The sequence below is a fragment of the Vibrio sp. nBUS_14 genome, from assembly GCF_051201655.1.
Taxonomy (GTDB): Bacteria; Pseudomonadota; Gammaproteobacteria; order Enterobacterales; family Vibrionaceae; genus Vibrio.
Window position 1 is genome coordinate 2074700 of record NZ_CP179206.1, and the last position, 57671, is coordinate 2132370.

General features: G+C 42.1%; 54 protein-coding genes, 3 pseudogenes and 2 riboswitches (2 of these 59 running past the window's edge). Of the genes and pseudogenes, 25 read left to right on the plus strand and 32 right to left on the minus strand.

Translation table 11 applies throughout. The annotated features are described in order from the left end of the window. From pgl to ACMAZD_RS09775, 4 genes are all read right to left on the minus strand, one after another. Window positions 1-84, minus strand: the start of a protein-coding gene (gene pgl / locus ACMAZD_RS09760; RefSeq protein ID WP_435247079.1) for a 6-phosphogluconolactonase. The gene continues 651 nt to the left of window position 1, outside the view; only the first 84 of its 735 coding nucleotides appear in the window; the start codon lies at window positions 82-84; its stop codon lies off the left edge, out of view. After that, complete coding sequence (gene zwf / locus ACMAZD_RS09765; protein WP_435247080.1) at window positions 81-1583, minus strand: glucose-6-phosphate dehydrogenase; 1503 nt, start codon at window positions 1581-1583, stop codon at window positions 81-83. The genes pgl and zwf overlap by 4 nt, the downstream gene beginning before the upstream one ends. Before the next feature lie 454 nt (window positions 1584-2037). Continuing rightward, entirely contained in the window at window positions 2038-2733 is a 696-nt protein-coding gene (locus ACMAZD_RS09770) for a response regulator (protein ID WP_435247081.1), read from the minus strand. 66 nt (window positions 2734-2799) lie between these two features. Beyond that, window positions 2800-4452 carry an ATP-binding protein gene (locus ACMAZD_RS09775; protein WP_435247082.1) on the minus strand — a complete coding sequence of 551 codons (1653 nt, stop codon included), beginning with the start codon at window positions 4450-4452 and terminating at the stop codon, window positions 2800-2802. A gap of 586 nt (window positions 4453-5038) precedes the next feature. Between ACMAZD_RS09775 and ACMAZD_RS09780 the strand changes: the two genes are divergently transcribed. From ACMAZD_RS09780 to ACMAZD_RS09805, 6 genes are all read left to right on the plus strand, one after another. Then, a complete protein-coding gene (locus ACMAZD_RS09780; protein WP_435247083.1) occupies window positions 5039-5266 on the plus strand; it encodes a hypothetical protein in 228 nt (75 codons plus the stop codon). Window positions 5267-5481: 215 nt separating this feature from the next. Continuing rightward, a complete protein-coding gene (locus ACMAZD_RS09785; RefSeq protein WP_435247084.1) occupies window positions 5482-6918 on the plus strand; it encodes a TolC family protein in 1437 nt (478 codons plus the stop codon). A 3-nt stretch (window positions 6919-6921) separates the two neighbouring features. Beyond that, window positions 6922-7896 carry an HlyD family secretion protein gene (locus ACMAZD_RS09790; RefSeq protein ID WP_435247085.1) on the plus strand — a complete coding sequence of 325 codons (975 nt, stop codon included), beginning with the start codon at window positions 6922-6924 and terminating at the stop codon, window positions 7894-7896. 7 nt (window positions 7897-7903) lie between these two features. Continuing rightward, complete coding sequence (locus tag ACMAZD_RS09795; protein WP_435247086.1) at window positions 7904-9154, plus strand: ABC transporter permease; 1251 nt, start codon at window positions 7904-7906, stop codon at window positions 9152-9154. Then, window positions 9151-10305, plus strand: a complete 1155-nt coding sequence (locus ACMAZD_RS09800; RefSeq protein ID WP_435247087.1) for an ABC transporter permease — start codon at window positions 9151-9153, stop codon at window positions 10303-10305. Before ACMAZD_RS09795 ends, ACMAZD_RS09800 begins: the two co-directional genes overlap by 4 nt. 559 nt (window positions 10306-10864) lie before the next feature. Next, window positions 10865-12406, plus strand: coding sequence for an alanine/glycine:cation symporter family protein (locus ACMAZD_RS09805; RefSeq protein ID WP_435247088.1), 1542 nt, complete (start codon window positions 10865-10867; stop codon window positions 12404-12406). Window positions 12407-12882: 476 nt separating this feature from the next. On the opposite strand, the gene ACMAZD_RS09810 is transcribed toward ACMAZD_RS09805, so the two are convergent. Then, window positions 12883-14145: an MFS transporter gene (locus ACMAZD_RS09810; RefSeq protein WP_435247089.1), complete on the minus strand. Its 1263-nt coding sequence runs from the start codon at window positions 14143-14145 to the stop codon at window positions 12883-12885. Window positions 14146-14249: 104 nt separating this feature from the next. Between ACMAZD_RS09810 and ACMAZD_RS09815 the strand changes: the two genes are divergently transcribed. Then, window positions 14250-15152 carry a LysR family transcriptional regulator gene (locus ACMAZD_RS09815; RefSeq protein WP_435247090.1) on the plus strand — a complete coding sequence of 301 codons (903 nt, stop codon included), beginning with the start codon at window positions 14250-14252 and terminating at the stop codon, window positions 15150-15152. Window positions 15153-15292: 140 nt separating this feature from the next. Here the strand turns inward: ACMAZD_RS09815 and ACMAZD_RS09820 are convergent, their stop codons facing one another. Both ACMAZD_RS09820 and ACMAZD_RS09825 read right to left on the minus strand, forming a co-directional pair. Continuing rightward, window positions 15293-16027: a chromosome partitioning protein ParA gene (locus tag ACMAZD_RS09820; protein WP_435247091.1), complete on the minus strand. Its 735-nt coding sequence runs from the start codon at window positions 16025-16027 to the stop codon at window positions 15293-15295. 150 nt (window positions 16028-16177) lie between these two features. After that, window positions 16178-16336, minus strand: coding sequence for a hypothetical protein (locus ACMAZD_RS09825; RefSeq protein ID WP_435247092.1), 159 nt, complete (start codon window positions 16334-16336; stop codon window positions 16178-16180). A gap of 178 nt (window positions 16337-16514) precedes the next feature. Continuing rightward, window positions 16515-16642, plus strand: a riboswitch (glycine riboswitch). Window positions 16643-16738: 96 nt separating this feature from the next. On the opposite strand from ACMAZD_RS09825, the gene ACMAZD_RS09830 reads away from it, so the two are divergent. Next, on the plus strand, window positions 16739-17986 hold the full coding sequence (locus tag ACMAZD_RS09830; protein WP_435247093.1) for a DUF6538 domain-containing protein: 1248 nt from the start codon (window positions 16739-16741) through the stop codon (window positions 17984-17986). On the opposite strand, the gene ACMAZD_RS09835 is transcribed toward ACMAZD_RS09830, so the two are convergent. Further along, window positions 17975-18946, minus strand: coding sequence for a hypothetical protein (locus tag ACMAZD_RS09835; RefSeq protein WP_435247094.1), 972 nt, complete (start codon window positions 18944-18946; stop codon window positions 17975-17977). The genes ACMAZD_RS09830 and ACMAZD_RS09835 overlap by 12 nt on opposite strands. Before the next feature lie 775 nt (window positions 18947-19721). Between ACMAZD_RS09835 and ACMAZD_RS09840 the strand changes: the two genes are divergently transcribed. The 6 genes from ACMAZD_RS09840 to ACMAZD_RS09865 all read left to right on the plus strand — a co-directional run bounded on the left by ACMAZD_RS09840 (window position 19722) and on the right by ACMAZD_RS09865 (window position 25460). Then, complete coding sequence (locus tag ACMAZD_RS09840; RefSeq protein ID WP_435247095.1) at window positions 19722-20153, plus strand: hypothetical protein; 432 nt, start codon at window positions 19722-19724, stop codon at window positions 20151-20153. Window positions 20154-20411: 258 nt separating this feature from the next. Then, window positions 20412-21944, plus strand: a complete 1533-nt coding sequence (istA, locus tag ACMAZD_RS09845) for an IS21 family transposase (protein WP_435247096.1) — start codon at window positions 20412-20414, stop codon at window positions 21942-21944. A gap of 10 nt (window positions 21945-21954) precedes the next feature. After that, window positions 21955-22695 (plus strand): IS21-like element ISVch3 family helper ATPase IstB, encoded by a 741-nt coding sequence (istB, locus tag ACMAZD_RS09850; protein ID WP_435247097.1) that lies wholly within the window; start codon window positions 21955-21957, stop codon window positions 22693-22695. A 218-nt stretch (window positions 22696-22913) separates the two neighbouring features. Further along, window positions 22914-24698 (plus strand): hypothetical protein, encoded by a 1785-nt coding sequence (locus tag ACMAZD_RS09855; protein WP_435247098.1) that lies wholly within the window; start codon window positions 22914-22916, stop codon window positions 24696-24698. Window positions 24699-24758: 60 nt separating this feature from the next. Then, complete coding sequence (locus ACMAZD_RS09860) at window positions 24759-25136, plus strand: hypothetical protein (RefSeq protein ID WP_434565852.1); 378 nt, start codon at window positions 24759-24761, stop codon at window positions 25134-25136. Between the two features lie 69 nt (window positions 25137-25205). Next, window positions 25206-25460: a hypothetical protein gene (locus ACMAZD_RS09865; protein ID WP_435247099.1), complete on the plus strand. Its 255-nt coding sequence runs from the start codon at window positions 25206-25208 to the stop codon at window positions 25458-25460. On the opposite strand, the gene ACMAZD_RS09870 is transcribed toward ACMAZD_RS09865, so the two are convergent. The 4 genes from ACMAZD_RS09870 to ACMAZD_RS09885 all read right to left on the minus strand — a co-directional run bounded on the left by ACMAZD_RS09870 (window position 25457) and on the right by ACMAZD_RS09885 (window position 29621). After that, window positions 25457-25681, minus strand: coding sequence for a hypothetical protein (locus ACMAZD_RS09870; RefSeq protein WP_435247100.1), 225 nt, complete (start codon window positions 25679-25681; stop codon window positions 25457-25459). The genes ACMAZD_RS09865 and ACMAZD_RS09870 overlap by 4 nt on opposite strands. A 144-nt stretch (window positions 25682-25825) precedes the next feature. After that, on the minus strand, window positions 25826-27022 hold the full coding sequence (locus tag ACMAZD_RS09875; protein ID WP_435247101.1) for a KAP family P-loop NTPase fold protein: 1197 nt from the start codon (window positions 27020-27022) through the stop codon (window positions 25826-25828). An 87-nt stretch (window positions 27023-27109) separates the two neighbouring features. Continuing rightward, the gene (locus tag ACMAZD_RS09880; protein WP_435247102.1) at window positions 27110-27658 is read right to left on the minus strand and encodes a recombinase family protein; all 549 of its coding nucleotides are present in this window, start codon (window positions 27656-27658) and stop codon (window positions 27110-27112) included. 343 nt (window positions 27659-28001) lie between these two features. Beyond that, window positions 28002-29621, minus strand: coding sequence for an IS1634 family transposase (locus tag ACMAZD_RS09885; RefSeq protein ID WP_435247103.1), 1620 nt, complete (start codon window positions 29619-29621; stop codon window positions 28002-28004). A 187-nt stretch (window positions 29622-29808) separates the two neighbouring features. Between ACMAZD_RS09885 and tnpA the strand changes: the two genes are divergently transcribed. Genes tnpA through tnpC form a run of 3 tightly spaced genes read left to right on the plus strand, consistent with a single transcriptional unit; the run spans window position 29809 to window position 32056 of the window. Continuing rightward, on the plus strand, window positions 29809-30120 hold the full coding sequence (tnpA, locus tag ACMAZD_RS09890) for an IS66 family insertion sequence element accessory protein TnpA (RefSeq protein WP_016767112.1): 312 nt from the start codon (window positions 29809-29811) through the stop codon (window positions 30118-30120). Then, window positions 30117-30470 (plus strand): IS66 family insertion sequence element accessory protein TnpB, encoded by a 354-nt coding sequence (gene tnpB, locus ACMAZD_RS09895; RefSeq protein ID WP_435247104.1) that lies wholly within the window; start codon window positions 30117-30119, stop codon window positions 30468-30470. Before tnpA ends, tnpB begins: the two co-directional genes overlap by 4 nt. 59 nt (window positions 30471-30529) lie before the next feature. Then, entirely contained in the window at window positions 30530-32056 is a 1527-nt protein-coding gene (gene tnpC / locus ACMAZD_RS09900) for an IS66 family transposase (RefSeq protein WP_435247105.1), read from the plus strand. 65 nt (window positions 32057-32121) lie between these two features. Here the strand turns inward: tnpC and ACMAZD_RS09905 are convergent, their stop codons facing one another. The 9 genes from ACMAZD_RS09905 to ACMAZD_RS09945 form a co-directional block, all read right to left on the minus strand. Next, complete coding sequence (locus tag ACMAZD_RS09905; RefSeq protein ID WP_435247106.1) at window positions 32122-32538, minus strand: hypothetical protein; 417 nt, start codon at window positions 32536-32538, stop codon at window positions 32122-32124. 15 nt (window positions 32539-32553) lie between these two features. Then, a complete protein-coding gene (locus tag ACMAZD_RS09910; protein ID WP_435247107.1) occupies window positions 32554-33096 on the minus strand; it encodes a hypothetical protein in 543 nt (180 codons plus the stop codon). A 173-nt stretch (window positions 33097-33269) separates the two neighbouring features. After that, window positions 33270-33905, minus strand: coding sequence for a hypothetical protein (locus tag ACMAZD_RS09915; protein WP_435247108.1), 636 nt, complete (start codon window positions 33903-33905; stop codon window positions 33270-33272). 140 nt (window positions 33906-34045) lie between these two features. Next, complete coding sequence (locus tag ACMAZD_RS09920; protein ID WP_435247109.1) at window positions 34046-34213, minus strand: hypothetical protein; 168 nt, start codon at window positions 34211-34213, stop codon at window positions 34046-34048. Between the two features lie 97 nt (window positions 34214-34310). Then, window positions 34311-37355, minus strand: coding sequence for a BT4734/BF3469 family protein (locus ACMAZD_RS09925; protein WP_435247110.1), 3045 nt, complete (start codon window positions 37353-37355; stop codon window positions 34311-34313). Then, entirely contained in the window at window positions 37330-37530 is a 201-nt protein-coding gene (locus ACMAZD_RS09930; protein WP_435247111.1) for a hypothetical protein, read from the minus strand. The genes ACMAZD_RS09925 and ACMAZD_RS09930 overlap by 26 nt, the downstream gene beginning before the upstream one ends. 9 nt (window positions 37531-37539) lie before the next feature. Further along, window positions 37540-37710 carry a hypothetical protein gene (locus ACMAZD_RS09935; RefSeq protein ID WP_435247112.1) on the minus strand — a complete coding sequence of 57 codons (171 nt, stop codon included), beginning with the start codon at window positions 37708-37710 and terminating at the stop codon, window positions 37540-37542. Then, window positions 37707-37958 carry a hypothetical protein gene (locus ACMAZD_RS09940; protein WP_434565862.1) on the minus strand — a complete coding sequence of 84 codons (252 nt, stop codon included), beginning with the start codon at window positions 37956-37958 and terminating at the stop codon, window positions 37707-37709. The genes ACMAZD_RS09935 and ACMAZD_RS09940 overlap by 4 nt, the downstream gene beginning before the upstream one ends. Continuing rightward, window positions 37942-38091, minus strand: a complete 150-nt coding sequence (locus tag ACMAZD_RS09945; protein WP_435247113.1) for a hypothetical protein — start codon at window positions 38089-38091, stop codon at window positions 37942-37944. Before ACMAZD_RS09945 ends, ACMAZD_RS09940 begins: the two co-directional genes overlap by 17 nt. A 626-nt stretch (window positions 38092-38717) precedes the next feature. Beyond that, a riboswitch (glycine riboswitch) is annotated at window positions 38718-38837 on the plus strand. A gap of 128 nt (window positions 38838-38965) precedes the next feature. Between ACMAZD_RS09945 and ACMAZD_RS09950 the strand changes: the two genes are divergently transcribed. The 5 genes from ACMAZD_RS09950 (at window position 38966) to ACMAZD_RS09970 (ending at window position 45093) form a co-directional block, all read left to right on the plus strand. Beyond that, window positions 38966-40336, plus strand: coding sequence for an alanine/glycine:cation symporter family protein (locus ACMAZD_RS09950; RefSeq protein WP_435247114.1), 1371 nt, complete (start codon window positions 38966-38968; stop codon window positions 40334-40336). A gap of 363 nt (window positions 40337-40699) precedes the next feature. Then, entirely contained in the window at window positions 40700-41506 is an 807-nt protein-coding gene (locus tag ACMAZD_RS09955; protein ID WP_435247115.1) for a winged helix-turn-helix domain-containing protein, read from the plus strand. Continuing rightward, window positions 41503-41964, plus strand: coding sequence for a hypothetical protein (locus ACMAZD_RS09960; protein ID WP_435247116.1), 462 nt, complete (start codon window positions 41503-41505; stop codon window positions 41962-41964). The genes ACMAZD_RS09955 and ACMAZD_RS09960 overlap by 4 nt, the downstream gene beginning before the upstream one ends. Before the next feature lie 231 nt (window positions 41965-42195). Beyond that, window positions 42196-43224 carry an IS630 family transposase gene (locus ACMAZD_RS09965; protein WP_435247117.1) on the plus strand — a complete coding sequence of 343 codons (1029 nt, stop codon included), beginning with the start codon at window positions 42196-42198 and terminating at the stop codon, window positions 43222-43224. Between the two features lie 393 nt (window positions 43225-43617). Then, the gene (locus ACMAZD_RS09970) at window positions 43618-45093 is read left to right on the plus strand and encodes an aerolysin family beta-barrel pore-forming toxin (protein ID WP_435247118.1); all 1476 of its coding nucleotides are present in this window, start codon (window positions 43618-43620) and stop codon (window positions 45091-45093) included. Window positions 45094-45214: 121 nt separating this feature from the next. Here ACMAZD_RS09970 and ACMAZD_RS09975 read toward each other — a convergent pair whose 3' ends face one another. Continuing rightward, window positions 45215-45850, minus strand: coding sequence for a LysE family translocator (locus ACMAZD_RS09975; RefSeq protein WP_435247119.1), 636 nt, complete (start codon window positions 45848-45850; stop codon window positions 45215-45217). Between the two features lie 305 nt (window positions 45851-46155). Between ACMAZD_RS09975 and ACMAZD_RS09980 the strand changes: the two genes are divergently transcribed. From ACMAZD_RS09980 to ACMAZD_RS09990, 3 genes are all read left to right on the plus strand, one after another. Beyond that, complete coding sequence (locus ACMAZD_RS09980; RefSeq protein ID WP_435247120.1) at window positions 46156-47628, plus strand: carboxypeptidase M32; 1473 nt, start codon at window positions 46156-46158, stop codon at window positions 47626-47628. Between the two features lie 491 nt (window positions 47629-48119). Then, on the plus strand, window positions 48120-49607 hold the full coding sequence (locus ACMAZD_RS09985) for a SulP family inorganic anion transporter (protein WP_435247121.1): 1488 nt from the start codon (window positions 48120-48122) through the stop codon (window positions 49605-49607). Window positions 49608-49616: 9 nt separating this feature from the next. Next, on the plus strand, window positions 49617-50450 hold the full coding sequence (locus ACMAZD_RS09990) for a universal stress protein (RefSeq protein WP_435247122.1): 834 nt from the start codon (window positions 49617-49619) through the stop codon (window positions 50448-50450). Window positions 50451-50657: 207 nt separating this feature from the next. Here the strand turns inward: ACMAZD_RS09990 and ACMAZD_RS09995 are convergent, their stop codons facing one another. From ACMAZD_RS09995 to ACMAZD_RS10040, 10 genes and pseudogenes are all read right to left on the minus strand, one after another. Further along, window positions 50658-51008 (minus strand): hypothetical protein, encoded by a 351-nt coding sequence (locus tag ACMAZD_RS09995; RefSeq protein ID WP_435247123.1) that lies wholly within the window; start codon window positions 51006-51008, stop codon window positions 50658-50660. Between the two features lie 139 nt (window positions 51009-51147). Beyond that, a pseudogene (locus ACMAZD_RS10000) lies at window positions 51148-51390 on the minus strand (hypothetical protein). Window positions 51391-51630: 240 nt separating this feature from the next. Beyond that, window positions 51631-52134: a GNAT family N-acetyltransferase gene (locus tag ACMAZD_RS10005; protein ID WP_435249360.1), complete on the minus strand. Its 504-nt coding sequence runs from the start codon at window positions 52132-52134 to the stop codon at window positions 51631-51633. A 49-nt stretch (window positions 52135-52183) separates the two neighbouring features. Further along, entirely contained in the window at window positions 52184-52516 is a 333-nt protein-coding gene (locus ACMAZD_RS10010) for a YnfA family protein (protein ID WP_435247124.1), read from the minus strand. Between the two features lie 230 nt (window positions 52517-52746). Next, window positions 52747-53028, minus strand: a pseudogene (locus ACMAZD_RS10015) (tetratricopeptide repeat protein); the annotation flags it as partial. Window positions 53029-53031: 3 nt separating this feature from the next. Then, window positions 53032-53552 (minus strand): annotated as a pseudogene (locus ACMAZD_RS10020) (GNAT family N-acetyltransferase). A 19-nt stretch (window positions 53553-53571) separates the two neighbouring features. Further along, a complete protein-coding gene (locus ACMAZD_RS10025; RefSeq protein ID WP_435247125.1) occupies window positions 53572-54675 on the minus strand; it encodes an ISAs1 family transposase in 1104 nt (367 codons plus the stop codon). Window positions 54676-54991: 316 nt separating this feature from the next. After that, window positions 54992-55993, minus strand: a complete 1002-nt coding sequence (locus ACMAZD_RS10030) for a metal-dependent hydrolase (protein ID WP_435247126.1) — start codon at window positions 55991-55993, stop codon at window positions 54992-54994. A gap of 106 nt (window positions 55994-56099) precedes the next feature. Further along, window positions 56100-56456 carry a hypothetical protein gene (locus tag ACMAZD_RS10035; protein ID WP_435247127.1) on the minus strand — a complete coding sequence of 119 codons (357 nt, stop codon included), beginning with the start codon at window positions 56454-56456 and terminating at the stop codon, window positions 56100-56102. A 246-nt stretch (window positions 56457-56702) separates the two neighbouring features. Next, a protein-coding gene (locus tag ACMAZD_RS10040; protein WP_435247128.1) for an ATP-binding cassette domain-containing protein crosses the window boundary here: on the minus strand, window positions 56703-57671 show its 3' portion. It continues 678 nt past the right edge of the window; 969 of the gene's 1647 nt are visible here — the last part of the coding sequence; its start codon lies off the right edge, out of view; it ends in the stop codon at window positions 56703-56705.

A 57671-nucleotide genomic window follows, 5' to 3' on the forward strand; every position in this document is an offset into this window, starting at 1 on the left:
ACCCTGCTCGCTGTAAGCTTTCATTTCGTTTGCTAGGTTTTCAACGACTAATTCAGGCGTTGCAAAGATCTTGTGATTGATCATAGTTCGCAGTAATCCGTGTCTGTTAAGTTTTTGCATGGGAAACGCCATGCGCGGCCATCACGCTGCAGAAGCTCATCGGCTTCTTGTGGGCCCCAAGTACCACAAGCATAGCCAAACAGTGCTTGAGGGTCTTGCTTAAAATCCAAGATCGGTTGAACGTACTTCCAACATGCTTCTACTGCATCTGTACGTGCAAACAGAGTCGCATCACCGTTCAGTGCATCAAGAAGAAGACGCTCATAAGCCGTTAGCATCTGAGTCTCAGGTAGATCAGAGTAAGAGAAGTTCATTTTCACTTCTTTTGCTTTGAAACCTGCACCTGGCTCTTTCAAACCAAAGCTCATCTGAATACCTTCATCCGGTTGGATACGGATAATCAGTTTGTTCTCTGGTGCATCTTGACCAAATACTGGATGAGGTGTGTTCTTAAAGTGAATCACGATTTCCGTTACGCGCGTTGGTAAGCGTTTACCCGTACGTACGTAGAAAGGAACCCCATTCCAACGCCAGTTGTTGATGTGTGCTTTAAGACCAATATACGTTTCAGTACGAGAGTCATCTGCTACACCCGGCTCTTCACGATAACCAGGTAAGTGCTGGCCACGAACGTCTGATGCAGTGTACTGACCTAGAACCAAATTTTTACGTAAGTCATCTTCTTCCAGTGGTTTGAGACACTGAAGTACTTTAACCACTTCATCACGAATTGAATCCGCATTGATTTGCGCAGGTGGCTCCATACCAACCATTGCTAATACTTGTAGTAGATGGTTTTGGAACATGTCACGAACTGCACCAGAACCGTCGTAGTATCCGCCACGCTCCTCTACGCCAAGGAACTCAGCACCTGTAATTTCAACGTATTCAATGAAGTTACGGTTCCACAGTGGTTCAAACATCGCGTTTGAGAAACGAAGCACTAGAAGGTTTTGTACCGTTTCTTTACCCAGGTAATGGTCGATACGGTAAATCTGGTGTTCTTGGAAGTGATGATGGATCTCTTCATCCAGTGCTTGAGCTGATGCTAGATCGTAACCAAATGGCTTCTCAATGATCAGACGACGCCAGCCGTTCTTCTCATCGTTCAGACCATGTGCAGCAAGGTTTGCTGGAATCACACCATAAAGGCTTGGCGGGGTTGCCAAGTAGAACAATGTGTTATGGTTTTCGAATTGGTAGTCTTGCTCAAGCTTATCCAGACGTTGTGCTAGACGAGCGTAATCGTCTAAATCTGAAGTGTTGATCGCTTGATAATGCAGATGTTCAATAAATGCATTCAGCGTCTCTGGCTCAGTTTTTTCCATTTCCTGAAGAGACTTCTTCAGCTTCTCACGGTAAGACTCATCGCTGTACTCAGTACGGCTCACTCCAAGAATCGCAAAGGATTCTGGAAGTTGATTGCTAGCATACAGGTGGTACAAAGCAGGAATTAACTTACGGTAAGTTAGATCTCCCGACGCACCAAAAATAACGATGCTGCTGTTTTCAGGTATTACCATCATCTTTCCTATAAAAACAAGGTTTTTAGTATTCGCCAAAGGTATCAGCGACATACGAAAATAGATAATAGGTCTTAGCTATTACATCAATAGCGAGTGCCTATTACACTTGAGAATGCGTTTGGTAAACGAGGGTGAATGCTATCACCTCTATTCGGGACAGTATTGTCTATGAGTATTTGATTTACATCAACCACTGTGAAAGCAATCGATTAAATATTGACTCATTTCGAACAAATTCTAATCGATAGCGAAGTTCACAAAGGTCGAAATAGCAGTAAATCGGCATTCTCAAACATTGTAGTAAAGAAAGAATGCCATCTGGTCTGTGGAGTGAGTAGTAGATTGGTGTTAAAAAGTAAACCGTTCTTATTCAACTTGTTTTACAGTTAAAAAATTACGGGATTGTGTCTGTTGTTATCTGTCTTAGGGAAGTCATATTTGTTGAGCGCGACTACTTTCGCGGTTTGTTATAGCAACGTTCAGGCCGCCCTACTGTGCCATAGTTTAAGTCAGCCACTAATTCGCCAGTTGTGATAAGAAATTCCAAATAGCGTCGAGCTATCGTTCGGCTTGCTCCAATGCGTTCGCCTGCTTCATCCGCAGTAATATCTGCGATGTCGGCTTGCTGAAAAATAGCTCTAATTTTATCAAGCGTTACACCATCGATCCCTTTCGGTAACGTAGAAACCTTTCGAGAATCTGCCTTGGCATTGGCTTGCAGCATCTTGTCGACCAAGCCTTGGTTTAAGTCAGACACACTTTCAAATTCTTGTTGTTGCGATTGGTACTTTTTCAGCGCCGCTTCCAATCGAGGAAACATCACAGGTTTCAGTAGATAGTCGACCACTCCGCCGCGCATCGCCTGTTGCAGTGTGTCGACATCTCGATCTGCGGTAATCAGAATCACATCACAGCCCTGATTACTACCTCGAACATGGTTCAAAATATCAAGTCCGCATCCGTCCGGCAGATACACATCCAATAAAACCAAATCAGGTTTTAAGATATCTAACTGCATTAACGCTTCAGACTGTGTGGTCGCAATCCCGACCACATCAAAGCCACCCATCTGTTCTAAATAGCGATGGTGAAGCTCTGCAATCGCAATATCATCTTCAATGACCATGACTCTCGTGATTGCGTTCATTTATGTTCTTCCTTTAACCATTGTATTCCTGTCACGACGATCTTCACTCGATCGCTCCGTGCTTAATTATTGTTGTTCTTCTTTCGGTAAATACACTGTCATGCGTGACCCAAAGTCAAGGTTATCAACCATTTCTAGTTGCCCTTGATAACGATCGGCAAGTTGCTTAATGAGATACAAACCAACACCTCGGTTCTGCTTTGCTTTACTCGATACGCCTTTTTCGGTCAGTGCGTTGGTTGCCAAGTGTTTTGGCAGACCACACCCTTTGTCTTCGACTTCCACTATAATTTCATTGCCAAAATCGCTGATCGACACATCGATTACGCGACGAGCTGGGGCTATTGGGCCTTCTTGTTTAATTGCCATCATGGTGGCATCAAATGCGTTATCAACCAGGTTGCCAAGAATCGTCACGACATCCTCTGCGTTTAACCAAACTGGTAATGCCTCTAGCCTTGAGTCTTCTTCAACTTTAAGCTCTAAACCAATCTCTCTTGCTCGCTCTGTCTTGCCTAAAAGCATGCCCGCGATCAGTGGATCTTTCACTGTCTCTCTTAAGAACTCAATTAAGTTCTGGTAATGAGCGGTTTCTTGCCCAATCAATTGTTGAACAGAGTCCAACTCGCCCATTTGAATCAAGCCACTGATCGTATTGAGCTTATTTTGATGTTCATGCGTTTGCGAACGAAGTAAGTCTGCATACTCTTTTGTTTGAGAAAGCTGATCGGTTAAATCGTTTATTTCATCTCGTAATCGGAAACTGGACACCGCACCGACCACTTCACCCGCCACTATAATTAGGCTGCGGTTGGCAATGATTCGCTTATTGTTCAGGTACAATTCAACATCGTGATCGGTATCGCCCGTCGATAACAGCTGCTCTAAGTCACTGCCCACCAACACATCAGATAGACGTTGTTGATTGAGTGCTTTATCTCGGTCTATAGACAAAATATCGCAGGCGCTTTTGTTTATTGATCGCAAAATACCGTTCTTATCGATACTTAAAATGCCCTCTTTCACGGTACTCATGGTCACATCAAGTTCTACGTATAAGCGGCCAATCTCTTCTGGCTCAAAGCCGAGAATAGCGCGTTGAAAACGACGAGATACATAGCTGGAAATCACCGCATTAACCGCAACCACCAGCAATGCCATGACGATCAAAAAGGCTAAATAAGGTTCAATTCTGTCTTGGAGAGAATCCAGTAGGTAACCCACCGAGACCACTCCAATCACATTACCGTTTTGGTCTTTTACGGCAGATTTACCACGGACGGAGAAGCCGAGCGATCCTTTAGCCGTCGATACATAAGACTCACCCAACACCAAAGCCTTCTGATTGTCACCACCACGCATAGGCTTTCCAAGCCTGTCATCATAAGGGTGTATCAGTCGAATACCCTTTTCATCACCAATCACAATAAAGGCTGCTCCAATGAGCTCAGTAAGACCTCGGTATTTATCTTGGATTTGAGTAGTCAGAACGTAAGGTTTGCCATCGGATATAGCATTGTTCTTTTGAATAAGTTGGATAACGCGTGGTGATTCAGAAAGAAACTCTGCAACGCCCAAAGCCTTCAAACCCATCTCTTGTTCTTGAGATTGTTTGATGTAATAAAAACCTGCTGCTGAAAGAATCAAAAGTTCAACGAGGCCAGTTACCGTCATGATAATCAGTAACCTTTTGCGGAAACTGATATAACTCCATTTCATATAAGACCGTCCCTAGTGCTTAACGGACAATGTTAACACCAAGTTAATCTCCTGGCCTTTTTGCTTATACGAATTTGTGACTGTTACTCAACTAAATAATTGAGCATGTTATTAATTGATATTGCTTTACGTTATACAGCCCAACAAATCGCTCATTTTTAGAACGGATTAACTTAACAAGACAAACAAACGATTAAATATTGAGCTAGATCACTAAGCTTTTAGGTGTTTTTTAGGTTGTTTAAAATAAATACAACTATAATAGTTGCATATGAAGGAGTTCTTTGATGGTGAGTGATGAGTCGCACTTTCAAGACACCGTTGTAACCGAGCCAAATCGGTTAACAGGTCAGCAACAATCACTTCAATAATACACTTATCAGTATGAGCAGTTATGAATCACCAGACTTAAACTGTGTGGATGGGCAAGCTCTCCTCCCATTCTCATCTAACGCTAGGTGAAGACGCTCAAGTGTTAATAGGGAATAACACCGAATACGAGCCAATGATGCCAAGCGTGGCACTGTCGAATTTAAACCGGATAAAAAACATAACGTACAAACATTGTTGAAAAGGAAACCAGGCAATGAAACGCGATAATTTTGGAATTTGCCTTACTAAGGCTATGCTGTTCAAAAACTTACAATCTACTTTTACTCATGTCAGAGCTTATGAGAAGGACGAGACATCCCCACTCGACCTAAAAGTGTTGTTAGCTTTCCCACAAATGTCAGGTAGAGATTTATTACAAACCATGCAAGGTTCAAGACAATTGGTGTGGCGTGCCGATCACCATTGCGCAAGCTTCAAATAGAGCCCTTAATTTTGTAATAAACGCTTCTATACTGAACGAAAAGAGCACACTTTGTCATGCTCTTTTCGTCTCAGTGATCTTTAATATCCATATCACATAACTTATTACATTTAATTAACGAGTTATGAGAGTTTCGATTCATGTGAGACAATCAACTCAAGACAAATGATGATTCCCTTGTTAACATTAGAGCTAATACTCTAATCTGGTATTTAATGCAGATGACCAAACCAAAATTACGATGCCTTACGATTGCCAGTATTCTTATCGGTACTATCGGCGCGCCAAGCTATGCAGCCCCGCTTTCTTTCCCAGAAGCGTGGCAAATATTACAAGAGAACAACAACTCTCTTGCTGCTCAACAAGCAAATGTTGAGCGTTATCAACATCTTCAAAACGCAACCGGAAGCCTTAATCTTCCTTCTGTGACCTTAGGTGCAAACTACACTCACCTTGATAGTGACGTCACCATTAATGGTGAACAGTTCGGTGATAGCTTAAGCGGAGTAAATCCAGCATTTGCTCCCTTCTTAGCGCAATTAGGTGGTGTTACCTCAACCATCACCGAGCAAGACATCTTCAGCTCTTCCATCCGTGCTATTTGGCCTATCTTTACCGGCGGACGAATTACCGCTGCGCAGACTGCTGCCGAAGGTAAAAGCGAAGAAGCGCAAAGCCAGTTGTTGATGGAAAGACAAGCTCGCTACGAAGACTTAAGTAAGTATTACTTCTCGGTGATCTTAGCGGAAGATGTAGTCAAAACACGTCAAGCCGTTGAAGCAGGCTTAACTCAACACCGTGATTTCGCTATCAAACTCGAACAGCAAGGACAAATTGCACGAGTAGAACGCCTTCAGGCGGATGCTTCTTTAGATAAAGCGTTAGTGGAACGCACCAAGGCTGAGAATGATCTTAAGATTGCTCAATTAGCCCTTACCCAAATTCTCGGTCAAAGCCAAAACGTTGAACCTTCAGAGCAACTATTTATCAACAAAAACCTACCTCATATGGATGTGTTTATTGATCAAACACTCATGACCTACCCCGGTCTTAAGATCCTTGATGCAAAAGAGAAACAAGCAAGCAGCTTAATCAAGGCAGAGAAAGGTAAATACTACCCTGAAGTTTACCTATACGGTGATTACAGCCTTTACGAAGATGACTCGCTCGCCAGTGAAATGAAACCAGATTGGTTAGTCGGCATTGGTGTGAACGTCCCGCTTATCGATACTTCTGGTCGCTCAGACAAAGTCGCAGCGGCTCATAGCGCGGTATCGCAAGTTCAATTCCTTAAATCTCAAGCTAAGCAAGACTTAACCGTGTTGGTTCAAAAAACTTACCTTGAAGCAAACCAAGCGATTGAAGAGGTTCAAGGCCTCAATTCAAGCCTCTCTTTGGCTGAAGAGAATCTGTCGCTTCGTAAAAAGGCGTTCACTCAAGGGCTTTCTAACTCGTTAGAAGTGGTTGATGCTGAGCTTTATCTTGCGAGCATCAAAACTCAACAATCTGCTGCACGATTCAAATACCTAATCTCTCTCAACAAGCTTTTGGCGCTAACCAGCGAAATGAACGCTTATTCGAGTTACTTAACTTCTTCTGTTCCGTCTGACTTCGACTCAAAAACAGACACCGATAGCCAGTCAAAAGGATAATTCATGAAACCTATTAAGCCCCTTCTTCTATCTTTAGTTGGTATCGGCGTTATTGGCTGGGTCGGATACAGTTTCTACCAAGCTTACCAACCTCAGCCGGTTAAGCTTCAAGGTCAAATCGATGCGCAGCAATACAGCATCTCATCGAAAGTACCTGGCAGAATTGATGAAATATTCGTGCGTAAAGGCGATTCAGTTGAAAAAGGCGAATTGATCTTTTCTCTTCTTAGCCCTGAGATTGACGCGAAGCTAGAACAAGCAAAAGCAGGTCAAAAAGCCGCTGGCGCATTAGCAAAACAAGCAGAGAATGGTGCCCGTACTCAGCAAATCCAAGCCGCTAAAGACCAATGGTTGAAAGCAAAAGCGGCAGCCGATCTTATGGACAAAACCTACCAACGCGTCAATAACCTCTACAACGATGGTGTGGTTGCAGAGCAAAAACGTGACGAAGCCAAAACACAGTGGCAAGCAGCGAAATACACAGAGAGTGCCGCTTTCCAAATGTACCAACTGGCACAAGAAGGCGCTCGTGACGAAACCAAAGTCGCAGCGGCTCAAAAAGCATTGATGGCAGCCGGTACCGTGGCAGAAGTAGAAGCGTACGCAAAAGACACTCAGATCCACAGCTGGTTTAGCGGTGAAGTGGCTCAAGTATTGCTAAGCAGTGGTGAGTTAGCCCCACAAGGCTTCCCTGTTGTCACTGTTATCGATACTCAAGACGCATGGGCTGTGCTCAACGTTCGCGAAGATATGTTGAAGCATTTCGAGAAAGGCAGCCAGTTTGAGGCATACCTACCAGCTCTGGATAAATCATTAACTTTCCAAGTGACTCACATTGCCGTAATGGGTGATTTCGCGACTTGGCGTTCAACAGACGCAGCACAAGGCTTCGACTTACGCACTTTTGAAGTAGAAGCGCACCCTGTCGATACCAACGAAACACTGCGTATGGGCATGAGCCTAGTGGTTGAGCTTTAGGTGACGTATGTCTGCTAACTTTCGCTCTACAGGCGCGCAATCACCGGATCACCGTCAAGTGAAAAATACATTGCTTAGGCAGTGGACGATTGTCCGCAAAGACAAGTGGTTGTTGTCGTGTCTAACTTGGGTACCCTTGCTTCTTGCTGCCAGTATTTGGCTGATTTTTTCACAAGGCATCGCCCGTGATTTACCTGTTGCGGTAGTTGACCTTGAACATAGCAAAATTTCGCAACAGTTCACGCGCTTAGTTGATGCGTCACCGACGCTGCAAGTGAGTCAGAAATACAGCTCAGCTAGCGAAGCAGCTAAGGCTATGATTGAACACGATATCTACGGCTATGTTGTCATCCCTAGACACTTTGACCGAGATATCTACCTAGGATTAAATCCGCAAGTTTCCGTGTTCTATAACAGTCAATTTATCTTGATCGGAAAACTGGTGAACTCGGCTCTGCTGCAGGCTCAAGGTACATTTAACGCGCAACTCGAAGTGGTTAGACAGCTTTCACACGGTGATACCACAGTGCTATCGGCATTGGGGCAAGCAGTCACGGTGCAAAGCCAGATCACGCCATTGTTTAATAAGAACACCAGTTATGCGCAGTTCTTGGTATCAGCCGTAATTCCTGCGTTATGGCAGATCATGATAGTCGTCGGCACGATTTTAGTATTGACTGCAAACGTACGAGCTCGCGGTTTGAAAGCATGGCTATCGAACTCTCCTATCAAGTCACTGGCATCAACATTAACGCCTTATATGGTAATGTTTTTGGCGTTTGGAGTTGCCTTTAGCTTCTGGTTCTATGGCCTACTCGACTGGCCATTCAATGGTAGCTTTATGGCACTGACGATCGCCCAATTGCTTACTGTCATCAGTTGTATCATCATGGGTTGTTTGTTTTTCTTCTTAACGCTTGATCCAGCGAGAGCCATGAGTTTTGCGGGTGCTTTCACCGCGCCAAGTTTCGCGTTCATGGGAATTACCTTCCCAGTAACCGACATGAACACGGCGGCTCAAGTTTGGAGAAGCTTACTGCCAGCGAGCCACTACATCGAAGTACAAACAGCGCAATCCAGTTATGGCGTGAGCTCGGCACAATCGCTGATCAGCCTCTCCTCTATGTTGTGGTACGCAGTTCCTGCTTTCGTGGTGATCTTGTTGATTAAGAAGCACTTGGTGCAAGCAGATCTATCTGCAAAAGCAACATCGTCAACACAGCCAAAAGCATCAGAACAACAAGGAGTAAAACAATGAGCTTTACTCAATTGCTGAAACAAGAACTCTTAGCGGTACTGCGTAATCCCGTTGTACTTCTGACTGTGTTCGGCGGTGTGGTCTTCTATTCATTCTTGTATCCATTGCCTTACGCAAACCAAGTTCCTCAACAGCTTAAAGCTTCCGTTGTGAACTTGGATAAGAGCCAAAGCAGCTACCAGTTAGAAAGAATGGTAGATGCCACGTCTCAAATTGACTTGGTACGCCGTGACTCCACCATCGCCGGTGCTAAGCAAGCTGTTCTTAATCAAGAGATTGGCGGGTTCATCGTCATCCCAGAGAACTTCTATAAAGACCTGCTCCTAGGTAAGAGCCCGACGCTTTCTTACGCTGGTGATGCATCTTACTTCTTGGTCTACGGAACCATTGTTGAAGGGCTTGCCAAGGCAGGCGGCACGTTAGCTGCGCAAGTAAAAGTCAGCCACTTGTTAGTCGAAGGTGTGCCGTTAGAATCGGCTGCAAAAGGCTACAGCGCGTTTAGCTTGAATCTGAAACCAACCTTCAATAGTCGCATGGGCTACATCGATTACGTGGTTCCAGCGGTGTTTGTGTTGATCCTACAACAAACCTTGGCTATGGCTTCTGGCTTAGTCGGTGCAACACAAAACGCTCAATCGACGTTTGGCTATTGGAGTAAGACCTCTCCAGCGAAACTGATGCTTGCTCGCTGTTGTACCTTAGTTGGCATTTATTACCTGTTGTCGATGTATTACTTCGGCGCAAGCTTTTCGATGTATGGCATTAACCTGCTTACCTCCATAACAAACATTTTGACTTTACTGCTGCCCTTCTTATTGGGCAGTTGTTTGATTGGGATTTTTGTTGGTGAGCTGGTTCCAAGAAGAGAGTTAGTCACGGTTGTGGTGTTAATCAGTTCCATGCCGCTTATCTTCTCTTCAGGTTTTATCTGGCCTGTTGAAATGATGCCTGAATGGTTAGTACTGCTGTCACAGTTATTCCCAAGCACACCAGCTATCCAAGGTTTCTTAGCGCTTAATCAGATGGGTGCATCTTGGCAAGAAGTCGCGTCTCAATGGACATTACTATGGGAACAAGTCGCTTTATGGGGGGCGTTATTAGCACTTAAGCTTTACCACAAGTCGAGTAAACATATCACTGGATCCGTGTAGCGCTAGTATCTAAACGCTAAGCCTCATGCTCATGCTCATCGTAAACCATTAAAAAGACTCTGATAAAGGGCCTTTTTAATGCCCTCTGGCCTCACTCCATCTTCAGCCATCAATGGTTTAAACACTTCACAAGCACATATCGAATAATCAAACTCGCCGACTTCCCTGTGATCCCCCACTATACTTCACCTTAGCTGGTCGCTATAACAGCTACTGCATATGCCTTTTTCAACCTAAAAAGCATCGACTTATTCCAAAACAATGACAAAACCCGAAAAATTGTAAATTTATTGTAAAAATATCTTTGAGGGTATTGTTTTTATGTATAGGATTATCAGTAGGGCTTGGTAGGCCGAATACCATAGTCTTATTGGTTCACATAGCAAAAGGATATCCATACAAAGCAAGATCAGTACTTATCTTTATTTCGTTTTTCGACCTAGATACAGCCGTTTGTGTTGCCGTCAAATGAAGTAGATAAATCACTAAAATATAAAAATCAAATAGAAAACAAACACAACAGTAGCAAATATAATTTAATAAAAAGATAGGGAAAGCCATGAAAAACATACGTGAATTATTTTTTGGGTTTATATTATTGTTTAGTTCCAGTGCATTTGCAGAAGAAGGATCATTTAGCCAAGGTATCAGTAACTTAAGTAAAAGTGTTGATGGTTTTTTCAATGACTACACAGGGTGGTTCGTTGGATTAATATTTAAAAGTGTTCCGCTCGGTGAAGCAAATTTCCCAATCATTGTTGGTTGGCTCTTGCTCGCCGCGATTATCTTCACTGTTTATTTTGGCTTTGTTCAATTTAAACGTGTTGGTATGGCGATAGACATTATCAAAGGTAAGTATACCGACCCTAACTCCAAAGAGGATGGCGAGGTTTCTCACTTTCAAGCTCTTACAACGGCTCTTTCTGGAACCGTCGGGCTTGGTAACATTGCCGGCGTTGGTGCGGCACTTGCAATTGGTGGCCCTGGTGCAACATTCTGGATGATCTTGTGTGGTCTTCTAGGCATGGCTTCTAAATTCTGTGAGTGCACCTTAGGTGTAAAATACCGAACTATCCTACCTTCAGGTGTTGTTTCGGGTGGTCCAATGTACTACCTAAGCCAAGGTCTTGGTGAAAGAGGTTTAGGCGGACTAGGTAAAGTCCTTGCTATTGGTTTTGCGTTAATGTGTATTTTAGGTGCATTGGGCGGCGGTAACATGTTCCAAGCGAACCAAGCACATGCCATGCTCACTTACGCATTTGATGTGCCTAGTGAATACGGTGTTATCACAGGGCTTGTACTCGCTACCTTAGTATTTTCAGTTATTGTTGGCGGTATGCCTTCTATTGCTTCGGTAACAGAAAAAGTTGTTCCTTGGATGGCTGCTCTGTATATCGGTATGGCTCTCATTGTTATCGGCTCTAACCTTGATCAAGTGGGTCCTGCGTTCAGTGCCATCTTTACAGGTGCATTTACCGGTGAAGGCGTGGTTGGCGGATTTATTGGTGCGTTAATCCAAGGTCTGAAACGTGCTACGTTCTCAAACGAAGCTGGTGTAGGTTCAGCAGCAATCGCTCACTCAGCCGTAAAAACAAAAGAACCAATCACGGAAGGTCTTGTATCACTATTAGAACCATTTGTTGATACGGTAATCATTTGTACAATGACAGCATTGGTTATCACTATCGCTGGCTTAAACGTAGGTCCATTCGATGGAACAGGTTTAACGGGTGTGACGCTGACTGCTGCATCGTTTACTGAAACTGCAGAAGTGTTTAAATACACACTCGCTCTCGCGGTAATCATGTTTGCGTTTTCGACAATGATTTCTTGGTCATACTACGGTCTTAAGGCTTGGACTTACCTATTTGGTGAAGGCAAAACAACGGAACTGATTTTTAAAGTGATGTTCTCTGTGTTTGTTGTTATTGGTGCGACGATTCAGTTTGGTGCGGTAATCGACTTCTCTGATGCGGCTATCTTTGCGATGTCTATCTTTAACATTCTTGGTCTGTACTTCTTGATGCCAGTTGTGAAAAAAGAACTGCAATCATTTGTTACTCGTGTGAAATCAGGTGAAATCAAGACTTACGACAAATAGCTCACGATTGTCGTTAATAACACTGTTCTAAAAATTTTTGTAAGACCCTTTGCTTGAGAAAGCGAGAACAGGACTGCAACATATCTAAAATCCCTGCTGGCTTTGCTTGTGGGGATTTTTATGTCTGAATGAAAAGCTTTGTGGCATGCCTTAAGGTTTCAATAGCTAACTTGCGTCTGTGTTTTCTTGCTCCAATACTTCGGTAGATTGTTCTACTTTTTCTCGCTCAGTTGGTTCTTCGATCTCTCTATGTTCTCGTCGAGCTAGCAGCGAGTAACAGTCATTAAAGCAATAGTACACGTTTCGCACTTATATTCAGGCATGCTCCCCTCCTTAGTCCCTTAAAATAGTCTAATCACAGAATGACAACAGACCGCGTGTTCATCCTTGAACCCCACCATTATGCTATTTCCCTAGCGAGTAATTATGCGTGCAAAGTCACCCAATATTCAACTCACCCATATGAACACTTTCACTCACTTTGCATCATTCAAGCCCAGTCCTCTGCTGTAAGCAACCCAAAGACAGGGAGTACAAAGCACGATACCAACCGCCACATAAATCAAGGTATTAAAATCCAAAGACGCATCAGATTGTGGCTGTACCAGAGCACTACTGAGCAATCCCCCAAAACCCACAGCAAAATGTTGCAACGAACTTTGTAAACGAATCAAAAGCATGCGTTTATTGACGCTAAGAGCGTTAATTAATTCAACAGATAGAACTAAAGTCCGAGTAGAGCTCACCACGACAAAGACAACAAAAGCCACAGCAGCGCTGACCACATTGAGCGAACCAAAGCCCCAAACGATAGAAATGACCATGCCCAATGATAAACACACTATGAGGCGAAAAATTGCTTTATCAGTCCCCCTAATACGTGCGAAAGCTTGCATCGCTATGAAGGAACAGGTTCCGCTGATGGCATAACAGTATCCTAATAACGTTGCTGATATTCCGAGGTTCACCTCAAGCATCACTGGGAACTGCGTAGAGACCAGAAAAGTACCCAGTACAGCGCTGAAAGCCAACACAATTGCAAAACGAAGATCCCGACTACATAAATAGTCACCTAACTTAAACTTGTGATTATCAGTGAATTCTGATTCCGCAGACCCCTCTTTTAATTGAATAGATGGTGACAGAGATACCACAGCGCCAATCAGCAACAGTAATCCTGCAATAACCTGAAAACTGAGTTGCCATTCTCCCATTGAAGACAGCATGATAAGCGCCGGTACGCCCGCACTTAACGCCAATGGAAACGAGCTCAGTAAGACAGCAATGTTTCGCTTTCTATCGTCATCACAAGAGATCAACGTAAGATAATTCAAGTTTAGAACGGCTAAAGCCCCACCAAATAGTCCCGAGAGCATTCTATAAACGATCAAGTGATCAAAATCTGAGGCCACTGATGTCAACCACGTCGTTACAGCTAAACCTACAACGCAAATATAGACTCGTTTAATTTCTCTATTCGGGTCTAAACTGCCTTTAGTGAATAAACATATCACTGCAGCCGCGATAGCATAGGCTGAAACAAGGTAGCCTGCTTGCGAGGCATCATCTCTTAAATTCAAGCTGATTGCTGAACTTAACGGGATAATAATAAGAGCATCTAGAGCGACTAGAAAGTGGATTACAAAACAACATAAAATGGCACGACTTGGTAATAAAGCCTTGAATTTCATTAAATACTTAATTAGAAATAATGCTTTAATTCGATTTGTACTTAACAATTTTTACTCTACTTTATTGATTGATAATGGTGTTATTGTACAAAGTGAAACAGGTCAACAAAGTGGCTATTGTTGGTTTCATAATCCAATATTTCGGGATAAAGATGATTAATCAAATAGAACAACAATGGATTCGAAGCTTTCACTGTGTCTTTGAGAACAACAGCTTTAAAAAAGCGGCGGAGTTTTTAGATTTACCAACATCAAACGTTAGCCGCCACATCGCCTTGCTAGAGGAAAAGCTCCATACTCGGCTGTTTGAAAGAACCACGCGTAAGATTGCGCCAACAGAAGCTGGCGAGAAGCTATACCAATCGACACAACCTTTATTGGGTCAACTTGATGAAGCGCTAGAGGAAGTAACTCGGTATTCACACGGCATAGAGGGACAACTAAGAATATTGATGCCAGACACACCCGCACTCGCACAGGCTGTCATTTCATTCTGTACTGAGCACCCCAAAGTTTCATTGTGTTGTGACACGAGTTTAAGTCCTAAAGACGATCTACTCGATGGCTTTGATCTTATCTTGAGCTTTGGCCGAGGCAAGCTACCAGACAGCAATTGGATAGCCCGAGAAATTAGACGTTGGCTAAGTGCTGTCGTTGCATCGCCGGAGTTAATTCAAGACTCCAAACGTCCATATCAAATACCAGATTTAGTCCACGTCCCATGTATCAGTAGTTTAACAACGTTGAGTGGAACGCCTTGGGTATTTAGAAGCACGGAAGGAGAGCTTATTACGCAAAAAGTTAGTTCTTCATTTCGAGTAAATAGTGGAAGCCTTGCCAGAGCAGGTGCCTTAGCTGGCCTTGGATTTTCTATACTGCCAATCGAAGCCTGTGTTGAAGAGATCAAAGCAGGATCTTTAGAGGTCGTAGAACTCGAGCATAAACCTGAAGATTTAGTTTTATATGCGTTTTATGCATCGCGAAAACATCTAGCAAAGAAAATATCGATGTTTATTCAACACTTACAAACTAGTCCAGATCCCCTTCAGAAATAGTCTCAACGTATTCGCCACATACTATAGATCGTCGTAACGAAAAACGCCCACACCATTTTCATGATGTGGGCGTTTGAATATTTGCTGTCACACATTCGCTAGCAAACAGGCTTACTTATGAGTGTGCTAAGCACCTGAACTTATAAACCCATCTCTTCAGTTAGTGTTTTAATTTGCTTGAGATCCATGGTGTGAACTTCAATCATTTGTCTGATATCACTCAGTCGAGAGTTCGCGTTATCTTGTTTCTCACAAGCGTCAGATTTCGCATCCCATGAGGTGCCATCTAAGAAAACATCACACGCCTTTTTCAATGAACCAAGGCTTTGCTCAAGCTCATTTCTTTCTTTCTCAAGTTTTTCAAGCTCTTGAGAGATCTGTAATTCTTTTCGGAAGACTTCACGTGAACGTTCAAAAAGGATCGATTGCATGTCAGCTTGACGATTCAGATTTTGATTATTTTGCAGAGTTTCTTCTAGTGTCCGCTTTTGCTCATTAAGCTGTTGCTCTAATGAATAATTAGCTTTTTCTAAAACGGCAGACTGCTTTTCTAAATCTTTCAGTTCTTTCTGATGCGCTTCTGTCTGTTTCATTAAAGCGACTTCTACTTTCGCATCGACCTCAGTATCGACTTTTGCCACCTTAGCTTCAACAGACGTCATCAATTCGGTTTTGCTTTCGCGCAGTTCTTGATAACGAGTTTCGAGTACCTGATAAGTAGACTCCCACTTGGAAGCCGTCACTGTAGAACCGATTAATCCACCCAGAGCTAAACCTAAAACCGCAGCAATACCGATATAAAGCTGACTACGCTTATCGCGTTCTTCAATAACAACCACTTCATCTTGTTCGCTTTCTCCAGACTGCTGGTTCACTAGCGGGTACTCCCAAAAATATGTTTAACGTTACGCGGTCACTGACACTAATGCCAATACTGATTGGTGTAGGCTCAGTTAAACCTATCGCTCAAGTCAGAATCACTTGAGCTTTGCTAACACGTTAATCCTATCTGCTCTCAGACAAATTTAACGGGTTAACTCCGAAACCATCAAGCTGGCAGTATACAAAAGGAAGCTGCTAACGATAACAATCACTACCCCTTTTTGCAGTTTTTCGTTTGTCCGGTAACGAAACAGCACAAATGCCAAAGCCAATAAAAAAACAATCGCTATTAATCGAGTCATAACTCCTCCTTGTTTCTCTATTTTATACCATTTAAACAAGCAAGTTACGTCAGAGACTCGTTGTTTGATCATTTAGTCGAACGACATTTAAGCAAACAGATATTTTGTAGCTGACATCACATTTTATATGATCTAGGATACGCCTACAGATTACCTAATTATTTAGGTAATTGTTCCAATGAAGACTGCAGGAGAGTGGTTTTTAACTAAACTTTAACACTTAGTTAGATTAACCCGCCGAAGAAGTAAATCTTTCAGGCGCTTTGTGCTGGAGATATCCAGAAAAGTGAGGACTGTCGTTGGAGGAACCTCTGGAGACCGTAATATAAAAGCATAACTCGTTGTTTTATATTAACTTAACCCAGTAATTAGTCAATTTTGCGCTACATAAGTGATATACATATGCACCTTGTAAGCCGCAATAACACCTACTACTTCCAACGTAGAATCCCTAAAAGCCTTCAGTCTCGCTACAATGGGAAACAACACCTAAAGTTCTCTCTTCAAACCAAAGATAAACGTCAAGCGCTGATCCTTGCTCGTAAACTATCTGCTCAATTCGATATTGAGTTCGAAACAATTCAATGTAAAAACCTACCCGACTTCTCGCACAAGTTTAACACTGCCAACTCAATACAAATGCCTAGTAGCCTAAACCTTTCGCGTTGTGTTTCTGAATTCTTAGAAGCAAAACGAATCGATGGAGTATCGAAAAAAGCACTAGATCGTTACCAAGCAAGACTCAACCTTCTAGTCGATATTGTTCATGACCAACCAATCGACTCGCTTAAACGATCTGACGCTTTAGAGTTTAAGTCTATTCTAGTCAAGTTACCGCCTAACCTTTCTCGTAACCCTGAGTACAAGAACAAGTCTTTCGTTGAGATCATTGAACTTGGCCATAAACCAATTGGAACCCATACAATCAATGACACCTTTAAAGTTGTTTCTGGGTTCTTTGATTGGTGCGTACTCAACGAAAAAGCCCAAAAGAACTCCTTTACTAAACTCGGTGTAAAACAAGAAACCAAAGCGAGCGAACAGCGTCGAGCGTTTACAAAGGACGACCTCAAGAAAATCTTCTCTGTAGATGTCTTCCAAAATGAGCCAAGAGAAGCATGGCATAAGTGGATACCATTGATCGGTCTATATACTGGTGCTCGACTTAATGAACTGTGCCAATTATATTGCTCAGATATAAGGCTGATGGATAACGTTTGGTGTATACACTTTGGTACTGACTACGAAGATCAAAAACTCAAAACTCAAAGTGCATATAGAACCATTCCAATCCATTCTAGCCTCATCAAGAAAGGTTTTATTGATTACGTCCAACAGCAAAGTGGTAGGTTGTTCCCTACCCTCAAATACCTTAAGACCGATGGATATAGCAAATACCCATCAAAATGGTTCTCAGTGCAACGTGACAAAGCACTAACACCAAAAGAACGTGAGCGTAAGACATTCCATTCTATACGTCATACCATGGCTACTGAGTTCAAGAGAAGTGGAGTTAATTATCATGTGGCTGCTGCAATATTGGGACATCACAACGATTCAATGACTTATGGTAGATACGGGAAGGAGTACAGCCCTGAACAACTTGCCAAGGCTATCGAATTATTAGATTTTGCTAGTTTAAGCATTTAACTTTATGGCACTAAATGATTTTTTGTCAGAATATTGTTCTGTGTGCCTTTTTCGAATATTGGCTAACATTGGACGATAGGCTGTCAACTTATCTCTGCTATCTTTGACTCTCTTTTGGTACGATTTGGTAATTACCGCAATATCTTCTGGCGCTATCCCTTTTCTATGTAGTAGTTCAGCCTTTAGATTCGACGCTATCTGTTGATCCGAACTCTCTAATGAGTCGTGTAACGCCAACACTATATTTTCTAAAACCTTACTGCTTTCCTTCATAGATTTCAGTTCTAATTCAAGTTCTTCGTTTTTACTGGCATGTGAAGATAGTTCTTTCTTACTTTCTTCATAACGAATGTAGTACTCTGAGGTCTCGGCGATTTGTCTTTTCTGCTCTTCTCTCTCTTTAGTTAAGAACTCAACTTTTTCTGCGTTCAACTGTTGTTCCTGTTTAGTCTTCTCAAGTTCAGCAGTGATTAAAGTTAGTTGCTCTGTGCCCGATTCAAGTTGAGTATTCAGGTTTTCTATACGAGACTCGTACTCTTCTCTTTGTTGCTCCCAATTGTCTAAATCTCGGTTTAACTTGTCTTGCTGGTAACTAAGGCTAGACTTCGCCTGATACTCACTCGCTACCATCTGAAGCCTATATTCATCTGCTCTTCGTCCATGGTGGTCAGCGATACGCTTTCTATCAATCCATCGATGCTTGCTACCGTCAATTAAATGCTGAATGAATGGCAAGCCATACGTATACAGCAAAGCAAGACCCAACGGGTAAAAAGCATCCCTTAAGAAATCGAGGCTATTACTCTTCGCTAATACAATCTTATCCTCCGAAGAACTAAACAAGAACTCGACTACAAACACATGATTGACGGCTAACCAAGCCAATATGAAAGAACCAAGAAAAGGTGCTCTAAGTCGGTTTATTGAGGCTTGTGTGATTGCATTGACAAGTTCTTTCATAGGGTAGCCATACAGATAAGGTATTGAGAAAGTGGTATGAATACTACTGAATAGCCATCAGTCTAGCAATTACAAATCAAACGGTTACTACTTATATTTGGGTTGTAGTACAGAGCCTAAAGAAAGTTGAGGCAATATTAATCTAGTAAGAGATTCACAATTGCATTGAAACTAGAGCAATAGCCCCCATATCTAAATTGTCACATCTTTTCCGTGTGTGACTTGAAAACCAGTTCAGCCCTTCTCATAAGCACGAGTATTTCGCATATGAAGAAGGTCTTTTTTGAACTATTAACACATTTGAACGAGCACAAAGGCTCACTAGGGAAAATCGGTTACAGGATATATAAGTTGGTAGAAGCCTACTCGTTAGGTGATCAGCAACAATTTTTACTAGAACTGATTTATCTAGGAATGACTCTAAAGGGGGTATTAGCGCAGAATAGCAAAAAACAAAAAAGTAACAAAAAGTAGCACGTCCTAGACGTATCTTTAACCACTAATTTGGTACAGATTATGAGTACATTGACTCTTAAGTAATCTGGTTTTTCAATCTGAGAGGGCTTGAGCCATCTCATGAACGTTAATACCTAGTTCAAACAGTTAATAGGTAATAACTAACGGAGTCACCATAGACACTGACGCACAGAACCAAGATTTTCTAGAACTCGTCAATAAGGTAATTGACGATGCTTTAGCGTGCGTTGAACCCCCACCAAACATTGATGATCAGATCGATGCGGCAGACAAAACGATTGCTTATCTTGAACAAGATATGAGAGTAATCGAAGGTATCAGCCCACTTTCTAAAGAGATCACGCCCATAAATATTGAAGGTCTACTAAAAGATAGTTTTGACGAGGAGCGCTATGCGATATTTGAAGCGTTAATTGAAAAACAACTAGACCTCTATGCCGTGCCATGGACACTTGGCGTAAAAGTGGCAGCAATCACTGTTTACTCAACCGTAATATCTCCTATTATCAAAGGTTTGCTTCACAAAGTAACTCATAGACTACAATTGCTACGTGAATTCTTAGAGTGTTCTATACCCAAATGCGAACTGTTCTTGGTATGTCCTTATAACAACAGCCCACCAGCGAAAAGTAACAACTTCTTAGGTAAAGATAGCCGCTTTTTTAATTTGACCTTCTCCAACGTATCTAAACTCCCTCTTTTTATCGATTCATATCCCCATTCCATGTAATAACTTATGAAAAACACTGATACCGTTGTGCATATTTCGGAGCATTCCGATCAGTCATTTCGGGATTATCCGATCACCCATTTCGGTTTAAACCGATCACTGATTCCGCGATTATCCGATCACTTTTAGTCAAACTCCGAAATCGGTGATCGGAATAGCGAAAACCGCGATCGTAATGGCCGAAATCCTTCCTTTTTCTCTTTTAAATCAATAGCTCGCTATTCTTTACTTCTTAAACAAGAAGGAAAGGAAGCGACAATGGCCAAAAAGAGAACTCCAATGAACAAAATCAAAGAGGTATTACGCCTTAAATACGACTGCGGTCTCTCAAATCGTGGTATCGCTTCTTGCCTTAAACTCGGCCCGTCCACCGTATCAGAACGCCTTACTCGCTTTAAACAAAGCCAACTTGGTTGGCCTCTACCCGACAGTTGCAGCGATGCAGATCTCACACAGGCGCTGTATCACGGCAAGAAAGTCAGTCGAGATAAAGTTATGCCAGACTTCACTCAATACGCAGTCGAACTCAGGCGTAAAGGTATGACAAAGATGCTGCTCTGGCAGGAGTATCATGAGCAATATCAAGAGCAAGCTTACGCTTACACTCAGTTCTGCGAGCACTTCACTCGTTGGTTCAAAACCCAAAAACGCAGCATGCGCCAGCTTCATGTTGCAGGTGATAAACTGTTTATCGATTACTGTGGGCCTCGGCTTCAGGTGGTCAACCCTGACACAGGCGAAGTGCGCGAAGCGGAGGTGTTCGTCGCGACTTTAGGCGCGTCCAATTACACTTATGTTGAAGCCTTCCCCAGCCAAGGGAAGCCCTACTGGTTAGAGGCGCATGCGAATGCGTTCGAACACTTCGGTGGCGTACCACAACTCTTAGTTCCCGATAACCTACGCAGCGCAGTCACCAAAGCCAATCGTTATGAGCCGAGACTGAACGACAGCTATCAAAAGCTGGCTAATCACTATCAAACAGTCGTGATGCCTGCTCGCCCCTACAAACCGAAAGACAAAGCCAAGGCAGAGAATGCCGTGCTCCTAGTAGAACGCTGGATCATGATGCGGTTGCGACACCAAGCCTTCCACACTTTTAAAGAGTTGAATCTCGCCATCCGTGAACTCATGAATGAGTTAAATCAGCGTGAGATGAAACAGTATGGCGCCAGCCGCCAAGCGCTGTTCGATAAACTCGACAAACCTGCATTAAAGCCACTGCCTAGGCAGCGTTACCTGTATACCGAAACTAAACGAGCCAAAGTTGGCCCTGACTATCACATCGAATATCGCCGTCATTACTACTCGGTTCCCCATCAACTTGTTGGTCACCATGTCGAGTTGGAAGCCTCTAATCGCCTGGTGCAGATCTACCATCAAGGTAACTTGGTGGCCCAGCATCCACGTAGCCAAAGAGGGCGAGGAAACAGCACCCAACCAGAGCACATGCCAAGCAACCATCAACATCAGAAGTGGTCGCCAGGGCGCTTGCTTAGCTGGGGAGCCAATATCGGCCCAGCCACACGAGAAGTCGTCAATAAGATGCTGAACTCCAAGCCTCATCCAGAGCAGTCTTATCGTTCCTGCCTTGGCTTGCTCAGCCTCAGTAAAACCTATGGCGAATCGCGCCTAGAGCAAGCCTGTAAAGATGCGCTGATGCTGACAAAATCCAATTACACCTTCATCAGCAATTTGTTGAAAAACAATCGTGAAGGACAACTGAGTAAAGACAACACGAGTACGCCAAATCTTGTTCATAGCAATGTTCGTGGCCCGAACAGTTATCACTAGGAGAAAGGATATGAATGCACTGAACGACCAACTCAAAACCCTACGCTTGAGCCATGCAGCGAAAGCATTAGAGCAGCAGCAAGAGCAACTGACCACCTACGCAGAACTGGACTTCGAGGAAAGGCTAAGCCTACTTCTGGAAAGCGAGATCTTGAATCGCAATCAGAGCAAAATCCAACGCTTAAAACGACAAGCCAAGCTGAGAGTAGATGCGCAGCCGAGCCAACTCATCTATAAGGAGGGACGAAACCTCAATCGTAAACAGATGAGCGAACTTCTGACGGGCAGTTATCTATACAAACACCAGAACATCTTGGTTACAGGCCCAACAGGCGCAGGCAAAACGTATCTTGCCTGCGCACTGGCAACCAGCGCCTGTGACCAACAACAAACGGTTAAGTACTACCGATTAACTCGCTTGCTTGACGACCTGACCGCTGGTCGTCTGGATGGTAGCTATCAAAAGCAACTCCAATCGCTGGCTAAGAAAACCTTACTGATCCTCGACGACTGGGGGATGGAAAAACTCACTCAAGAGCATGCGGGTCACTTATTAGAAGTGCTGGAAGAGCGTTATCAAAACAGCAGCACAATCGTCATCAGCCAGTTACCTGTAAGGGAGTGGTACAACATGATCAGCAACGCCACCGTCGCGGACGCGCTAATGGATCGGTTAGTACACAATAGTCATAGAATAGAACTGGGAGGTGAGTCAATGAGAAAACTGGCGCAATCCGATCACTTAGAGTAAAAATAAGAAGAGAGAAAAACGGTAGGATCAGGTGATCGGAATGAACCGAAACGAGCGATCGCAATCACCGAAATACGCACCGTTGCCGATATCCCCCCTAATTCCTAAATATTTGTGACCTTTGACAGAAAAAAACATCCTTTTAAACTCAACATGAATCTCGTTCTTTCCCTTATGTCTGTGGTTTAATACCTGGATATAACTCATTGAGATTTAAGATGAATACAACAGAAAGAATCCATGCCCTCTTAGAAGACCGTAGTTTTCCGAGTATGGTGTTACTAGATGGACATTGGGGTGTTGGTAAGACTTACTATGTTAAGAACGAACTTCAACCCTATCTCAAAACGCATTACCCAACCCCATATAAGACCATTTACTTATCTTTGTATGGCGTAACAAGCCTTGAGGATTTCAAGGATCGAGTTCTGTCCTTAACCTATACCGAGAATAAGAAATCTAGTTGGCTCGCAAAGCACAGTAGCGATCTAGTCGGTTCTTCTGCACAAGTAATTTCTGGAACTAGAGGTGTTGGCGCTGCACTTGGTGGCGTTGCTTCAATCGTTAAGTACCACTACTTCAATAAGATCGATAACCTAGCTCTTCTACTAGACGATCTAGAGCGTATTACGTGTGAAAAAGTACGGACTCAAGTCATGGGCGAGTGTCTGAACCTCGCAGAAAACAAGCAACATATCAAAATAGTAGTCATTGGAAACCAAGATAAGATCGGTACACATGCTGATATTGAAAAAGCATTTAGTGATATTGTCCATATCAAACGCACACCCGCAGAATCTCTTGATGTAATTAAGAAGATCTATACTGGAACCAGTAGGCTTAGTGATTATGAACTGTCTGAGATTTCAAAATGCCTTAAGTCATTAGAACTCGATAACTTAAGAATAATTCGACGGTCTATCGATAGATACAAAGCCGTCTGTTACCTATTTGACCGCGTAGATAATGTTAACTACGACTATCTAGAATCTAAACTAATTGATGCTTCTTTTCGCATATCTACAGCGATACACCGAGAAGGTTTTAGTTTAGACGAAATTTTAGAAGGAATTGAAGATCGAAGACGTCGTATCAGCCTAGCAAATGACAAAGTTAAAGTAGATGAACTTACTGATATTGAGAAAAGGCATCTTGAATTAGAAACATATATTTCACCAATTCGTTACCACACACCGCAAAGCCTTTCGACTTACATCGCTACGTACCAAAATAATTTCTATGATATTCATCAAGAACTTAATATCCCTACAAGCACTGAAGCCATTGAGTTGTTCTTAGGTTACGGTTTTCGAGATAAAGATGAAGACTGGTTTCAACAAAATATTGGAGTAGTCAAAAAAGAAGTATTCGAACCAAATGTAGACAATCTACTTTTTTGGATACGTTGCTGCGGACTTTACTTTTACATGTTAACTGCGGGATATGTCGAAGAGCAAGAAAGCACCTTTCGCTCAAAAGTTACGGAATTGCTTAAAGAAAAAGACTTTTCACTTGATCTAGATTATCGAGATTTAGAACATGACCTCCACACTTTTGTTCGTGATGATGAATTGAATCAGTTGTTTAGAGCATACATAGAGAAATTTAAAGTCGAACACTCAAAAGCGAAAAGTCAGTCGTTTGTAAGTGACTTCATTAGTGACTACTCATTGGTTCGTGCAGAGATTGATGTAAAGTTAGCAAATACTGCTTTTCTTCAGGATTTGACTTCCGAAGACTTCAAAAGCGCTCTGTCAAACTGGAGTTCAAAAGAGATTCAATCCTTCATTTATGATATGCAGTCACGTTACGACTTTAACAATATCGACGATTATTTTTCATTAGAATTTAGTGGGTTAGTAAGTTTATCTGAACAGATTCAATTACTTATGAAAGATACTCCTTATGGAATTAAAAGAGGCAGCCTTTCAAATTTAGATCGTGTAATTACAGGCGTTATCACAAGACTTGAAACAAAAATCAACGCCAAACTAGCAACTTAATCAGTTGCAAATCACCAGTTAGAACAACTAGAATTACTGTTTATACATACAGGTATTTTTATGTTCTTAATTTGCGCAGAAAACTACAAACGAATCAAAGTGCATGAAAATGGCTTTACTGAAAAAGACGAACGGTACAGCATCTCAGCACTTAAGCGAGATGGTGAGTTTATCAAGAAAGACTTCCTTGGATTCATAGAGAAGACCTCCCTATTCCGCCCTCAGTTTGTGAAGTTGACGAAAATCGTTGGTGTATACAACGACATCGAAATGATAGACATACCCAGAGGTCATTGGGTTCTTGGTGTTTATCATACTCAGGCTTTCTCTGTCGTGCTTGAAGAGAACCAACCTTTTTACCATCCAATCGAGCACGAGAAACACATACAGCGCTACCATGATAACGTTGTAAGTTTGACGTCATTTAGCAAAAAGTAGTGCTTTTCTCATACTTTCTAGACCTCAAAAGTCGATTAGGTTGAGTTCCAACAACCTAGGGCAGAAATCATGACTATAAAGACAGAATTGTTATCTTTTGTGCAAGAAAAGGCTAAGCAAACAGGCAATACAACAGAACTAAAAGAGTTCTTTGGTTATCTAGTAGATCAGTTGAACGCTATTAGTGAGTGTGAGTTGGAACAGTACCAAGACAACACAGAAACAGCCTCAGACGTACTGAGGCTTGTGGCATGGCAATCTGTGCCGATTAACGTTGAGTTCAGTGAGAATTTCACTGACAAAGTTATCTTAGAGTTACATTAGAAAGTATTGCCCATAGAGTCTTGTTCTATATGGGCAGATAGTTCTACTGCTTTGAAGTAGTCTTCTCTTGTCCAGACTTGGATCTCAGTATCACCAGATTGCACTAGACCTATCAATGGGCGCTTGTAACGCTCAATTGCTTTATATTCTTCTCTCGCGGTATTGTTTCGAGCAAAGTCCGTCTGTGTATAAGAGCCTAACTTTGTTTCTAAAACCTTCAAAGCATCCGATACATAACGAGTCTTTGGTTGTCTAACATCTGAGAACCCATTTGCTATCCTCCAACTTAAGGTCAAAGCACAACGCAAATTATGCACATAAGTTGCCTCATTAGATATTTGGGTAAGTTCCCAAACAGATCTATTTCAAAGTAGTTGGTCAATGTTGTCGCTATTGTAGCCAGTTTTCTTTTTGAACTCACTTGGAAGCGTGACCTTTTCTCCCACTGATGTTTTTCTAGATTGATAGCACACATGAAAGTCTGCACTATCGTACTCAGCAATCAACTGTATAAGTAATCGAATATCAAAGAAGCGCTTTCCATAATCAAGTTCATAGAGCACACACGATTCAAACTTATTGAACACTTGTTCCATACGTCGAAGTGAAAGGTTGTACATGATACCAACCTCTGCCAGTAACCTACTCGCGAGTTCTTTACTATACTTAAGACCTCCTAGCAATCTCATTTCTGCCTTTCTATCCTCTAAGATAGAATCCTTTACGAGTAACTTAGCAAACAGGCTCTTATCAGGTAGAGGTAACGCAGCACTTCTATTGAAGAAGCGCGAAAGGTATTCGTTACCATCGAATGAAGAACCATATACAGCCTTTATCGAGTGACTGAGTTGTTTAGTATCAGTTGCTACGACAAACACATAATTATCTAGTGAGAAGAAGTGCTTAATAGTTTCAAGCATTTCAATTGCATAGGTTGGCCTGCACCTGTCTAACTCGTCTATCAGAACAAAGACCTTTTGCTTACCTTTTGGAGCACAACCAAGGTACTCATTAAGCGCTGTTTTCGTGTCTTCTATTGCGCTCAGTTGTGCTTTGTAGTTCTCAGTCAGATTTCTACCGATATTGACCGCTTCTTTGTCCTCAAATGTCAGTGTTTTCGCCACCTCTACCATTGCACTGTTATCAGTTTGACCAGATAGATAAGTTCCGACACCAACAGCGGTCATGTTCCATAGTCTTTTGGAAAACTTAGCCGCGACTTTAAGTATTTTTTCTTCGGTAGCGTGTGCTTCAGCATTTGCACTGATACTTTGGAACTGTTCGATAAATTCACTGACAAGAACAAGAAGAGGATCGTTACTGAAGTCAGAACGCCATGCATCTATGTAGATAACTGGATAGTCATACGTGAAACGGAGGTTCGAATACAATTGTCTTAAGAAGTGAGTTTTACCTGTACCCCATGAACCATTGAGGTTCATAACTAGAGGTTTCTTTTGATTTCTTAAGTAGGAAGACAAGTACTGTCCATATTCTTTGTTATTCAAACCACATGAATCAAAGTTGTACTTCTCTTTCCAATCTTCAAAACGCTCTTTCACTGAACACCATTATCAATACAATTCCCATTAGACGTAATTATACATAAGCAACCGTGTTATATATTGATACATAAGAGAAATTTTGATTTAACTGCGCTCAATATTCAAAATCGTACCACGAGACACGTTATATTCTTTCGACAACTGCAATTTTGAGGTGCCACCAGCCAATTTCGCCTTAATATCTTTCTTTTGGTCATCGGTTAACTTTGGCTTACGGCCACCAAAGTTACCACTAGCCCTCTTTCCTTCTTGAGTTCGACTAACAATAAAGTTTCGTTCCATCTCAGCAAACATACCCAATAGTTGAACCATAGCAGTATTCATGGGGTCGTCATTTGATGTGTCGATGTTTTGATCTAAGGCTACAAGATTTACACCCTTTTCTTTTAACTGATCTAAAACTTGTAGTACTTGAGAAAGAGAACGACCTAATCGATCAAGTTTAGTAACAACGACAGTATCGCCATCACGAACATAACCAAGTAACTCATCTAGCACTTCTTTATTAGTATCTGCTTTACCCGAATGTTTACCACTAAAAATCTTAATACACCCATACTCATCCAATCGAGTGAGTTGATCAGTCAATTCTTGTGCTTGTGTTGAAACTCGCGCAAAACCAATATTAGCCATTTATAAACTCCGTCAAAGCGATGATGTCAAAAACGCATAAGATATTGTCACCAACCTTACAAGGTGTCAATATCTCAGAGTTATTAAATTTTGACAGTGGCAATGTTAATGATTGAGTTGTTGACACTAATCGTCGGTAAATAAAGTTCGTCATACTTAACGAGATAAAAAAAAGACCACCTGATCAAAGAAAAGGTAGCCTAATGGGGCAACATATTAATGCAATTAATTTTAACACTCACTATTAATTCACATTAGTCTTTACCTCTATTATTACGGTGGTATACCTACATTTCGAACAGGTCTTGATACACAAGTTTATAACCGACATTCCGCACCTCATTTAGGAATAAATTGCTTCATATAGCTTACCTAGCAATTGAAGCAATCTCCTCTGATGGTCTTGAATGCCGGTGATAAACCATTGTTCGCCGAACTCAAGTGTATCGACCCCTTCAAATTTTAAAAACACCCAGCGAGCAGTTGGCTTAGATGTGGTTTTGTTCTTAACCATGCTTGGAAAAAATTCTTCAGTAACAGCCAACTCTTCACGTATCTTATGCTCGAGTCCAGCATAAACCATTAGGCTTAAGGTCATTATCATGAGTAAAGCTTCGATGCGTTGTGGTTTTTTTAAGAAGATAGATGATGTTAAAAACTCAGGGCTTTTAAGGAAGCGAAAACCTCGCTCGACTTTCTGTTGTGACTTGTAGTGTTCCAGTAACGCAGCCATATCGAGATCGGTACTTTCAGTATCATTGGTCGCAAGAATGAACATACCAACTTTAAGCTTCGCGAGTTTTACTTTTTCTAAATCAGTGAACGGATTTGCTTCAATTTTGTAGTGGTATCCAGTTGGAACCTCATCTTTTTTAGGGCGCCCTCGGCCAGCAAACTCGGGCACTTGCCGTATCTCACTTTGCTCGAAACTCAACAGTTGGCATTGACTCTGAAATTCACTCATAGCCTTTTGTGCATCAGTCGCACAGGCAAATTGTTTCTTAGCTAATTGAGCTAGAGATTTAAGCTCTTTGGTCAGATTTTTATCCAAATTTTTATAAAAAGTGGCTTCTTCTCGCTTTGTCGCTTGCTCGCTGTTCACTAACAACCATCGCTGCTTCACGTTGCCATAATCAGATTCAATCCAGTGCCCCGAATAACCATTACCGATAGGCTCTAATTGCGCTGGCGATAATGCCAGTAGAGCTTGTTTGGCCATTTTAATGGTCATTGGGACGCGTGTAATGAACTTCTGCTTTTGTTCATCAAGTGAGCAAATACTGTCTGACGTGTATAAAGCTGCATCAGCAATAAAGTAACGACTATTTTGCGCGGCTTTAAGACAGTGAATATGGCGCTTAGTGACCTCTGCAAATGCTTTTGCATCGTTCGTGTTTCCACTGAGAGCCTGCATATAAACAGGGAGCCCTGCTTGATTTTCACAAATTAATTCAAGGACAACCTGATTCAATTCAGGTCGGTGATCTCGACTATAACCTTTGACGAGTTGAATAGAATTAATGTCATCCTCTGCTGATTGAGCATATTCACCATCAACATGGAAACTCGTTATATCAAGGTGGACAGACTCTGTCTTGAGGCCCAATTTTTCAACGGTATGCTCTGCAATAACTTGATATAAAATAGATACATCAGCTTCAAATAAAGCATCTAATGTGCGCCCAAGAACATCATCAGTTAAGTGGTGCGCTTCTATGTTTTTAGCAAGCAGCTTTGATATTGGCTTTGTCTCGAAAAAGTCAGAAAACATATGCAATGTTCGACTATGGAAGCCCAAACCGTTCAAAATCATGGCTAGAACGGCATCACCGTGTGAGACATTATGCTCTGAATACTTAGGAATTATGCGGTCGATAAGCCCGGGTAAATCAATCTCATGACAGAATGCAGCGATTAATCCAAGATGATCTAAGCGTTTTATGACAGGTTGAGGAGCAGACATCGCAAGTTACCGGCAAATAAAAGTAATAGATCAAAACGGGGGATCTGCGTCAAGTCTCAACTGCAATCATTATTGATAAATGATCGTGGGATCACACTAATTAAAATGTAAGCGCGTCATAAACCCCGCATTCTAATCGCCTAGCGCGAAGAATAAGATCAAGTCTCCAACCATAAGGAGATTTGAAATGGGAAAACGACACACTAATCAAGAATGGCAAACGCTCATCGAGCAATCTGAATCGAGTTCATTGTCAACGCTTGCATTTTGTAAGCTAAATGAACTCAACCCCTCGACGTTTTACGCTAAGCGCCAGCAACTCAAAAAAGCAGATGTCTCTCAAGGCTTTGTACGGGCAGAGATCGTCGAAAAGACAACGAAATATCAAGCTCAAATAGCCACCGCTAACATGACACTTCTCATCAATGATGTGGAGTTGAGCATTCCTCAAGGCACGCCCGCTACCTACCTGGCAGAACTCATTGGAGCCTTGTCATGAAACATATGCTCAGCGCACCAGAGATTTATCTGTATCGTGAGAGTGTCGATTTTAGAAAGTCCATCAATGGCCTCGCGGCGATTATCGAAAGTGACACCGATTTACCCTTGGGAAGCGGCGCACTGTTCCTGTTCACCAATAAACAGCGCGACAAAATCAAAGTGCTGTACTGGGATAAAACTGGCTTTGCGCTTTGGTATAAACGCCTTGAAAAAGCCAAGTATAAATGGCCTACAAAAGAGAAAAATGAAGTGTTTACCCTGACTCAATTCGAGCTTGATAGACTGCTTTCTGGCTTCACGATTATCGGCCATAAACCCGTTCAAATAAACGATGTTACAATGACTTAATCGATAATAAAGCCTTATCTGCCAAGCGTTAACAGCATGATTTTAGTATAATAAATGCCATGAAAAAGACGCCAGATATCAACCCAGAAAGCCAAGATATTGCCAAGCTACAAGCGATGGTGAAAGCGCTGATGGCGTCAGAAAACCAATGGAAACAAGAGCGTCAATCTCTGCTTGAGCAACTCAAACTTGCTTTCGACCGCCAGTTCGCAAAACGCTCGGAGGCGTTAAAGCCTTACGATGAATCTCAAGGTGACCTCTTCAACGAAGTGGAATGTGAAGCCGCTAAGGGAGAGGTGGTTGAGGTAACAACGACCACAACGAAGAAGCGTGGTAAACGCAAGCCACTTCCAAAGACTTTGCCTCGTGAGGTTATCGAACTCGATTTAGACGACCATGAAAAACAGTGTGCATGCTGCCAACATAGTCTGCATAAAATCGGTGAAGACCGCAGTGAGAAACTTGAGTTCTCACCAGCCGTGCTCAAAGTGCTGGAATATGTTCGTCCTAAGTATGCTTGTCGTCAGTGCGAGCAAACTGAAGACAAAAGCCACATCGTTCAAAAGCCAGCGCCCCAGAGCATCATCCCTAAAAGCTTCGCGACAGAAAGCTTGCTAGCCAACATCATCCTTGGCAAATATCAATACGCAATGCCACTGTACCGCCAAGAGTCGCTGTTTACCCAGTCGGGTATCGAGCTATCACGAACCACGATGGCAAGGTGGGTTATCCAAGTCAGTGAGAAGTTCACACCGCTGTATGCGGCCTTGAAAGAGCATCTACTCCAACAAGTGGTGGTTCAGGCAGATGAAACGCCGCTCAATGTCCTCAAAGAAGATAAACAGTGTTATATGTGGCTCTACTGCTCGGGCGCAGACTCGCCCGACGCTGCACTGCCGAATGTAAAGAATATCGCCTTGTACGACTATCAAAACAGTCGCGCGAGGGCATGCCCTGTTGCCTTCTTGGGGGATTACAGTGGTTATCTGCAAACCGATGGCTATGGTGCCTATGATGGTCTTCATCACGTAACCAATGTTGGTTGCTTGGCACATGCACGGCGTAAGTTCATGGATGCTAAGAAGCTTCAAGGTAAAGGTAAGTCAGGCAAAGCAGATAAAGCGCTAGCCAAAATCCAGAAGCTCTATGGGATAGAATCGCGCTTAAGAGGTGCGACTGTCGAAACACGAAAAGCAGAACGTCAACTGCATGCCAAGCCGATACTGGATGAGCTGTACGAGTGGATGACGACTCAACAAGTGCTAGCGTCTAGCTCGCTGGGCAAGGCGATAAAATACACGCTCGGCCAATGGCCGAAACTTATCCGCTATATCGATGACGGTCATTTATCTATCGATAATAATCGTGCTGAACGCGCCATTAAACCGCTGGTCATTGGCAGAAAAAATTGGCTCTTCTCGAACACACCAAATGGTGCTGATGCGAGCGCGATGCTTTACAGCATCGTCGAGACGGCGAAAGCCAACGGCCTTATCCTCTACGACTACATGGTCAAGTGCATGAAAGAGCTAGCGAAAGCTGAGCCTGATATCGATGCGCTCCTACCTTGGAACTTCAAACATTAACAACATCGCCTCGTGGGTTCATGGGGCGTTTACATTAAAATCTAGAATTGGCTGCGGAATGACGGTTATAACCCACTTAGTACTGTAATGCGTTTTAATTCACTGTGTTCGCTCTCAGTTAATGCAGATTTTGTTTTCTCTTTACGAGGAACTTCGTTGTCCTTAAGACTGTTCAGGGTGGCTTGTGGGTCGATTGAATGTTTATATTGGCTAACATCCTTTGCTTCCAGTTTCATCAACGCATTAGGAACGGCAGGAACAGACACCACATCACAACCAGTTATCACAGTACCGTCTTCGTCTTCAAAGTAAGTAATACTTACAGAAACATAATTGTTGTTTGATTCTGCTAAGTCGATCAATTGCCGAGCGTTATCATTATCTGGCAACAACTCTATCTCGCCGTAGATTTGAGAGTTATTTGAATACACATTTGTTATTTCTCCGAAAGCATTCTTCAAATCAACGAACGGTGTATCCATTGAATGATCTAGCGCTCAATAAACAGGTGTGCCTGCGTACTCTTCAATTTCATCTTTGACATCCGCTTGCAATGCCGCAACTGCCGCACTTAGTTCACTATCTGATTTAAATACAGGCTCTTCTTTATCTGTCATTTTGTCGTACATTAATCCAGTGAGTACTAACGTCTTGCCTTGGTTATATTGTGCTTTCAAGTCACTAGTCGACTCAAACAAGAATAACTGGTCTAAATGGTATCGCTCTAAAATTTCCTCGTATTCACGGTCTATTGTCGTTGTCGTACCTTCAGGTGCATGCTCCGTTGATTTGGTAACAGTTGTTGTTAAGTCCCCTTGCGAGTACATGCGCTGAACCTGTTTACTCTTCCTATTTGCTTCAAGCGTTCTTGCTTTCCTTAATGCATTGAGTCGGCTCAAATGGTTGAGTGTTAACTTGGGTTTGCGAGTATCTGTTGTTTTTCGTACTCGGTTGTCTTTAGTCTCATCATGTAAAAATGACGTCGCTGATTCTTTTGCTTGATGCTCTCGAATTAAAGTGATTGATTTATCTGGTTTCATTTTTCTCTCCCTTGTCTGTCGTATATTTACCAAGTCCCAGACATAAAAAAGCCTCTCTATATGACATAGAAAGGCAATCAGACAAGCAAAGATTAAAACTGTATTTACTGCTTCGTAGGAGAAAAATTTATCTAGTGGGCTGTGAAAAAATCGCCCACAGAATAATACGAGCACTATGATCGCGGGGCTCGGCTCAAAAAACCTTTCGCTCTGGCAGTGAACTGACGTTCATGAGATCTGAAATACGTACTGAGGTTGTCAAAGATTGCTGTGTATAAGAAATCAATCAAACCATTGAACTGCCCTTGCTGTTTCTGACAATAAGCAAGAAACGCAACCAAATCCGACGTTGTATTCGCTCTATTTTTTGCCAACTCTGAGCCCTTTAGTTTTACTTCTCGGTTAAATTGTCTTTTAGAATCGAACTGTTTCTTATCGATCAATCCATTTGATATTTTCTGTATTAGACGATCAGGCTTTTTACTTCGCCTGTAAGGTAACTGCTCCGGTAACACAATATCTACACTCTGTGTTATCCCCATAGCGTTGAGTGATAGTTCTAATATTGCTTGAAGAAAGGTTTCTTTGTTGGATTGATCTATGTAATGGGTTTGCCGTTTATGTAAGTGAAGACCAAATAACGCAGCGGCTAATAGCCGATCTGGCTTTAATTCTCGGTCTAGATACATGAAAGTATCTGTTAGATTTAACTCTTCATGCAGTCTTGCTGCGGTTGGCTTAAAATGTTCTTGTCTCGCGTATGTATTGAATAAATTAAATACATCACACGTTAAGTCGCAGTCACGCATTTATACTCCTTGTTCTGAGCCTCCTTTGGCTAATGGTTGTAAATTCCAACTATCAAGAACTAAATCGACGTCATCCATTGTTTCTAGCCGCTTTATCTTGTTAGTTTCAGTGGATTGGCTTAATTGGTTAATACGAGAAGTTAGTTTCTTCGCTTGAGATATTTTTTTATTGAAGCCTTATCGTGTTTGCATTGCTTCATTGCTGCTTTAATAGAATTATTATCATTCACATCCAGTAGAACCCCCTTTTGTTTTAATTCCACCAACACTATTTGTAACTTACTTTCGTACATCGCTAGTTCTGTCATCAATCCCTCCTTCTGAAATATCAAATACACCTTTCGTTCAAATCACATTAATTGAGGTAGCCTTTACTTCGAACGACATATGCTGTTTTGGCAATTGCTATCTAAATTGATTACTAACCAATGATCTTAGATCACAATCATAAGCGGCTTTAAGTCCTTCGATCCCACTGGCTTCAGTTAACACTGCATTGTCGAAATTGCTCAAATCAGATATAGAGGTAAGGGCTTTCGAGGGCGTTTCCAGTTCCGTTGAGGGCGCATTTTCAAAAATGCTCACGAAACTGGGGGGCGTGGAACCTATAAGGGTTTCGTGAGCATTTTTGACCACAGAATCCCCATTTTCTACTCCATGAACCTCTTTTTCTACAAATCCACCTTCCTGAAGTAGGTTTTCAATTGGTTTACCGAGTTTGTAACCTAGTACTAACCCCTTAAGATCTTTGAGTTTCATTTCAAATATATCTTTACCCATGACCTTATGAACATCATCAACTAACTCAGGTGATAGGTTTTTGTTTTTTCGCCACCTCATTAACTTGTTACGCTCAGTATCACTCATAGCAACACCACTGGAGTCTTTAGTTGGCCTACCGTCCTTGTTAGGTGAAAAGAAGTCATCAATAATCTTATTATTGAAGTACTTAACCTTATTCTCTAACTTCTTGCGTTCCTCTACGCTGAATTGTTCTTCGATACGCATAAGGAAGTAATCAAGCGAGCCCTTATCCGGTAATACCAAATAACCTTCTTCAATGAACTTCGCTCGAACCTTTGGATCTTGGTCACGCTTGTAGCAATCGGGTTGTCTTAACCAAGGTCGAAAAACGTTCTGAAAGTGAGAGTTATATTCTAGCCAGCGATAAACTTGGTCTTGAGTGAACCCCATTCGGATATAGTTTTGCAATTGAGCAGGATGAGGCTTCAATGAATACGCACACACACAGTAATTACAAGTATCAAGATAATTAATACCGTGGGTATTGGCAGTGCATGTTAGAACGTTGGTATCGTGTATGCTCCTTGGATCAACATGTTTCGCTGATGCTATATTCATGAAACCGGAAAAACTTCTACTCATTTCAGCAGTCATCGCCTTACCTTCAAACGATATTGAGTTGGCAAGGAATAACATTTTGTAACCGTCATATATATCGAGAGGCTGCAAGCCGTCTACGCTCATTAATTCACTAACAATTGCACGCTCAACGTCGCCATTAGAAGAATCTAATTTAAACTTACCAAAGGTCTGATTAGTGATGACGTAGACACCCTTGATACGATCGGCAATATACGAGTGTCTTGGCTTCAAGTGAGTAACATCAAGTCTCACTCCTTCCATTTTAAGTTTAAGCAGTAACAGCGAGTTATGAGCGTCATCACCCATGAAACAAACTGAATCGAACTTAGTTAGTTCCTTGACGTTCGGCATAGTCACAACTCGGAATTGCTCTCCCTCTTTTTTGACCTCAAAATCAATGATTGCTTGCAAATTAGACTTTGAAACGTTCTCAATAATACGCTTGTACTCTTTATTGGTTAGTTCGCCGATTGTGTTAGCCACATCATCACCGTGATCGGTTAAACCAGTGATAAAGTGTGACTCGATACCGTCATATGTATCTTCTTCAGTCTCCAACATGCTCAGTAGTTCTTGCCTTGACTTTCTGTTTATACGCGACCACTTGCCGACTTCAAATAGATCTGGTATTTCGTCTACTACCAAGTTCACATCACGTGATTCTTTGAGCAAGTCTTCAAAGTCTAATCTGATCAGTGCCTCATGAGTGATAAACACCACAACGTTCTTTCCTTGGCTCTTGGGTAACGTGTTAGTGACGATATTATCTAACTGCGTTTGAATAGGCTTTGCGCTCTCACCGTCCATTTTGGATTGAATACAGAACGTTTCAATCCTGAGGGAACCTTTAGTGTTAGACTGGATTTTTGATATCTCAGCCGCACGCTCTTTGAGTGTTGATATCTCATGGCAAGCATAGATAAACACATCACCGTTTGTGTTAACGATATCTTTCATTTTCAAGTAAGACTTACCAGAAGATGGCATACCTGCCCAGACGTCAACCGACTCACCATACATGCGCATAGGCTTGTATTGTACTCTCACGTAGTCATTGGTGAGTGTGATCTCTTTGCTTAACTTCTTATCAGTCTGCTCAAATTCATCGAGTGCTTTTTGATCATTGGGATCTAGAGCCTCTTGGTATTCCTTCTTACCAGTCAGTTTGAACTTAGAGATTCTTTGATACTTTGTTGCTTTCTGATCGACACTCCAGTTAGGTTTACGTGCTCGTGCAAACACTAAACGCAAAGCCGATACACCATCGTCATAACTTGCTCCCATTGCCTTGAGCGCAGCCCATACATTGAATGCTACTTGGTCGCCTGTTTCGATACCGGATGTGATCTTCGAGTTAACTAACTTAGTGACATCAATGTTAGATTTACCCTCACTTGATACCAACCTTGAGATCATACTGATACGCTTATTGTTATCAGTTATTTGCTTCTGGATACCTTGGTACTCATTGAATGCATCATAGAACTGTTGGGTCTGTGGTCTTGAGTTACTGTTCCACTCTGCGTCTTCGTCAACTGATACATAACAAAGGTTGTTAGGTCGGCACACGTTGCCGTCATAAAGATCCAACGCACCGATAGACTTCATTGTGTTATAAGTCCAACGTTTTGTCGTGTGGCGAAATAGGTCTTTATCTGTTTGGAACTGAGATAGGTCAACATTGAAGAATACCTTCAAGCCGTCACCACTTGGTGAGGTGAACATAAGAATAGGATTTAACTCTCGAAGTCTATCCTTCACTTCATTCATTCTGTCTGTAGTTGGTACGTCGTCGATATCTAAGTGGATTAAATTCGTGTACTGCCATTCGCCTGCTTTGTCTAACGCTTGGTATTGAGTACCAGACGTCATGTGAGGCATCAACGCGGGTAAGACTTCATCCTTTTTCTTACCATGGATTTTGTATTGGTCGACATTATATTGATAATCAAGATTTTTAACCTTCAAGTACATATCGTGTAATGACATGCTCTCAGTTACTTCTTTGTGATAATTATTCTTTAGTACTAATTGAACATTAGTTGGTTTTACCTCTTTGCTCATAGTGTGATTCCTCCACATTTTGGTCATTGTTGGCTTCCGTGGCCATTAGTTTTTGTAGTAAGTCTTTAATAGTACGCTGCACAGATTTGCTACCTTGGTGCTTGCTTATAAACTCAGTTTCCGCGCGGTTAAGTGTTAAAGGGATAACGTTTTGACGCTGTCTTTGCTCTCTCATTCTTTGCTCCTAGTAGTGTTCTAAGCCTTCCAATAGGAAATTGGCATATGTGTTCGCTTGTGTAACATCTAATTCGTCATTCACAATCATGATTGCGTACTGTCTGAATATGTCTGATATCTCTTTATCGTGTACACCTACGATATGTATATCGCCATTTTTTAATCGTTTAAAAATCATTTAAGTAACCTCTTGATCTCTAAGTGGAAAGCATTCATCGCTTTACACGGCTTCTGCACGTCTCTCGCTTGCTCTTGCATGTACACAATGAACGCTACTTGCACACGCTTTAGAGCGTACTTAAGCCCGTGTTGGTGGCTGAGTAGTGTCTCTTCGTCCACGATTTCAAGCGAGTTCGCTGAAAGAAAATCAATTACTAACTGCTCTCTTGTTTTAAGTTTTCGTCTCGGTTTAAAATTCCACGTCATTGTTGCTCCATGTTTTACGCAATTCAGCGATTTGTTCGGCTGTCGCATCTGCAATAAACGACTCAACAAACGTCCGTAGTCGCTCCGTTTCTAATGTTTTTTGTATCTCATTCACTGTTTTGACCTCAATCATTTCCGCCCCTTATAAGTGTCGTTGCAAATGGCTCGCAGCGTATCTAGTGAACAACCTAGATGCTTTGCAATACTTCTAACTTCATACTCTGCTGTTTCAATAAACAGGCTTGTCGTTTAAGTTCTCGCGCTTCACTAACCGTGTATTTTGGTTTACGTCCACCAGCCCGCGTAGTACTTGGATCTATCTTTTTTCTAAGCATCTGGCACTCCCTTTTGTTTTTAGTACTTGTATTTATCGTTCAAGTATTTTTGGTATTCATGACGCACAAAAAAAGCCCCAGTCCGATTAAGGACTGAGGCAAACGCACTAGTACTATTATGACGTAGAGTTTCTCCGTATCTATTTTTAACGATCAGGCATTAGCACAAAGGTGGTATACATAACTGGTATACATTTTTGAAATACGTATTGAATTACATAAAAATCATGATAGAGTTCACACATCAATAATGAACAGCATTATTGACTAACCTTTGTGCAAATGTTGCACATTTGTTCCGATGAAGACTGCAGGAGAGTGGTTTTTAACTAAACTTTAACACTTAGTTAGATTAACCCGCCGAAGAAGTAAATCTTTCAGGCGCTTTGTGCTGGAGATATCCAGAAAAGTGAGGACTGTCGTTGGAGGAACCTCTGGAGAGAACCGTTAGATCGGTCGCCGAAGGAGCAAGCTTAGTGCCCGTTACTTATCTATAAGTGATTCGCTAAGTGAAACTCTCAGGCAAAAGGACAGAGGAGTGGAAAGCAACAGCCTTAATTAACAAAAGAATTCTATCTAGAAATCCATATGTATTAATTAGTCCTATCGATCCTTGTGATCTGCACTGCCTTCCCTCTTCTCCTTAAATTTTTTATTTATTAAGGGGAAACTATGAACCATCTACAAGCTACACTTCAAACCATCAACCAATTCGTTTGGGGACCACCGCTACTCATTTTATTAGTTGGCACCGGTGTTTATTTCACTTTTCGTTTAGGCTTACTCCAGTTTAGACACCTTTCAACTGCGCTAAAAATGGTGTTCACCAAAGACAAATCCGACACGGGTGACGTATCAAGCTTCGCCGCTTTGTGTACAGCGCTTTCCGCAACGATTGGTACCGGTAATATCGTAGGTGTAGCGACCGCAATCAAGATTGGTGGCCCTGGTGCCCTATTCTGGATGTGGCTTGCCGCTGTTTTTGGTATGGCGACCAAATACGCAGAATGTCTACTTGCCGTTAAATATCGTAGAACCGATAGCAATGGAGAAATGGTTGGCGGCCCAATGTATTACTTGCAATACGGTGTTGGCTCAAGAGTCTTAGCGGTGATGTTCGCTGTGTTCGCTTTGGGGGTTGCCTGCTTCGGTATCGGTACCTTCCCACAAGTTAACGCTATCTTAGACGCGACTGAAATTTCATTTGGTGCTTCTCGTCAAATGTCAGCTGTCGTTCTTACGATATTAGTAGCAGTTGTAACCCTTAGTGGTATTCAATCTACCGCTAAAGTGGCAGGAAAAGTCGTTCCTACCATGGCTATCATGTACATCGTCGCGTGTTTTAGTATCCTGGTTTCCAATGCAGACCAACTATTGAATGCCATTACCCTTGTTGTGACTTCTGCGTTTACCAACACAGCAGCAACTGGTGGCTTCTTTGGTGCGAGCATCATGCTTGCTATCCAATCAGGCATCGCTCGTGGTGTATTCTCGAACGAATCAGGCCTAGGTAGCGCACCTATGGCAGCCGCCGCGGCCAAAACAGACTCGTGCGTGAAACAAGGGCTGGTCTCTATGACGGGTACCTTCTTCGATACCATCATCATCTGTACCATGACAGGTTTAGCACTTATCTTAACGGGCGCTTGGCAGACCGATCTTTCTGGTGCTGCGATGACCACTTATGCATTCGCTGTTGGTTTGAATGCAAACACCCTTGGCCCTATGTTGGTTTCTGTTGGCTTAATCTTCTTTGCATTCACCACGATTTTAGGCTGGAACTACTACGGCGAGCGCTGTATTGTTTTCTTGCTAGGTACTAAAGCGGTTCTGCCTTACAAGATCATCTTCATTGCGTTGGTTGCTTCTGGTGCCTTCTTAAAGCTCGACATGATCTGGCTGATGGCTGATATAGTGAACGGCCTGATGGCAATTCCAAACCTAATCGGCCTGATCTTGCTGCGTCGCGTCGTCATCGAAGAAACAAAGCTCTTCTTCAAACCTTTAACTTCTTCAAGTGATTGTGAAGCCGTTAAAGCGTAACCTGAATTGATTGAATACAGCCCGAATTAAAATGCGGGCTTTTTATATTTATTCAAACGTTAAACTGAAGAAATCATGACGAACACTTATACCCTGACATATAAAATGATATTAATTAGTCCGCTGTGCGAATTAATATATTTCATAAAAATCTAATAAAACCAATGCTTAATTAGATATTACTTATATTTAACAGGTTATGTATAAACGGTCGTTTTTTAGTCATAAATGAATAAACAACGCTTTGTTTCTATCACACAAAAAATCACTAGAATAAAACATGTGACTTTAATTCATATAATAGTGCGTTTATAGTCATCTACATTGTTGAGAGAATTATAATAAAAATAAAACGTTGGCTATATGATCAGATTTGACCCAATTAAAAACCGTATTTATAACGACGAACGTTCTATTAAAATAGGATATCGTGAGACGCGTGTTTTAGAGTTATTACTTAAAAACTCGCCCGAGATTGTGAATAAGCAAGAAATCATTAGTTTCGCATGGGGAAGCGAATTCATTGGTGATACATCACTTGCGAAATGCATCAGTTTACTCCGCCAAGGGTTCGTGAAGCTCGGCGTAAAAGAGACGCCAATCGTTACGGTACCAAAGGTTGGTTACCGCCTTATCGATGATTGCGTCTTTATAGAATCGCAACCACAAAGCGGAACCACGATTCCTCTCACTCTAGTGAGCGATCAAGTTCCACAAGATAACAGCAGTATTGCGGCCTCTATTGCAAGTAGCCATGAATTTATTCCTAAACCAACTTCGCCTGCTCGCCAGAAAATCAGGTCACACAGAAATAGACTGTGTTACTTCACAACCGGTTGTTTGCTATTTGCATCAGCGCTATTGGCTTTTGCTAAAGTTCACGATAAAAGCCTTGGTGATACCACCCCCTTTAACCGCCTTAATGAACAATGGGTTGGGCAGATGCAAGTGTTCCAAGAGTCTGAAATGGCGATGAGCTCTGAACTAGAAGCCATTCTCTATAAATATCAATGTGATTGCGTAGCATACATTAGCGAAGAATCCGACTACTCTGAGCTTTCAATACTCAATAAAGAAACGCGTCAGTCCATCAATATCTTTTACACACCCACGCAATTAGATCGAGCGAGTGAAGAGATAGCAATATTCCTAAAGAGAGGCCAATTATGATGCCATTTGTTGCTCTATTTTCCGCTTTAGCTCTATTGATTGGTATATGGAGTATCCCTAACTCTCCACCCCAAGAAGAGCACCGTTATCAACATAGCGTGGTAGACCTCATACTCGATGGAAATGTGTTACGTACCGATGGGCTCACCAAAATAAGTAATAACAAGGTTCTGCACTTGATGTCGGTTCAAGATGACAACATGCCCGACCCTATTGTTCTACGGTTTAGAGGTGAGGCAGGTCCTTCTCAATCACTTTTCTTTTCAATATCTGGAACCATTGATTTAGTCTCAGTACAAAAAATAAATAAAACAATGAATGATAGCTTATTGTCACCCTACCTACTCATCAACAATGATCCATTAACGTTGAAGGTTGATGTCTTAAGTTCAAATGATTTATTTGCCATTATTCGAACGTGTAATACTGGCCGAACACAACTACTGGCTAAACGATAATTTATCGTCGTTTGGCCACTAGCTAAATTGACCAACGTTTGATTAACACCATCCTGAACATTACACATAAAAAAACAGGTGGTTATTTTAATAACCATATCAACAAGCATCCCTCAATTTTAAACATTCGATTAATCGGATGTTTAAAACAACTGATTACATTTAAAAACCTATACCCGTGATCATTGAAGATGCTTGATTTTCAATGAAATCAGGATCATGCTACTCACCATGAAAATGGTACTAACTCCTGAGCAAAAACAACAACTCGAACAGATGCACAATACTGAGCGTGATCGTCGAGTATGCGACCGTATAAAAGCTGTCTTGCTAGCTTCCGAAGGTTGGAGCCCGCCTATGATCTCTCAAGCCCTTCGTATCCATGAATCTACAGTTGCTCGTCATCTTAGTGATTATGCTCTATCTGAAAAACTTAAACCTGAGAATGGCGGGAGCCAGAGTCTACTTTCTGATACTCAGACGATGCAGCTCATCGAGCATTTGACTGAGAAAACCTATTTTCATACGCGTCAAATCGTTACTTACGTCGAAGCTGAATTCGGTGTGAGCTACACCGTTTCTGGGATTAATAAGTGGTTACATCACCACGGTTTTGCATACAAAAAGCCCAAAGGTGTACCACATAAACTAAAGCCTGAAGAGCAGCAAGCATTTATCGAGTATTACAACGAGGTACTTAAGCCCAAGGATGCGCCTGTACTTTTCATGGACGCCGTTCATCCAACTCAATCAACAAAACTTAGCTGTGGCTGGATCCGTAAGGGACAGGATAAGCTAATTGAAACGACAGGTAGCCGCACTCGAGTGAATCTAATCGGTGCTCTGTCATTGAAAAACATCAGCGCAACGATCACAGATACTTATGAAACGATAGATAGCGAGAGTATTGTTCGCTTCTTTTGGAAACTCAAGAAAGAGCATTATCCACTAGAGCAAACCGTGCATATTGTGCTTGATGGTGCAGCCTACCATCGGTCAGAAATGGTTAGGAATGCGGCAAAAGTACTCAATATAGAGCTTCATTACTTACCCTCATACAGCCCAAACTTAAATCCAATAGAGCGGCTTTGGAAAGTAATGAATGAGCATGTGAGGAACAATGTCTATTTTCCCTCCAAAACAGCATTCACCTCTGCTATCAAAAAGTTTTTCGATGTGACGTTACCAGAAGTTGCAGGCTCACTTGTATCCAGAATTACAGATAATTTTCAGGTACTGATACCTGCATCTTCAAGTTGAAAGGGTATAAGTTAAATTTATATCGTTATTGTTAATTCACATATCAAGTTAAAGCTATAGACGATGTGAATAATATACCCCTTATCGTAGTTAATCACTCACCTCACACGTGATTAAACAACGTCAAAATAATTTGACGTTAAAGTCGCGATAATAACGTCTCATTTTTCTAAAAACGGTTTGATCCCCATCAAACAATTCACTTCCAGTTGCATAAAATTTCACCATAAAAATACTTATAGCAATACAAATCATTGAATTAAAAAGGTAATTTAATTCAACCCTTTTCAGTATCTATATATCTATCAACATGAAAAGGTGAATTGGTCTTGTTAACTGCACGGCGAACAAAACATTATCAAAATAGAAAAATCACAAACGAGGGAATTGTTAATGATCCGAATAAACAGAAGTCTCTTAGCAACCGCAGTGTTGTCTGTTCTATCTACCGGTGTAAACGCAAAGGTTTATCCAGACCAAATAGTGTTTGACCAACTTGGTGAAGATGTATGTCGCTCTGGTTATCGCCCTTTAGACCGGTATGAAGCTGAAGAACAAAAGAGTGCTTTGGTCGCTCGTATGGGCACTTGGCAGATCACAGGGCTGAAAGGTAACTGGGTGATCATGGGGCCTGGTTATCATGGCGAAATTAAACAATCAAACAGCGGGTCAACGTTTTGCTATCCGAACAATGACCAATCTGAAATTCCAGACTACTCAGCTAAATCAGTTCCAGAAGGTAGCGAGTTAGATGTTCAATATGAGTTGGTCAATAACCGTAACGATTTTGTTCGCCCACTAAGCTATCTAGCTCACAACCTCGGATACGCATGGGTTGGCGGCAATAACAGTCAGTACGTTGGCGAAGACATGACAATAAAGCGCTCTGGCGACAGTTGGGTGATACAAGGAAACAATGGTGGTTCTTGTAGTGGTTATCGCTGTGGGGAAAAAACTAAAATCACCGTCGACAACTTTGCCTACACCGTTAACGACGATAACTTTTGGCATGGTGATGTTATCGAGTCAGATCGTGAACTAGTGAAGACGGTTTACGCAACGGCAAGAAACAACAGTAATATCGCGCAACAAGTGGTTGTCGACCTGAAAGTGGATGAGTCAACAAACTGGTCAAAAACGAATAGCTATGGGTTCTCACAAAGTGTTCAAACAGAGAATACGTTTAAGTGGCCTCTTGTTGGCGAAACTAAACTAACCGTTAAGTTCGAAGCCAACCAAAGCTTCTCTAAATCCAATGGGGGCTCCACTAGCGAGCAAGTAACACTTCAAGCGCGCCCAATGGTTCCAGCAAACTCAGAGCTTCCGATTCGAGTCGAGTTGTATCGTTCAAGTATCTCCTACCCGTATCGATTCAATGCCGACATTAGCTACGATGTTGAGTTTAACGGCTTCCTACGTTGGGGTGGCAACGCATGGCATACACATCCAGACAATCGCCCTTACAGAGCTCACACCTTCACTATGGGTCGCGGTAGTGATAAATCTGCAGACATTCGCTACCAATGGGATCACCGTTACATACCAGGCGAAACGAAATGGTGGGACTGGGGCTGGGCTATCAAAGAAGCCGGTTTATCAAGCATGCAGTACGCGACTGGAGCAAGCTTACGCCCATTCCACTCTTACGTATCTGGTGATTTTAACGCTGAATCTCAATTTGCAGGCACCATTGAAATTGGCCAAGCAACACCAATTACCAACAGTGTACTTAGCAAAAAAAGTACAGATTCCGTCAACGAAACTACTGAGCGTATTGGCGATCTTGAAGTCACTACCAACTTCAACTCTGATGAGTTGAGTGACTTAGGTTTCGAAGGTGCTGAGATGAACATCAGTGTCGTTGAATAGCTACGCTGTGAATAATTAGGCTATAAATAACCAGGTTGGTTAATAAAGCAGTACAAACAATAAAACGCAAAAGCCCACGACACGTCGTGGGCTTTCATATGTTCTATTAAGAAGCGGTGAACTACACAGGTTCTTCTATCAGAAGCTTAACGCCAAGCCCCACCAGCACCATACCAGTCACACCTTCCATCCACTTCATAAAGCTCGCATTCTTAAGCAAGTTTTTAGCGGAGTTCAGAGCCCCAGCCAAACTGCATTGCCACACCATAGCAATCATAAAGTGTACCGAAGCCATCAACATAGATTGCAATAACGGTGAACCTTCAGGGTTTACGAATTGAGGTAAAAAAGCCAAATAGAAAACCGCTGTTTTCGGGTTAAGCACATTAGATAAGAAACCTTCACGCAAAGAACGTTTTGCGCTGTAAGCTTGATGAGCTTGCTCGCCAACCTTCAACCCGCCACCGTTTTTCATCAAAGCGCGTAAACTGCTTAAACCAAGCCAGATTAAATAAACGGCACCCACCATTTTTACAGCTTGAAAGAGTTCAGCGGATTGGGCGAGGATTGCAGAGATACCCACAGCAGAGAAAAAGGCGTGTACATATAAGCCGCTACAAATACCAAAGCTTGTCATACAACCGTCAGCTAAGCCAGAGCGGCTCGTATTGCGAATCACCAAAGCCGTATCTAAGCCCGGTGTTAACGTTAAAATCGTGATGGCAATTAGAAATGCCTCAAAGTTCAAAATATCCATATCATTGTCATTCTTGTTCAGCGATCTATCATCAATACCGTGTATCTGAACAATTCGCAAGCAACAATTGCCACCAGCTATACAAGTCACTGATTTTGTGCACAATGGTACAGTTTAATTTGCTAACAAATAGTAAATTACTGGCATATCACTGCCCTACTTTGTTTAAGCTATATCTTCTACTGAGAAGAACAGCCTCAGAAACAAAGTGAAGTGACCAACTTCAAAGTACTAAACATCGAGATGCCCCTTAAACTGATGCAGCCTTACGGGTCATTTAAAGAAACCAAATTAAGAGTAGTCAAATGAGCGCATTCAAAAAACTAGTCGAACACTCTCAAAAATGTTCACGCTTTCAACACCTAGCTTCTATTTGTGGTTGGGACCAAGCTTCAATGATGCCAGCAGGTGGTAACCAAGCACGTAGTGAAGCGATGGCCGAGCTTTCTGTTCATATTCACGGCCTAATGACTCAGCCACAACTTGGCGATTGGATTGCAGACGCTGAAAACGAAGCGCTGAACACCGAGCAACAATCGTCACTTCGTGAAATAAAACGCCAATGGCAACAAGCAAACCTACTTCCTGAAAAGCTGGTTGAAGCTAAATCTCTAGCAGGCTCAAAGTGTGAACATGCATGGCGCAGCCAACGTGGTAACAACGATTGGGTTGGTTTTGAAAAGAACTGGCGTGAAGTGGTTGAGCTGTCTCGTGAAGAAGCGCAGATCCGCGCCGATGCGGCGAACCTAACCCCTTATGATGCCATGCTTGATATCTATGAGCCGGGCACAAGCTCTGCATCACTTGATGTTTTGTTTGCAGACGTTAAGACATGGCTACCAAGCCTGATTGACGAAGTGATCGAAAAACAATCGATCGAGCAATTTAGCGCGCCATCAGGTCTCTACTCAACTGAAAAACAGAAAGCACTTGGCTTAGAAGTCATGAAGTTGCTTCAATTCGATTTTGAACACGGCCGATTAGATGAAAGTGTTCACCCATTCTGTGGTGGTGTCCCTTCAGACGTACGAATCACAACCAGATATGACGAAGCTGAATTCGTTCAATCGTTGATGGGCATTGTCCACGAAACTGGGCACGCACGTTATGAGCAAGGTTTACCAAAGCACTTAGCAGGCCAACCAGCAGGTGAAGCTCGCTCTATGGGTATCCATGAATCTCAATCTTTGTTCTTCGAGATGCAAGTTGGCCGCTGCGACCCGTTCATCGGGCACTTAGCAAACCTAGCTGGCAAGCAGTTTTCTGGTTCTGAATTTGAGCAAAAGAACTTCCAGAAGATCTACACTCGCGTTAAGAAAGACTTCATCCGTGTTGATGCCGATGAGCTGACCTACCCTGCACACGTTATCTTACGTTACGAGATTGAACGTGACTTGATCAACGGCAACATCAAACACACCGATGTCCCAGAATTGTGGAACACTAAAATGCAGTCCTACCTTGGTTTAAGCACTCAAGGCAATTTCACTAATGGCTGTATGCAAGACATCCACTGGACAGACGGCGCATTCGGTTACTTCCCATCGTACACATTAGGTGCGATGTACGCGGCACAGTTCATGGCTTCAATGAAGCAAACGGTGGATGTGAACGCTGTGATTGAAAGTGGTGACCTATCGCCTATCTTCACTTGGTTAGAGTCGAACATTTGGAATAAAGGCAGCCTGCTGACCACAGATGATTTGGTGAAAGGCGCTACGGGTGAAACCTTGAATGCACAGTACTTCAAAGATCACTTGAGAAGCCGTTACTTATAATCACCTCAATGAGCAGCACTTTCGCTGCTCTTTTTTTTTGCTCGTTATGTGGGAGATACAAATTTACTCACTTCGTCTCCTCTTAAACCATATACGCCCATTCTTTTGACAGTAAGAGCTCTTGCTGGCCATCAGGCGAAAAACCAAGACATCGAAAAATGGAATTTAAGTTTACACTGACGTACTCAGGACTCATTCCACCAGCGATTGTTAAATAAATACATCGGCGTATAGTGACCATTTTTAAAATACAACGAGAGGATATTAATACCTGTGTTAATTACGCCGCCTTAAACGTTCCATCCCCCCTATAGCTCTCACTGCTAACCGAAGCTTAGTACTAACCTTTAGTATCTTGCTCACTCTTTGCGCTTGTTAATTATCCGCCTATCTTAGGCTGCTTTTTCGCGCCAAAATTTTATCAAAGAAGCACTCATCCGTACCCCAGATCTATTTCTGGTGCGTTTTGCCGTGCCCAAATTGAGAATTCAATGTACAAAAATATCAAACTTGATTGGATATCGAACATCCGTGGAGACCTACTTGCCGGTCTCGTTGTTGCACTCGCTTTAATCCCTGAAGCCATCGCCTTTTCTATCATCGCTGGCGTTGACCCCAAAGTTGGCTTGTATGCCTCTTTCAGTATTTCTGTTGTGATTGCTTTCACCGGAGGCCGCTCTGGGATGGTTTCAGCCGCCACTGGAGCCATGGCATTATTAATGGTCACCTTAGTCAAAGAACATGGCCTAGAATATTTATTGGCTGTGACCGTGCTGACTGGTGTTCTGCAAATATTGGCAGGATATTTGAAGCTTGGTAGCCTCATGCGGTTTGTCTCGCGTTCTGTCGTAACTGGCTTTGTAAATGCCCTCGCTATCTTAATTTTCCTTGCTCAACTACCCGAACTCACCAACGTAACTTGGCATGTGTATGCGATGACCGCTGGCGGCCTAGGGATCATTTACCTGTTCCCTTACCTTCCTGTTATTGGCAAATTAATCCCTTCTCCTTTGGTGTGTATCATCATCCTTACTGCGATCGTAATGTGGTTCGATATTGATATTCGTACCGTAGGCGACATGGGGAACTTACCCGACACTCTGCCTATCTTCCTATGGCCAGATGTACCTCTCAACTTAGAAACCTTGTTTATCATTTTCCCCTATGCCGTTGGACTTTCTGTAGTAGGTTTATTGGAATCGATGATGACAGCGACGATCGTTGACGACCTTACCGACACCAGCAGCGACAAGAACCGAGAATGTAAAGGACAAGGCATTGCTAACGTCTTTACTGGCTTCTTAGGTGGTATGGCTGGATGTGCCATGATCGGGCAATCAATGATCAATATTAAATCAGGTGGTCGCGGCCGATTATCGACTCTATCAGCCGGTGTATTCTTATTGATTATGGTCGTTTTTCTTGGCCCATGGCTAAAGCAAATCCCAATGGCAGCATTGGTTGCTGTGATGATCATGGTCGCGATCGGAACGTTCTCTTGGGGCTCTATTCGCGATCTAAAGAAGCACCCTTTATCGACTAACATTGTGATGCTTGCTACGGTCATTATTGTTGTGGCTACTCACAACTTAGCCGTTGGCGTATTTGTTGGCGTGCTGCTTGCCTCACTGTTCTTCGCTAACAAGATCAGTCGAATGATGGTCATCAAAAATGACAGCACGGAGCAAAACAGCCGCAGATATACCGTTATCGGACAGGTCTTTTTCGTTTCATCCGATAAGTTTATTGAGTCGTTTGATTGTAAAGAAGTGATTGAATCTGTGACGATAGATTTATCTTCGGCACACTTCTGGGACGTCACCTCCGTTTCAGCATTAGACAAAGTGGTCGTTAAGTTTCGCCGCGAAGGGACACATGTGGACTTGATAGGAATGAACCAAGCCACGCGTACTATTGTCGACAAATTTGGCGTGCACGATAAACCCGAAGAAGTTGAAAAGTTATTAGCCGGACATTAAGGAAAACACATGAAAAATATAATCGCTTGTATTGATGGCGCTAACTCAACAACGTCAACCTGCGAAGCCAGTGCTTGGGTTGCGAACAAAGTGGATGCTCCGTTGGTTCTATTCCACGCTTTGGATCATTCAACTCAGCCCGTAGTGAGTGAGTTCTCTGGCCAAATAGGCTTGGGAAGCCAAGAAGAGTTACTTGAAGAGCTAGCTGAACTGGATGAAGCACGCAGTAAAATCATGCTAAAACACGGTAATACGTTACTGGAAGGGGCTCAAAAATGGGCATTAAATCAAGGCGTGAAAGACGTGAGTAAATTGCAGCGTCACGGCAGTTTATTAGAAGGACTCTTGGATCTTGAAGAAGAGTTACGTGTGTTGGTTATCGGCAGATCAGGAGATTCTCACTCGGTCGGATCGCAACTTGAAACCGTCATTCGCTCGATTAAAGCTCATATACTCGTTGTGTGTGAAGGCTTTAAGCTTCCAGACTCTTACCTGATTGCATTTGATGGCAGCGGCATTAGCGAGAAGCTGATCGACAAGGCAATTCAAACCCCTTTGCTTAAAGGGTTAGATTGCCACTTAGTGATGATTAATGATGGTGGAAGTAAAGACGCCGCGTTCGAGAAGGCAAGAGCCCAACTCGAAGAATCAGGGATCAAAGTAACAGCAGCATCACTAACAGGTGCTGTCGATAAAGCACTTATCAATTACCAACAACAGCATGAGATTGGCATGATGGTGATGGGTGCTTTCGGGCATTCTCAACTGAGACAGTTTTTTGTCGGAAGTAATACCACCAAAGTTCTGTCGAACAGTTCCGTTCCTCTATTGTTAATTCGATAGGTTTTCGTCGGGCCCCTATTCATTGATAAAATCCCGATAGATACTTATCTAATGCAATAAAAAATGGCTAAATATCGTGATTTACTCACGCATGCTTAGCCATTTTAACAGTCATTCGTATTCCACTAGCCATTTTTCCGACTTAGTTAGCGACCCATTCTATAAGTCATCGACCCTATAAATTACCTAACCTAAAAACTATCCAGCCTATAAATCACCCAACTTATAAGTCACCAAACCATCATTGTTAACAGTGAAAGTCCAAACATTATCACCTTCAACGAAACGATACTGATTGTCTGAGTCTGTCGGCTTCACTTGCTGTAAGAAAGCCTGAAGGCCTGACTCCTCAATCAAAAAACCACCATGCGAGGTGTTATTGTCGAGGTTATTAACCACCTCAATATCAATAGTCGATTCAGGTAAAATATCAGGCAACCACCCTCTTTCAAACAAGTTATCCTGTTGCGCTTCTGCGTATGTCGCGTATTGATTTGTAACAGCATCAGAACAGCCAGCTAATAAAACCAAGGCTGATAGTAGAGATATAACTTTCATTTTATGACCATATACTTATAAATTTCAGACTGGAGCACAATACAAATTGGCGACTCCAGTACCACTTCAAACACATCATGTTATAACAGCCGATCACCGTCTTACTTCCTAGACACCAATATAAACTCTTCAGTAAGCATCAATGCCACGATCTAGTACCACACTTTTCACACTTAAATTCTTCTTCGTGATCAAGGTGGAATGATCCGGTATGAGAATCACCTTTAAATAACAAAGTCGTTAAATACTCGAATAAGGTATGAAAGCTAGATTACTTAACCTCTAATGCAGAATCTTCAGATCTTTGAATAGGAACATGCGGAGTCAAACATTGACACTTTTCACAATTGTGCGGGTGTTTAATGTACTTATTATCAAGCATTTATATAAACCAAGCGAAGATATAAAACGATCTGCACAATATCAGTTTATTAATCAAATCTCTAACATCATATTCAAGTCGCCATTTGGTTAAATGGCATCAACAATTCGATAATTTAGACCTTCAAGGTAGCCATAAATGCTAAGAAGCTCTTGGTTTCTCGTCAGCAGCAATCCTGTCGATTCGAAAGAAATGTCAAAATAGAACACATTAGAGTTCTACGTGACACATGTTGATTCGTTAAGTTGATGGCTGGAAAATCATCACCAACTCATTTCCATCGGTAGTCTTAGTTTCAAAGCCAAAGTCTTGATAGACCTTAATAGCTGCAATATTACTGGCAAACACAGTCAGTCTCAACTCTTTTTCAGAGCGTGGCTCTAAAATTGTATTAGCTTTAGCAAGCATTTTAGACCCAATGGCTTGCCCTCTAAATCTTGCAGAAACATACATCTGAATAATTTCTAAAGCGCTCCCTTCAACTGGCGTTAAACCGCATAAACCAACTAAATCCTCACCGGCATAAGCGCCAATCATCACACTTTCTTGAGTATCACTTTCAATAAGCCCCTCAAAATACAGAGTCGGTAATTGAGATTGAGCTTCGTGACCTGAACCAAAGCATTCAGGGTGTAACTTCAAGCTTTCAAGCCTTACTGCACGGTACTTTAGGCTGTCTTTACTTGTTACGACTTTACAATCAACGTCCATATTCGCTCCAAGAGAGTGATGAATTTTGCGCATTTCAAGCAACGCAATACCTGAAATACTTAAGAGTGGTTTAACGTACTTTTTAGCTATGCTTGGGTGCAAACATGATGATCGCCATGCCAAATAGTGCGACAGATCCGCCAACCAGGTCCCACATTGTCGGCTTTTCGCCATCAATAAGCCAAAGCCATACCAGTGCAACTGAAATGTACACCCCGCCATACGCGGCATAAACACGGCCTGTTGCTGTCGGGTGAAGCGTTAACAACCAAGCAAACGCAGCCAGACTTATCGCAGCAGGGATTAGAAGTAATATGCTCTTATCTTGCCTAAGCCAAAGATAAGGTAAATAACAACCCACGATCTCTGCTACGGCGGTTAATACGAAAAGACCCACGGTTTTAAATTCAAGCATAAAAGCCCCAAACTGATGAAAGACGATACCTCACTTAAATGCGACTAACGAAGCATTCAACCAAAGTCGTTATTCCTTATATGTTACAAGCAATCGACATCACTTGTTAGAGGTAAACTCAAAGATAAATACCGAGCATAATGAATCAACTTAGATGCGCTATATTGTGTTTGACACCTGATGCAATATTCATAACCTGTATCTAAGCTATTGTTATGTCTTTATTTCGCTTACCACTTTCTATCTAAGTCTTTGCTATAAAGTAAAATAGTTCGCTGATACTCTTTAATTACACCGCTATTTGTTGTCGACACCAAAAGGTCGAGCAATATAGACATCGCTTCCTTATGACGCTCTACATTGTACAAACACATAGCATAAAAAGGCTGAACTTCTATTGAATCCGGATACTCACTCAGAGTTTGCTCGAAATAACTCAAAGCCTCTAGATATTGACCCAAGCTTCGATAAGTAGAAGCTAAACCAAATAAAGCATCAAAGCGTTCTGTCGCTTACTAGTACATATAACCTAACCAATCGACATCTCCTTCCGCCCATCGCTTGCCACTAATTGGCTTTACATAGAACTCATCGATATGCTCGACTGCAACACCGTAGTTTGTGTGCTCATGAAGCCTCAACCAAGAATGAGCCCCATTGATGTTGATATACCCTCGAGAAGAATAAAACTCCTTTAAGTCGGAGATAAGCATAATGAAATCCACATCACGATTTTCAGCAAATGATGAGACTTCAGATAACATCGATGATCCAATGTTTTGTCGTCGATGTTGTTCGGCCACGCAAAAATCAATGACACCCAAAACTTTATAAGCCATGTCGCCTATTTTATCATGCGATAATCCAACCCAAGATAACCAATAAGTTGATTTTCTTCGTACTGTAAAGCTCGCATATGAGGGAGTTGTTTGAAATACGAACGTTCCACTTGCTGATCTGGAAAGGACTGATTTCTCAAGGTTTCAATGGCTTTTTGCTGCGCTTTTGTTAAATCAATTTCATTTACTATGTTCAAAGGGCACGAATGTACTTTGTTAATTTGATGTAAACAAAACCGAAGCTCTGTAATCTTTGTCCCATACCGCTTTATTCATCTTCCTGGGTACTGACAAGTTCCCTTCGGATTTTCTAAACAAGTTCTGAACAAAACGTCTGCAACAAGCCATATTTAGTGCTGAATCTCCAGCATAAATACATTGTTCATCTTCTTTGAAAATAACGTCCAACGCCCAGTGCTGCTGGTTCTCGATGTGCCAGTGTTTTCTGGTCGCTTGTAAGGCTAACTCTAACGACAAGTGATCTGTGCAAATATAATACGATGTTTCATAACTTCCTTTCCCTTTGACACTTCTATCTCTCACCACTGCAACAACACTTTTAACGACAGACCACTTTTCTCTGAGTGCTTCACTGAAGGCTGCTGGGAGAACGTAAACCTCACGAACCTCTTTTCTGCCATGCCCTTTATCTTCGGTGATGTATGACTCTTGTTTATCTTCAGGCAAAGACCAATAGTCTTGGAATTGTGCATCCACTTCTGCAAGCAAACTGGGCTGATTCAGTTTGACTTGCACTAAGAAATCGCCACCTTTATCAACCACTTTATTCAGAGTTTCAACCTGACAATGCAGGGCATCAGCCGTTAATAGACATCCTTTTATATCTAAAGTATCTAACAGGTTTCTTATCGCTGTTAGCTCCGTCCCTTTGCCTTTACAGGGTTGATGTGTGAGGGTCAAACCTTCATCAACATCGAATGCCGAGACCATATAAAGGGGGTTATCTTGTTTGTTTGCTTTAGCACCTTTTAGTACCTTCCCGTCAACACTGATGATAGGTTGAGCATGCCTCTCTCTATGCAAATTAACCCAGCCCACCATAGCTTCTAAGAGTGTTTCAGGAACAATAGTCCTCATAATTGCTGCAATATTATGACGAGTAGGAAGGCCATTTTCGTAGGGGAAATACTCACGTAACCAGTCGATATTTCCTTCACCAAAATCCTTGATATCCGTCCACTTGTTTTGACCACAAAGCATGGCTGTTATGACAACAAAAGCGACTTCTATAACAGGGTAGACTTGGTTGATGTGCGAACGGGTATCTTTCACTTTTTTTAGCTGTTCAATGATAATCATGCGAGTTTCTCATATTTTTTATTTCATGATCTGATCGTGACTATCAGGAAAAGTTCCAATTGAAAATAAAGTTATTTATTTTCAATAACTAAAGTTCGATCCCGCCCTTACTATGTTCATACTTTCCTTGTAATCGGCTAATACCACGTTTGACCTTCTAATCACGAATAGACAAGTGCTCAGCTCGACTGAAATAAAATGGCTGTTAACTAAGATAAAGTTTATGAAGAGAACGTCATTAGGTGATAACTGTCTAGCCCATCATAAGTTGAAGCAATCATAAAGCCAGTTTTAGCGCAACCAAAACCCAAAGGTATCAATCACCCTTCAACATGTCTAAGAAAATCTGTCTGGATTCTGGGGCATTGTCTCTGTGTGTTTCATAACGTACGTGCATTTCTGAATCTACCGATGGCTCTAATTTAATGCTCCAAAGCGTACTCAATTGGTTCGGTACCATTGAATACCGGATATCGATAATTCGCATTTCATCCGCTGGATCTTGTGCCACATAGCCATTTGAGAACCAGCGGAAACGTTCAATGTCTTTGGCTTGCTGTGAATTAAGATCAAGCCACGGGAAATCCTGACTAACATTCAGTTTTGCGATTGATTCACCAGGGTATGTCTTAACAGAGGTACCGACTCGCACAGCATCAACATAGTATCGATGCTCTGTTTCGTAGACCACTTTCCAAACTAGGATATTCGCAAAGCTCGGCTTAGCCTCTAATCGGATAGGGGTATGTTGTCGCTCTTGCGCTAGTTGCCATCCTACTGCCTCTGCCCTATCCCTTTGTATCATTCCGAGCGTTGGATAAATCAAAGCCCAAAGAAACGCGACACGAGCCAACCAAGGGTCTCGTTTCCATATCGCAAACACAAGCAAGATTAAAATAGGAAGAGTATAGACAGGGTCGATGATCGAAATGGTGTTCCAAGCGTAGCGTTCGTTGGTGAGAGGCCAAAACAACTGAGTGCCGTAAGTAGTGCATGAATCCAACAAAGCATGAGTGCCATAACCCAACGCACAATACAGCCAACTTTGTTTAAAAGAGAGGCCACGCGTTTTGGCGATCAATGGATGTAAAACCAACGCGCAAATCAAGCTGCCAATGGGGATAAACAAAAGTGAATGAGTAAATTGTCGATGGAACTCCAAAGCCAACAAAGGATCACTCTGCGATCGAATAAACGCATCTAAATCTGGCGCTAATCCAGAGAGTAAACCCAAAACTCCAGCAACCATCAAGTGCTGCTTTTTGCTCACCGATTGTGACAACGAAGCACCTAGCACGCCCTGCGTTAACGGATCCATATGTCACTCATTTTTAGCATTCCATTGAATCGAATAAGTACATTTAGCTATAGCAGTGAATCAAGTCAAACAACAAGATTTTATCAACTTAAATTATCTATTTGAGCTAAAACTCATCGCTCGTATCTCGCTCATCATAGTTAGGGAAGTCGATTTTCAGAAAACCATTTTCATCAAGAGTAAATGAGACTCTCCCACGCTCTATTCCTGATTCATTCATGTCAGAGCAGCCACGAAAGACTTCCCAATCAAACGAATAATTGAGCTGATACTGAATACCTTCTAAATAACGCACATTTTCGATCTGAATACCGTTCGCGTTGTGAGCCATATGATCTATGTGAGAAAGGTCAGGGATTAACTTGCCTTCAAAACCACTCTTCTTTTCAGTGAGGAAAACGGCCAATTCAGAGCATAACTCCGAGCCACGAACTAAAGGTATAGACGAACTAGAAAAGATCACGTTCAATTACTCCCGAGACCAATGTTGAGTTGAGTATTCACGCCTCATTAAAGCGAGAAACAATTAACATAGAGCCTTTATTTTAATAAGTTAAATATGAAAACCTTAAACCTAGGCTTCGTGAAGCAAACATGTAGCTTGATAATTCTACATGTTTGAAGCCAACAACAGGCAAGTATTAACTCATGCCTGGAAACATTTTGTTAGCGGCTTTAGTAAATTAGTAATAACTAACTGTATGGAAAGCTAGTTAGCTTCGTGAACAATCTTTTGTATACTGTTGGTCCTAAGACGAAGAACATTGACTCTTTGTTTATCAATCGTAAGTTCTAGCGTTGGATGCCAAACTTTCTTGTCTCTGTGTGTTACCACAATAACAGTTGAACCTAATGCTTGAGTTTGTTGTGCTATTTTCTGTTCGGTTACTTCATCAAGTGCAGAGGTGGCTTCATCTAAAATTAGAATAGGTGCTTTTTTTATAAGAGCGCGAGCAATTGCGACTCTTTGTCTTTCCCCTCCAGAAAGCCTTGATCCTTTCTGGCCTACACTTTGGTTTATTCCATCGCCTGATAAGTCAATAAGTTCACTCAGTTGAGCTTGCCTAGCAAAGAGTTCTACTTCAGCATTACTTGCCTCTGGATTACCCAAACGAATATTTTCGGCCAATGTTCCAGTAAATATTATTGGATCCTGAGCGACATAGGCAATGTGCTGGATTAATATGTCATATGGAATATTCTGGAGGTTTATACCACCTAGCGAAATATGACCTTGGTTAGGGTCATCAAACCTTAAGAATAATCCTAATAACGTGCTCTTTCCGCTACCACTTACGCCATTGATTACAACTTTTTCACCTTGTTCTATCTCTACATTGGCGTCCTTGAAAAGGTCCAAATAGCCAACATGATTGAGTTCGAAATTGTAGCTATTAGGGCTAATAGCATTTTCCGGTTTGGGTTCAGGTAGAGTTGGTACATTGGTTAGCTGGTTGTAATCTCTTATTGAGGACTTTACGTCGTTGATGGCGAAACCGGCTAAGGCTAATTCTCCTAGTGGTGCAGCCGCTCTGGTAATTAATATCAGCAGCCCCAAAATCAATAGTGGTTGGGTAATCCCTTCTGTAACTAGGTAGATAGTGACGCAGGCCAAAGGTAAGACCGTTGCAAGTGCTGAGGTTAAAGTGGCCATGGATGCTGTTAGGTTGATTCTCGA

What these genes read in the sequence shown, in the direction of transcription:
- zwf (WP_435247080.1), bottom strand. Translation starts at nt 1,583, where the DNA reads ATGGTAATACCTGAAAACAGCAGCATCGTTATTTTTGGTGCGTCGGGA.
- ACMAZD_RS09770 (WP_435247081.1), bottom strand. Translation starts at nt 2,733, where the DNA reads ATGAACGCAATCACGAGAGTCATGGTCATTGAAGATGATATTGCGATT.
- ACMAZD_RS09775 (WP_435247082.1), bottom strand. Translation starts at nt 4,452, where the DNA reads ATGAAATGGAGTTATATCAGTTTCCGCAAAAGGTTACTGATTATCATG.
- ACMAZD_RS09780 (WP_435247083.1), top strand. Translation starts at nt 5,039, where the DNA reads ATGAAACGCGATAATTTTGGAATTTGCCTTACTAAGGCTATGCTGTTC.
- ACMAZD_RS09785 (WP_435247084.1), top strand. Translation starts at nt 5,482, where the DNA reads ATGCAGATGACCAAACCAAAATTACGATGCCTTACGATTGCCAGTATT.
- ACMAZD_RS09790 (WP_435247085.1), top strand. Translation starts at nt 6,922, where the DNA reads ATGAAACCTATTAAGCCCCTTCTTCTATCTTTAGTTGGTATCGGCGTT.
- ACMAZD_RS09795 (WP_435247086.1), top strand. Translation starts at nt 7,904, where the DNA reads ATGTCTGCTAACTTTCGCTCTACAGGCGCGCAATCACCGGATCACCGT.
- ACMAZD_RS09800 (WP_435247087.1), top strand. Translation starts at nt 9,151, where the DNA reads ATGAGCTTTACTCAATTGCTGAAACAAGAACTCTTAGCGGTACTGCGT.
- ACMAZD_RS09805 (WP_435247088.1), top strand. Translation starts at nt 10,865, where the DNA reads ATGAAAAACATACGTGAATTATTTTTTGGGTTTATATTATTGTTTAGT.
- ACMAZD_RS09815 (WP_435247090.1), top strand. Translation starts at nt 14,250, where the DNA reads ATGATTAATCAAATAGAACAACAATGGATTCGAAGCTTTCACTGTGTC.
- ACMAZD_RS09825 (WP_435247092.1), bottom strand. Translation starts at nt 16,336, where the DNA reads ATGACTCGATTAATAGCGATTGTTTTTTTATTGGCTTTGGCATTTGTG.
- ACMAZD_RS09830 (WP_435247093.1), top strand. Translation starts at nt 16,739, where the DNA reads ATGCACCTTGTAAGCCGCAATAACACCTACTACTTCCAACGTAGAATC.
- ACMAZD_RS09835 (WP_435247094.1), bottom strand. Translation starts at nt 18,946, where the DNA reads ATGAAAGAACTTGTCAATGCAATCACACAAGCCTCAATAAACCGACTT.
- ACMAZD_RS09840 (WP_435247095.1), top strand. Translation starts at nt 19,722, where the DNA reads ATGAGAGTAATCGAAGGTATCAGCCCACTTTCTAAAGAGATCACGCCC.
- istA (WP_435247096.1), top strand. Translation starts at nt 20,412, where the DNA reads ATGGCCAAAAAGAGAACTCCAATGAACAAAATCAAAGAGGTATTACGC.
- istB (WP_435247097.1), top strand. Translation starts at nt 21,955, where the DNA reads ATGAATGCACTGAACGACCAACTCAAAACCCTACGCTTGAGCCATGCA.
- ACMAZD_RS09855 (WP_435247098.1), top strand. Translation starts at nt 22,914, where the DNA reads ATGAATACAACAGAAAGAATCCATGCCCTCTTAGAAGACCGTAGTTTT.
- ACMAZD_RS09860 (WP_434565852.1), top strand. Translation starts at nt 24,759, where the DNA reads ATGTTCTTAATTTGCGCAGAAAACTACAAACGAATCAAAGTGCATGAA.
- ACMAZD_RS09865 (WP_435247099.1), top strand. Translation starts at nt 25,206, where the DNA reads ATGACTATAAAGACAGAATTGTTATCTTTTGTGCAAGAAAAGGCTAAG.
- ACMAZD_RS09880 (WP_435247102.1), bottom strand. Translation starts at nt 27,658, where the DNA reads ATGGCTAATATTGGTTTTGCGCGAGTTTCAACACAAGCACAAGAATTG.
- ACMAZD_RS09885 (WP_435247103.1), bottom strand. Translation starts at nt 29,621, where the DNA reads ATGTCTGCTCCTCAACCTGTCATAAAACGCTTAGATCATCTTGGATTA.
- tnpA (WP_016767112.1), top strand. Translation starts at nt 29,809, where the DNA reads ATGGGAAAACGACACACTAATCAAGAATGGCAAACGCTCATCGAGCAA.
- tnpB (WP_435247104.1), top strand. Translation starts at nt 30,117, where the DNA reads ATGAAACATATGCTCAGCGCACCAGAGATTTATCTGTATCGTGAGAGT.
- tnpC (WP_435247105.1), top strand. Translation starts at nt 30,530, where the DNA reads ATGAAAAAGACGCCAGATATCAACCCAGAAAGCCAAGATATTGCCAAG.
- ACMAZD_RS09905 (WP_435247106.1), bottom strand. Translation starts at nt 32,538, where the DNA reads ATGGATACACCGTTCGTTGATTTGAAGAATGCTTTCGGAGAAATAACA.
- ACMAZD_RS09910 (WP_435247107.1), bottom strand. Translation starts at nt 33,096, where the DNA reads ATGAAACCAGATAAATCAATCACTTTAATTCGAGAGCATCAAGCAAAA.
- ACMAZD_RS09915 (WP_435247108.1), bottom strand. Translation starts at nt 33,905, where the DNA reads ATGCGTGACTGCGACTTAACGTGTGATGTATTTAATTTATTCAATACA.
- ACMAZD_RS09920 (WP_435247109.1), bottom strand. Translation starts at nt 34,213, where the DNA reads ATGACAGAACTAGCGATGTACGAAAGTAAGTTACAAATAGTGTTGGTG.
- ACMAZD_RS09925 (WP_435247110.1), bottom strand. Translation starts at nt 37,355, where the DNA reads ATGAGCAAAGAGGTAAAACCAACTAATGTTCAATTAGTACTAAAGAAT.
- ACMAZD_RS09930 (WP_435247111.1), bottom strand. Translation starts at nt 37,530, where the DNA reads ATGAGAGAGCAAAGACAGCGTCAAAACGTTATCCCTTTAACACTTAAC.
- ACMAZD_RS09935 (WP_435247112.1), bottom strand. Translation starts at nt 37,710, where the DNA reads ATGATTTTTAAACGATTAAAAAATGGCGATATACATATCGTAGGTGTA.
- ACMAZD_RS09940 (WP_434565862.1), bottom strand. Translation starts at nt 37,958, where the DNA reads ATGACGTGGAATTTTAAACCGAGACGAAAACTTAAAACAAGAGAGCAG.
- ACMAZD_RS09945 (WP_435247113.1), bottom strand. Translation starts at nt 38,091, where the DNA reads ATGATTGAGGTCAAAACAGTGAATGAGATACAAAAAACATTAGAAACG.
- ACMAZD_RS09950 (WP_435247114.1), top strand. Translation starts at nt 38,966, where the DNA reads ATGAACCATCTACAAGCTACACTTCAAACCATCAACCAATTCGTTTGG.
- ACMAZD_RS09955 (WP_435247115.1), top strand. Translation starts at nt 40,700, where the DNA reads ATGATCAGATTTGACCCAATTAAAAACCGTATTTATAACGACGAACGT.
- ACMAZD_RS09960 (WP_435247116.1), top strand. Translation starts at nt 41,503, where the DNA reads ATGATGCCATTTGTTGCTCTATTTTCCGCTTTAGCTCTATTGATTGGT.
- ACMAZD_RS09965 (WP_435247117.1), top strand. Translation starts at nt 42,196, where the DNA reads ATGAAAATGGTACTAACTCCTGAGCAAAAACAACAACTCGAACAGATG.
- ACMAZD_RS09970 (WP_435247118.1), top strand. Translation starts at nt 43,618, where the DNA reads ATGATCCGAATAAACAGAAGTCTCTTAGCAACCGCAGTGTTGTCTGTT.
- ACMAZD_RS09975 (WP_435247119.1), bottom strand. Translation starts at nt 45,850, where the DNA reads ATGGATATTTTGAACTTTGAGGCATTTCTAATTGCCATCACGATTTTA.
- ACMAZD_RS09980 (WP_435247120.1), top strand. Translation starts at nt 46,156, where the DNA reads ATGAGCGCATTCAAAAAACTAGTCGAACACTCTCAAAAATGTTCACGC.
- ACMAZD_RS09985 (WP_435247121.1), top strand. Translation starts at nt 48,120, where the DNA reads ATGTACAAAAATATCAAACTTGATTGGATATCGAACATCCGTGGAGAC.
- ACMAZD_RS09990 (WP_435247122.1), top strand. Translation starts at nt 49,617, where the DNA reads ATGAAAAATATAATCGCTTGTATTGATGGCGCTAACTCAACAACGTCA.
- ACMAZD_RS09995 (WP_435247123.1), bottom strand. Translation starts at nt 51,008, where the DNA reads ATGAAAGTTATATCTCTACTATCAGCCTTGGTTTTATTAGCTGGCTGT.
- ACMAZD_RS10005 (WP_435249360.1), bottom strand. Translation starts at nt 52,134, where the DNA reads ATGCGCAAAATTCATCACTCTCTTGGAGCGAATATGGACGTTGATTGT.
- ACMAZD_RS10010 (WP_435247124.1), bottom strand. Translation starts at nt 52,516, where the DNA reads ATGCTTGAATTTAAAACCGTGGGTCTTTTCGTATTAACCGCCGTAGCA.
- ACMAZD_RS10025 (WP_435247125.1), bottom strand. Translation starts at nt 54,675, where the DNA reads ATGATTATCATTGAACAGCTAAAAAAAGTGAAAGATACCCGTTCGCAC.
- ACMAZD_RS10030 (WP_435247126.1), bottom strand. Translation starts at nt 55,993, where the DNA reads ATGGATCCGTTAACGCAGGGCGTGCTAGGTGCTTCGTTGTCACAATCG.